This window comes from Pseudomonadota bacterium, assembly GCA_037200975.1.
Lineage (GTDB): Bacteria > Pseudomonadota > Gammaproteobacteria > Steroidobacterales > Steroidobacteraceae > CADEED01.
Genome location: JBBCGI010000001.1, coordinates 687720 through 745390, shown reverse-complemented (window position 1 = coordinate 745390; position 57671 = coordinate 687720). Strand labels below are relative to the sequence as shown.

46 protein-coding genes (2 of these 46 cut by a window edge) are annotated in these 57671 nt (G+C 63.0%); 34 read left to right on the top strand and 12 right to left on the bottom strand.

What is annotated here, in order from left to right; all coding sequences use genetic code 11:
• Positions 1-17, bottom strand: the 5' portion of a protein-coding gene (locus WDO72_03245; protein ID MEJ0084675.1) for a DUF2191 domain-containing protein. It extends 229 nt beyond the left edge of the window; the window shows 17 of its 246 coding nt (coding positions 1-17); it begins with the start codon at positions 15-17; the stop codon falls past the left edge of the window.
• A gap of 128 nt (positions 18-145) precedes the next feature.
• Here WDO72_03245 and pgi point away from each other — a divergent pair, with 128 nt between their 5' ends.
• The 29 genes from pgi (at position 146) to WDO72_03100 (ending at position 34712) form a co-directional block, all read left to right on the top strand.
• Positions 146-1783 (top strand): glucose-6-phosphate isomerase, encoded by a 1638-nt coding sequence (gene pgi, locus WDO72_03240; protein MEJ0084674.1) that lies wholly within the window; start codon positions 146-148, stop codon positions 1781-1783.
• On the top strand, positions 1780-3300 hold the full coding sequence (locus WDO72_03235) for a capsule assembly Wzi family protein (protein MEJ0084673.1): 1521 nt from the start codon (positions 1780-1782) through the stop codon (positions 3298-3300). The genes pgi and WDO72_03235 overlap by 4 nt, the downstream gene beginning before the upstream one ends.
• A complete protein-coding gene (locus WDO72_03230; GenBank protein ID MEJ0084672.1) occupies positions 3297-4760 on the top strand; it encodes a capsule assembly Wzi family protein in 1464 nt (487 codons plus the stop codon). Before WDO72_03235 ends, WDO72_03230 begins: the two co-directional genes overlap by 4 nt.
• A complete protein-coding gene (locus tag WDO72_03225; protein ID MEJ0084671.1) occupies positions 4760-7567 on the top strand; it encodes an SLBB domain-containing protein in 2808 nt (935 codons plus the stop codon). Before WDO72_03230 ends, WDO72_03225 begins: the two co-directional genes overlap by 1 nt.
• 5 nt (positions 7568-7572) lie before the next feature.
• Positions 7573-8427: a Wzz/FepE/Etk N-terminal domain-containing protein gene (locus WDO72_03220; GenBank protein ID MEJ0084670.1), complete on the top strand. Its 855-nt coding sequence runs from the start codon at positions 7573-7575 to the stop codon at positions 8425-8427.
• Between the two features lie 12 nt (positions 8428-8439).
• Positions 8440-10233 (top strand): ABC transporter ATP-binding protein, encoded by a 1794-nt coding sequence (locus tag WDO72_03215; protein ID MEJ0084669.1) that lies wholly within the window; start codon positions 8440-8442, stop codon positions 10231-10233.
• A 73-nt stretch (positions 10234-10306) separates the two neighbouring features.
• A complete protein-coding gene (locus WDO72_03210; protein ID MEJ0084668.1) occupies positions 10307-11242 on the top strand; it encodes a phosphoglycerate dehydrogenase in 936 nt (311 codons plus the stop codon).
• Positions 11181-12137, top strand: coding sequence for an NAD(P)-dependent oxidoreductase (locus WDO72_03205; GenBank protein MEJ0084667.1), 957 nt, complete (start codon positions 11181-11183; stop codon positions 12135-12137). Before WDO72_03210 ends, WDO72_03205 begins: the two co-directional genes overlap by 62 nt.
• Positions 12138-12201: 64 nt before the next feature.
• The gene (locus WDO72_03200) at positions 12202-12948 is read left to right on the top strand and encodes a cytidylyltransferase (GenBank protein ID MEJ0084666.1); all 747 of its coding nucleotides are present in this window, start codon (positions 12202-12204) and stop codon (positions 12946-12948) included.
• An 8-nt stretch (positions 12949-12956) separates the two neighbouring features.
• Positions 12957-13898, top strand: coding sequence for an FkbM family methyltransferase (locus tag WDO72_03195; GenBank protein ID MEJ0084665.1), 942 nt, complete (start codon positions 12957-12959; stop codon positions 13896-13898).
• Positions 13891-14826 (top strand): NAD-dependent epimerase/dehydratase family protein, encoded by a 936-nt coding sequence (locus WDO72_03190; protein ID MEJ0084664.1) that lies wholly within the window; start codon positions 13891-13893, stop codon positions 14824-14826. Before WDO72_03195 ends, WDO72_03190 begins: the two co-directional genes overlap by 8 nt.
• Positions 14827-14989: 163 nt before the next feature.
• Positions 14990-16084, top strand: a complete 1095-nt coding sequence (locus WDO72_03185; protein MEJ0084663.1) for an aminotransferase class I/II-fold pyridoxal phosphate-dependent enzyme — start codon at positions 14990-14992, stop codon at positions 16082-16084.
• 3 nt (positions 16085-16087) lie between these two features.
• Positions 16088-17185 carry a Gfo/Idh/MocA family oxidoreductase gene (locus WDO72_03180; GenBank protein MEJ0084662.1) on the top strand — a complete coding sequence of 366 codons (1098 nt, stop codon included), beginning with the start codon at positions 16088-16090 and terminating at the stop codon, positions 17183-17185.
• Positions 17186-17188: 3 nt separating this feature from the next.
• Positions 17189-17935, top strand: a complete 747-nt coding sequence (locus WDO72_03175) for a class I SAM-dependent methyltransferase (GenBank protein MEJ0084661.1) — start codon at positions 17189-17191, stop codon at positions 17933-17935.
• On the top strand, positions 17936-19291 hold the full coding sequence (locus WDO72_03170; GenBank protein MEJ0084660.1) for a hypothetical protein: 1356 nt from the start codon (positions 17936-17938) through the stop codon (positions 19289-19291).
• Between the two features lie 67 nt (positions 19292-19358).
• Positions 19359-20126, top strand: coding sequence for a glucose-1-phosphate cytidylyltransferase (gene rfbF / locus WDO72_03165; protein MEJ0084659.1), 768 nt, complete (start codon positions 19359-19361; stop codon positions 20124-20126).
• A complete protein-coding gene (rfbG, locus tag WDO72_03160; GenBank protein ID MEJ0084658.1) occupies positions 20123-21226 on the top strand; it encodes a CDP-glucose 4,6-dehydratase in 1104 nt (367 codons plus the stop codon). The genes rfbF and rfbG overlap by 4 nt, the downstream gene beginning before the upstream one ends.
• Positions 21223-21696 carry a dTDP-4-dehydrorhamnose 3,5-epimerase family protein gene (locus tag WDO72_03155; GenBank protein ID MEJ0084657.1) on the top strand — a complete coding sequence of 158 codons (474 nt, stop codon included), beginning with the start codon at positions 21223-21225 and terminating at the stop codon, positions 21694-21696. The genes rfbG and WDO72_03155 overlap by 4 nt, the downstream gene beginning before the upstream one ends.
• A gap of 8 nt (positions 21697-21704) precedes the next feature.
• Positions 21705-22631, top strand: a complete 927-nt coding sequence (locus tag WDO72_03150) for an SDR family oxidoreductase (GenBank protein MEJ0084656.1) — start codon at positions 21705-21707, stop codon at positions 22629-22631.
• A complete protein-coding gene (locus WDO72_03145; protein MEJ0084655.1) occupies positions 22628-23521 on the top strand; it encodes a glycosyltransferase in 894 nt (297 codons plus the stop codon). The genes WDO72_03150 and WDO72_03145 overlap by 4 nt, the downstream gene beginning before the upstream one ends.
• On the top strand, positions 23518-24816 hold the full coding sequence (locus WDO72_03140) for a hypothetical protein (GenBank protein ID MEJ0084654.1): 1299 nt from the start codon (positions 23518-23520) through the stop codon (positions 24814-24816). Before WDO72_03145 ends, WDO72_03140 begins: the two co-directional genes overlap by 4 nt.
• On the top strand, positions 24813-25766 hold the full coding sequence (locus WDO72_03135; GenBank protein ID MEJ0084653.1) for an NAD-dependent epimerase/dehydratase family protein: 954 nt from the start codon (positions 24813-24815) through the stop codon (positions 25764-25766). The genes WDO72_03140 and WDO72_03135 overlap by 4 nt, the downstream gene beginning before the upstream one ends.
• Positions 25669-26925: a glycosyltransferase gene (locus WDO72_03130; protein ID MEJ0084652.1), complete on the top strand. Its 1257-nt coding sequence runs from the start codon at positions 25669-25671 to the stop codon at positions 26923-26925. Before WDO72_03135 ends, WDO72_03130 begins: the two co-directional genes overlap by 98 nt.
• Positions 26926-27010: 85 nt before the next feature.
• Positions 27011-27826, top strand: coding sequence for a class I SAM-dependent methyltransferase (locus WDO72_03125; GenBank protein ID MEJ0084651.1), 816 nt, complete (start codon positions 27011-27013; stop codon positions 27824-27826).
• Between the two features lie 28 nt (positions 27827-27854).
• A complete protein-coding gene (locus tag WDO72_03120; protein MEJ0084650.1) occupies positions 27855-28985 on the top strand; it encodes a glycosyltransferase family 4 protein in 1131 nt (376 codons plus the stop codon).
• Positions 28985-29935, top strand: coding sequence for an NAD-dependent epimerase/dehydratase family protein (locus WDO72_03115; GenBank protein MEJ0084649.1), 951 nt, complete (start codon positions 28985-28987; stop codon positions 29933-29935). Before WDO72_03120 ends, WDO72_03115 begins: the two co-directional genes overlap by 1 nt.
• Before the next feature lie 78 nt (positions 29936-30013).
• The gene (locus WDO72_03110; GenBank protein ID MEJ0084648.1) at positions 30014-30982 is read left to right on the top strand and encodes a glycosyltransferase family 4 protein; all 969 of its coding nucleotides are present in this window, start codon (positions 30014-30016) and stop codon (positions 30980-30982) included.
• 353 nt (positions 30983-31335) lie between these two features.
• Positions 31336-33234, top strand: coding sequence for a nucleoside-diphosphate sugar epimerase/dehydratase (locus WDO72_03105; GenBank protein MEJ0084647.1), 1899 nt, complete (start codon positions 31336-31338; stop codon positions 33232-33234).
• Positions 33235-33377: 143 nt separating this feature from the next.
• Positions 33378-34712 carry a UDP-glucose/GDP-mannose dehydrogenase family protein gene (locus tag WDO72_03100; protein MEJ0084646.1) on the top strand — a complete coding sequence of 445 codons (1335 nt, stop codon included), beginning with the start codon at positions 33378-33380 and terminating at the stop codon, positions 34710-34712.
• Between the two features lie 16 nt (positions 34713-34728).
• Here the strand turns inward: WDO72_03100 and WDO72_03095 are convergent, their stop codons facing one another.
• The 3 genes from WDO72_03095 to WDO72_03085 all read right to left on the bottom strand — a co-directional run bounded on the left by WDO72_03095 (position 34729) and on the right by WDO72_03085 (position 36220).
• Positions 34729-35157 carry a type II toxin-antitoxin system VapC family toxin gene (locus tag WDO72_03095; protein MEJ0084645.1) on the bottom strand — a complete coding sequence of 143 codons (429 nt, stop codon included), beginning with the start codon at positions 35155-35157 and terminating at the stop codon, positions 34729-34731.
• Positions 35158-35475: 318 nt separating this feature from the next.
• Positions 35476-36000, bottom strand: a complete 525-nt coding sequence (locus WDO72_03090) for a PIN domain-containing protein (protein ID MEJ0084644.1) — start codon at positions 35998-36000, stop codon at positions 35476-35478.
• Entirely contained in the window at positions 35978-36220 is a 243-nt protein-coding gene (locus WDO72_03085; GenBank protein MEJ0084643.1) for a hypothetical protein, read from the bottom strand. The genes WDO72_03090 and WDO72_03085 overlap by 23 nt, the downstream gene beginning before the upstream one ends.
• 69 nt (positions 36221-36289) lie before the next feature.
• Here WDO72_03085 and WDO72_03080 point away from each other — a divergent pair, with 69 nt between their 5' ends.
• The 3 genes from WDO72_03080 to WDO72_03070 all read left to right on the top strand — a co-directional run bounded on the left by WDO72_03080 (position 36290) and on the right by WDO72_03070 (position 40559).
• A complete protein-coding gene (locus WDO72_03080) occupies positions 36290-37405 on the top strand; it encodes a mannose-1-phosphate guanylyltransferase/mannose-6-phosphate isomerase (GenBank protein ID MEJ0084642.1) in 1116 nt (371 codons plus the stop codon).
• Positions 37402-38784, top strand: coding sequence for a phosphomannomutase (locus WDO72_03075; protein ID MEJ0084641.1), 1383 nt, complete (start codon positions 37402-37404; stop codon positions 38782-38784). Before WDO72_03080 ends, WDO72_03075 begins: the two co-directional genes overlap by 4 nt.
• Positions 38785-38867: 83 nt before the next feature.
• Positions 38868-40559, top strand: a complete 1692-nt coding sequence (locus tag WDO72_03070) for a M28 family peptidase (GenBank protein MEJ0084640.1) — start codon at positions 38868-38870, stop codon at positions 40557-40559.
• A gap of 132 nt (positions 40560-40691) precedes the next feature.
• Here WDO72_03070 and WDO72_03065 read toward each other — a convergent pair whose 3' ends face one another.
• The 8 genes from WDO72_03065 to WDO72_03030 all read right to left on the bottom strand — a co-directional run bounded on the left by WDO72_03065 (position 40692) and on the right by WDO72_03030 (position 56783).
• The gene (locus WDO72_03065) at positions 40692-41999 is read right to left on the bottom strand and encodes a serine/threonine-protein kinase (protein MEJ0084639.1); all 1308 of its coding nucleotides are present in this window, start codon (positions 41997-41999) and stop codon (positions 40692-40694) included.
• Between the two features lie 12 nt (positions 42000-42011).
• Positions 42012-43490, bottom strand: a complete 1479-nt coding sequence (locus tag WDO72_03060) for a response regulator (GenBank protein MEJ0084638.1) — start codon at positions 43488-43490, stop codon at positions 42012-42014.
• Between the two features lie 18 nt (positions 43491-43508).
• Entirely contained in the window at positions 43509-46331 is a 2823-nt protein-coding gene (locus WDO72_03055; GenBank protein MEJ0084637.1) for a response regulator, read from the bottom strand.
• Between the two features lie 42 nt (positions 46332-46373).
• The gene (locus WDO72_03050) at positions 46374-48920 is read right to left on the bottom strand and encodes a HAMP domain-containing methyl-accepting chemotaxis protein (protein MEJ0084636.1); all 2547 of its coding nucleotides are present in this window, start codon (positions 48918-48920) and stop codon (positions 46374-46376) included.
• A 4-nt stretch (positions 48921-48924) separates the two neighbouring features.
• Positions 48925-49440 (bottom strand): chemotaxis protein CheW, encoded by a 516-nt coding sequence (locus WDO72_03045; protein ID MEJ0084635.1) that lies wholly within the window; start codon positions 49438-49440, stop codon positions 48925-48927.
• A 7-nt stretch (positions 49441-49447) separates the two neighbouring features.
• Entirely contained in the window at positions 49448-49813 is a 366-nt protein-coding gene (locus WDO72_03040; protein ID MEJ0084634.1) for a response regulator, read from the bottom strand.
• 238 nt (positions 49814-50051) lie between these two features.
• Entirely contained in the window at positions 50052-53198 is a 3147-nt protein-coding gene (locus tag WDO72_03035) for a PAS domain S-box protein (protein MEJ0084633.1), read from the bottom strand.
• A gap of 45 nt (positions 53199-53243) precedes the next feature.
• Positions 53244-56783, bottom strand: a complete 3540-nt coding sequence (locus WDO72_03030) for a CHASE domain-containing protein (protein ID MEJ0084632.1) — start codon at positions 56781-56783, stop codon at positions 53244-53246.
• Between the two features lie 191 nt (positions 56784-56974).
• Between WDO72_03030 and WDO72_03025 the strand changes: the two genes are divergently transcribed.
• The gene (locus WDO72_03025) at positions 56975-57481 is read left to right on the top strand and encodes a response regulator (GenBank protein ID MEJ0084631.1); all 507 of its coding nucleotides are present in this window, start codon (positions 56975-56977) and stop codon (positions 57479-57481) included.
• Positions 57468-57671: the beginning of a response regulator gene (locus WDO72_03020; GenBank protein MEJ0084630.1), read on the top strand. It continues 1194 nt past the right edge of the window; 204 of the gene's 1398 nt are visible here — the first part of the coding sequence; it begins with the start codon at positions 57468-57470; its stop codon lies off the right edge, out of view. The genes WDO72_03025 and WDO72_03020 overlap by 14 nt, the downstream gene beginning before the upstream one ends.

Below are 57671 nucleotides of genomic sequence, written 5' to 3'. Positions count from 1 at the left end.
TCCAAGGTCACTTTCATCGGGATTGATTCTATATCCAGCGGCTTTCTGGTTGCTATCCGGGCGCCAGCAATACCGCAGCGAACAGTCGCAACTTCAATACGTTGTCGATACCATCGCGGGCCTGATTCGCAGCTGAACGCGCCCGATGGCCCATGACAATCTGACCGCCGCGTGGCGCGCCCTGCAGGCCCGCGCCACCGAGACCCGTGCCGTGACCCTGCGCGCGCTGCGCGACGCGGATCCCGTGCGCGGCACCCGCTTCTCCCGCGAAGCCGCCGGGCTGTATCTCGATTTCTCCCGCCAGCGCGTGGATGACGACGGGCTGCACCTGCTTGCGAGCCTGGCCGATGCCGCCGGATTGCGGGAGCGCATCGAGGCCATGTGGCGCGGCGATGCGATCAACACCACCGAAGGGCGCGCGGTATTGCACACCGCGTTGCGGATTCCCGGCGTCTCCGCCGATGGCCCGGGCGGCGCGGACATCGCGCGCGAAGTGCTGGCCGAACGCGAACGCATGCTGGCCTTCGCCGAGCGTGTCCGCAGCGGCGCGGTGCTTGGATCAACCGGCGCGGCTTTCAGCACGGTGATCAATATCGGCATTGGGGGCTCGGATCTCGGGCCCGCGATGGCGGTCGAAGCGCTGCATCCATTCACGCAGAACGCGCCGCGCGTGCGTTTCGTGTCGAACGTCGACGGCAGCGATCTTGCCAACGCACTCGAAGGCGCGGATCCGGCGCGCACGCTGTTCATCGTTGCGTCCAAAACCTTCAGCACGCAGGAAACGCTCGCCAATGCGCGCACTGCCCGCGCGTGGCTCGCCGGGAAGCTCGGTGAGGCGGCCGTGCCGTCGCACTTCGCCGCGGTCTCGACCAATGCACAGGCCATGGACGCATTCGGCATCAATCCAAACTACCGTTTCATGATGTGGGACTGGGTTGGCGGACGTTATTCGATGTGGTCTTCGATCGGCGTGTCGATCGCCATCGCCATCGGCCGCGCGGGTTTCCTCGACCTGCTGGCTGGCGCGCATGAGATGGACGAACATTTCCGCAGCGCGCCGTGGGAACGGAACCTGCCGGTGCTCATGGGTTTGTTAGGCGTGTGGAATATCAACTTCCTCGAGCTGCCGACGCTCGCGGTGTTGCCCTATGACGGGCGCCTCAAGCGGTTCCCGGCCTACTTGCAGCAGCTCGACATGGAGAGCAACGGCAAATCGGTCGCGTTGAACGGAACGGCGGTCGCGCATTCGACCGCACCCATCGTGTGGGGCGAGGCTGGCAACAACGCGCAACATTCGTTTTTCCAGATGTTGCATCAGGGCACGCTGCGCGCCGCGCTCGATCTGCTGCTGCCCGCGCAGTCTTCGGCGGAAAATCCGGCGCAGGCCGAGCTTGCGATCGGGAATTGCCTCGCCCAAGCCGAAGCGTTCGCGTTTGGTTATTCGATCGAACAGGCCACTGCGGAGCTCGCCGCGAAAAAACTTCCGTTGGAGCGCGTCGAACTTCTTGCCAGACACAAGGTCCATGCCGGCAACCGCCCCGTGAGCATTGTCGCGTTCGAGCGACTGGATCCGAAGACGCTGGGTAGGTTGGTCGCAATGTACGAACACAAGATTCTCACGCAAAGCGTCGTGTGGGGGATAAATGCCTTCGACCAATGGGGCGTGGAGCTCGGCAAGAAAATGTGTGAAGAAGTGTTGCCGCTGGTGCGCAACCCTGAGAGCGCCGCGGCGCGTCCCATGCTCAAGCCCCTGTTGATCCGCCTGCAGAGCTGGAAGAAATGACCGCCGAAGAGATCAGCCGCGCCAAGCGCGCGCCGCGCTTGTTGCGCGCTGGCATGTTTGTGCTGGGCACGTTGATCTGGGCTGCCCCCGCTTTCGCCGACGCGGGCTGGTTCGCATCGGGTGACACCACGTTGCGCATCGACCTGCTGCTGCTCAACGACGCGGAAATCATCCGCCTGCCCGTCAATCAGTGGCCGTTGCCACGCGCCGCGGTGGCATACGCGCTAGCCAATGCGAAGCCGCATTTCGCGACGAATGCGGCCGTCGCGGCCGCTTTGGCGCGCGTGCGCGCCCGTATGGTGCCGGACGGCGACGCGCTCAAGTTTGAGGTGAGCACAAGCGTCGGGAAGGCCGGCTTGCTCCGTGATTTCGACAGTATCTCGCGCGAAGACGGCGAGATCGGTGTGCGGGCCGACTATAGCGGCGAACACTTCGCAGTGTCACTCAACGCGACGGGCGCCGCAGATCCGGACGACGGCCAGGCGCTGCGTGCCGACGGTTCGCATGCCACGGTGCAGCTCGGCAACTGGCTGGTCAGCGCGCACACCCTCGAACGTTTCTGGGGTCCGTCTCACGAAAGCAGTTTGATCCTGTCAAACAATGCACGGCCGATGCCCACCTTCATGGTGGAGCGGGCGGCGGCGATGCCATTCGAAACGCCCTTGTTGAGCTGGCTCGGCCCGTGGCGCTTCAGTTTCGGTGTCAGCCGGATGGAGAGCGACCGCGGGGACATCGATTCCCCTTTGTTCATGGCGTGGCGCGTGACGATCATGCCTTTCAAGGACATCGAGTTCGGTTTCTCCCGCACCGCCCAGTTCTGCGGCAAGCAGCTGGAGTGCAACCTGAGCACCTTCGGGAACATGCTCGTGGGCAACGATAATGTGGGCATCGATGCCACCCCCGAAAACGAGCCAGGGAACCAGATGGCCGGTTTCGACATCCGCTGGAGTTCGCCGATTGGCGACTGGCCGTATGCAGTCTATTCGCAGATGATCGGTGAGGACGAATCGCACTATCTACCTGCCAAGTACCTCGCGCAGTTCGGCGCCGAGGTGTGGAAGCCGCTGGCCGGAGGCGGCCTAGTGCAGGGATTCGTCGAATATTCGACTACCACCTGTTCGGCGAATACAAGTCGCGGGCCTTATTACAACTGCGCATACAACCAGGGCCGCTTCAACGTCGAAGGTTACCGGTACCGGGGCCGAGTCATTGGTTACACGTCCGACCGTGATGCGGAGAACTACGCGGTGGGTGCGACCTTCACGGCGATGGATGGCACCTTGTGGTCCGCCACCGCGCGAACCGCGCGCTTGAATCGCGATGGAGAATTCGACGTCCACGACACCGTCAGCCATGTGCGCGCCGACTATGCGGCGCTCGAGTTCGGCTGGAAGGGCAGTCTGTTTGGAGAACACGTGGCGATCGATCTCGGAGTCGAGTCGCTCGAACCTGCCGGTGGCGAACGTGATGTAGAGCCATTCGGATTCGTCGGCTGGCGCCACGAATTCGATCGATGAGTCAGCGCCCGCGCCGCGCTTTGACCGCAGGCATCTGTCTGGTGTTGGCCCATGGGGTGGCGAACGCCGATCCCTGGCTCGCGCCCGGCGACCCCGGCGTGCGTCACGACATCCAACTACTTGCCGACGCTGGAATTCTGCGCGGGCCGGTCACGACTTGGCCATTGTCATGGCCCGATATCGCGCGGGATGCTCTCGGAGCTGACGCGCGCAATCTCGATGCGGCGACGGCGGATGCCTTGGTCCGCGTGCAACGGCTGTCACGATCTGCTTCGGCGCGCGGATACGCGGGCCTGGGCGCGCGCGCGTCCGCTTCCTACGAACCGACCACGCTGCGCTCGTTCGACGATTCACCGCGGGAAGAAGGTGAAGTCGGATTGCGCGCGAGCTGGCTCACCGATCACTTTGCGCTGAACCTGCAAGGCGCGGTGGTCGCGAAACCCGACGACAATCGCGAGCTGCGCGCCGACGGCACCTATGTTGGCGTCAACGTCGGTAACTTCATGATTTCCGCCGGCTGGATGGAGCGGTGGTGGGGCCCGGGATTCGACGGCAGCCTGATCCTCTCTACCAATGCGCGGCCGATTCCGAGCGTCACTCTCGAGCGAAACTACACCGACCCGTTCAAGACCAAGCTGCTGTCGTGGATCGGGCCGTGGCGGGCCAGCATCGCGGTCGGCGAAGCCGAAGCTCATGACATTGCGATTCCCAAAGTCCGCTTCATGGCGGCACGCGTCAACTTCAAGCCGCGCCCGTGGCTCGAGTTCGGACTAACACGTACCGCGCAGTGGTGCGGCGGTGATCGCGAGTGTGGCTGGGCGACATTCAAGGACATGCTGCTGGGCCAGGACAATCAGGTAGATGCCAACGGCACCGACGCGCAGCCCGGCAACCAGATGGCGGGGTACGACCTGCGCATGCGTTCGCCCTGGCGCAAATTGCCTCTTGCGGTTTACACGCAGTGGATAGGTGAAGACGAGGCCGGTGGGTTGCCGAGCAAGTTCCTGGGTCTCGGCGGCATCGAAGGCTGGGCATCGACCGGTTTTGGCGGACTACGCCTGCGGGCCGAGTTCGCCGACACGGCTTGTACGTTCACCCGCCAGGAGCCGGATTTCGACTGTGGTTACCGCAACTCGATCTATCCGCAGGGCTACACCTACCGAGGCCGGATTATCGGCCATTCGATGGACAACGACAGTCGGATGTATTCGTTCGGGGCCTCGCTGGCGCGCCCGAATGGCGATTTTTACAGCCTGACGCTGCGGAAAGTGGAGCTGAACCGCGACGGCGGGCCCCACACAATCAGCACAGTGCCGCTGAACCTGCGCAATGTAGAATTGCGCCACTCGCGGAAGTTCGGCGCCGGCACCCTCACGGCCGGCCTCGGATACGACGATAGCGAGGCCCCAGCATTCGATTCGAAAGTGCGCGGCTTCCTGACCTGGAGACAAGGATTCTGATGCGTAGCGGTTGGTTGTGTTTGATCGCATGGACGGTGTTCGTCGTGGCGATGCCGGCCGCGGCCCAGGTGCCCACCGCCGAGCAGCTCGAGCTCCTGCGCAGCATGAGCCCCGAAGATCGCCAGGCATTGATAGAACAGCTCGGCCTCGGTGGCAAGGCGACGGGCGACGATTCCGCCAGTTCGACCAATGGCCGCAGCCGCAATTCGCGCGATGGCGCCGACGCCAGGAGGCTTACGGGAGTCAATCTGCTGGGCGACACCCAAGGGCTCGATAAAACGCTGAAACCCGAAGATACGGTGCTGCTCGACATCGACTTCAAGAAAGACAAACCGCCACGCGTCGAATCCGCGGGAGAAGGCCTCCCGCCCTTGACCATTCCGGGCGAGCTCGCGCCCGTCCTCGACGCGGAAGAAAGGGCGCAGTTGCAGGACCTGATATTGCTGATCCGGGCGCGCAATCCCTATCAACTCGACGGATCGGGCGCACTGGGTCTGCCGGGTTTCGCGCCGGTCATGTTGTCGGGCCTCGACGAGCAACAGGCTACACAACGCTTGATGGCCATCCCGACGCTGTCGAAACTCACGGTGAAAGTGGTGCGGCTGCCCGTGCGCAAGACGGGGATCGCGGGGCTCAAGCCCTTCGGATATGACCTGTTCAAGGACTCCGCCTCCACATTCGCTCCGTTCAACGACATACCAGTGCCATCCGACTACCTGGTTGGTCCGGGAGATCAGTTGAACGTGCAGTTGTTCGGTGCCCAGAACCGCAACCTGCGGCTCACGGTAGGGCGGGACGGCCGGATTGGTTTTCCGGAGATCGGGCCGATCGCCGTTGGCGGCCGAACTTTTGGCGCCGTGTCGGCCGATATCGAACAGCGCGTTTCGCGACAGATGATCGGAGTGCGCGCGAGCGTAAGCATGGGCGATACGCGCTCGATGCAGGTGTTCGTCATGGGAGAGGCGGCGCGTCCGGGCAGTTATACGGTCAGCGGCCTGGCGACCATCACCTCGGCGCTGTACGCGTCGGGCGGCGTCAAGCCGATCGGTTCGCTGCGTGACATTCAGCTCAAGCGGCAGGGTGCCGTGGTCCGCCGTCTCGACTTGTACGACCTGCTGCTGCGTGGCGACACGAACAACGACGCAAAGCTGTTGCCGGGCGACGTCATTTTCATCCCGCCGGTGGTGGCGACGGTCGCGGTCGATGGCGAAGTCAATCGTCCGGCGATTTACGAGATCAAGGGCGAAACCAGCGTGGCCGACATCGTGCAGCTGGCGGGCGGACCTACCAGCGAAGCCGATACCAGCCGTGTTGCGCTGGTACGCATCGATGACCAGCGCGCTCGCATGGTGCTCGACGTGCCCCTTGACGTGGCGAGCGGTCGCGGCGAGCTCGTGCGTCGGGGCGATTCGTTGCGCGTGTTGCGCCTGCGGCCGACCCTCGACCAGGGTGTGACTCTCGAGGGCCACGTGTTCCAGCCGGGCCCCTTGGCTTGGCACGAAGGATTGCGGCTCACGGAAGTCATTGGCACCGTCGATGCGCTCAAGCCCAATGCCGACCTGAATTACATCCTCATTCGCCGCGAGCTTCCGCCGGACCGCCGCATCGTCATGCTGTCGGCGGATCTGGCCGCGGCGTTGCGCACGCCGTCCTCCCCCAAGAACATCGTGCTCATGCCTCGAGACCGCGTCATTGTGTTCGACCTGGAATCGGGTCGCCGCGAAATGATCACGCCACTGCTCGACGAGGCGCGACGCCAGGCACGCATCGATCAGCCGAGCGAAATCGTTCGCGTCGACGGCCGCATCAAGGCGCGCGGCGACTATCCACTCGAACCACAGATGCGCGTCAGTGACCTGATACGTGCGGGTGGGGGCTTGCAGGATGCGGCGTATGGCAGCAAGGCGGAACTCACGCGTTACCGCCTAGAAGGTGAAGTGCGCAAGACGCAGCTGGTCGAGGTCGATCTCGGCGCGATCCTCGCGGGCGACGCCAGCGCAGACCTGTTGCTGCAGCCCTTCGATTTCCTCAACGTCAAGGAAATTCCCGAGTGGAGCGAACAGGAGAAGGTGACGCTGCTTGGCGAAGTGCGCTTTCCGGGCATCTATCCCATACAGCGCGGCGAAACACTGCGCTCGGTAGTCAGTCGCGCTGGCGGCCTCACTTCCCTTGCATTCACCGAGGGCACAGTCTTTACGCGCGTTGAATTGCTGGAACGCGAGCAGCAACAGGTCGACAAGCTGGCTGAACGTCTGCAAAGTGACTTGGCCGCAACTGCTCTGCAGGCGGCAGCCGCGAATCAGGGCCAGGCTGGCCAGGCGTTAGCAGTTGGTCAGTCGCTGCTCAATCAACTGAAAACCACGAAATCCGTGGGCCGGCTAGTCATCGATCTCGACGCGGTCCTGGCTGCGCCGACGGGTTCAACGATCGACGTGGTCATGCGGGAAGGCGATCGACTGATCGTTCCGAAGCAGAAGCAGGAAGTGACCGTGATCGGCGAGGTGCAGACTAACACGTCGCACTTCTATCGCGACAATCTGAGCCGCGACGACTACATCGGTCTGTCCGGCGGGCTGACCCGCAAGGCTGACCGTGGACGAATCTATGTGGTTCGCGCCAACGGCAGTGTCGTCTCGAGCGAGAGTTCAGGCTGGTTCCGCCGCAGTTCGCAGGTTGCGATGAAGCCCGGCGACACCGTGGTGGTGCCCCTCGATACTGAACGGATGCCGGCGCTGCCGCTATGGCAGGCGGTTACGCAGATTCTCTACAACCTTGCGATCTCGGCAGCGGCCGTGAATTCGTTCTGAGTGGCGTGAAGTTGAACCCGACTGAACAAGAGAAACCCGCTGTCTCGGATGTAGGCGGCGAAATTGACCTGCTCATCCTGATCCGCATGATTTGGGCGCATCGCATTCTCATCGGGTGCGTGTCGCTGACGTTCGGCGTTCTGGCGGCGATTTATGCGTTCACCGCGAGGCCGGAGTTTCGCGCGGAGACATCGTTGACCGACGCGCCCGACGGCAGCATGGGTGCTGCCGCTTCGCTGATGAACCAGTTCGGCGGGCTTGCAAGCCTGGCTGGAATAAATGTCAGCGGCGGCGACCACAAGATGCGCGACGCGCGCGCAGTCCTGAAGTCGCGCGCACTGGCCGAAGAATTCATCGCGCGAAGGAAGTTGGTGGATGTCATCCTCGAGAACGCGGATCAGCGGACGCTTTGGCGCGCGGTGGAGCGCTTTCGTAAGTCAGTGGTAACCATCCGCGAAGACAACCGTGCGGGCTTGGTGCTGGTGACTATCGACTGGCGTGATGCCGAGGTAGCAGCGGATTGGGCCAATGCCTACGTGGCCCTCGCGAACGAGATAATCCGCAGGCGTGCTCTGGAGGAGGCTACACGCAACATTGCCTATCTAAACGAGCAGTTGACTAAGACCAACTCCATCGAAGTGCAGCGGGTGATGTTCAACCTCATCGAGAATGAAACCAAGAACAGTATGTTGGCGAGCGGCCGTGAGGAATACGCCTTCGCCGTTGTCGACCGCGCGCGCGTCCCCGAAATCCGCGTGAGTCCGAAGCGAGCGCTCCTCGTGCTCGGCGGTCTCATCTTCGGCGGGATCATCGGCTCCATTTTTGTGTTCGTCCGGCGCGCCGCCCGGCCGAAAGTCTGATCCTCGTCCGCTATGGGCTCCGAAATCGCTAAGAAACTCTGGCGATTGATGACCGCGTCGGAACGTCGCGAGGCCATCGGTCTGCTGTTCCTTATGTTCTTCGGCGCCATCCTGGAAACCTGTTCGGTCGGCCTGGTTATCCCTGCGCTGGCGTTCATGGTGCGCTCGGACTTGCAAGCGCAGTTTCCCGCCTTGGCTCATTTGCTGGGCAAACTCGGCCCACTGACTCCAGAGCAATTGGTTGTCGGTGGCCTTGCAGCGCTGGTGCTGATCTATGTATTCAAGGGCGTGTTTTTGGCGTTCCTCGCGTACAAGAATCTGCATTTCGTGTTCGGCATGCAGGCCGACATGTCGCTGCGCGTGTTCACCGGCTACCTGCGCCAGCCGTATACCTTCCACATGCAGCGCAACTCCGCGGAGCTAATTCGCAATGCGCTTGGGGAGGTGTACTTCCTTATGCACTACGGCCTTTACGAAGCGCTGCGTTTTTTCTCTGAGCTGCTGGTTATCATCGGCATCCTGTCACTCTTGCTGTACATCGAGCCGTTCGGCGCGGCTTTGTCGATATCCACGCTGCTGGTCATCGGCGGAGGTTTTTACTTCGTCACACGAAAACGGATGTTGCGCTGGGGCGAGATGCGGCAGAAATTCGAGCGCATGCGCCTCCAGTACCTGCAGGAAGGTCTGGGGGGAGTGAAGGAGTTATTGCTGTTGGGGCGCGAAGACGAGTTCATTCGCCGCTATCGCGAACAGGCCCTCGGATACGCGCGCATTTCCACGCGTCAAAACACTTTGCAAGAATTGCCGAGGCTCATGCTCGAGATCATCGCCGTCGCGGCGCTCGCTGTGCTTGTCATCATGCTGCTGTCGGAGGGCCGACCTCTCGCTTCATTGGTGCCGACGATAGGCTTGTTTGGTGCGGCGGCATTCCGGGTGATGCCTTCCGCGAACCGCATCATGAATTCCATCCAGATCATGCGGCACGCAAAGCCGGCTATCAATTCATTGGCGCTCGAGATGGAGACTCTGGCCAGTGCCGAAAAATCGTCCGGCGTGCAGCCGCTTACCTTCGAGCGCACGCTTTCCGTCCAGGATGCAAGTTTCACCTATCCAGGCACCGACTCGCCGGCGCTGCGCGACATCTCGCTCACTTTGCACAGCGGTCAGTCGATCGGATTGGTCGGCGGGAGTGGTTCGGGCAAAAGCACTCTAGTCGACGTCATCCTTGGCCTGCTGCGTCCGCAGGGCGGCTCGGTGCGCATCGACGGCGTGGACATTGGCGAGAACCTGCGTTCGTGGCAGTCACGAATTGGCTACGTGCCCCAGCAGATTTTCCTTACCGATGACACGCTGCGCCGGAATGTTGCCTTCGGGATACCCGACGCGGAAATCGACGAAGGGATGTTGCAACGCGCGCTCCGGGCCGCGCAGCTCGACGGCTTCGTCGCCACACTACCCACGGGTCTGGATACCATGGTCGGGGAACGCGGCGTGCGCCTGTCCGGCGGTCAGCTGCAGCGCATCGGCATCGCGCGCGCGCTGTACCACGACCCGACGGTACTGGTCCTCGACGAAGCCACCAGCGCACTCGACACGGCGACTGAACGCGAGGTCATGAGCGCAGTGCGGGCCCTCCATGGTGCGAAGACCGTGATTATCGTTGCGCACCGCCTCACTACAGTCGCTGAATGTGATTTTCTGTATCGCCTGGAAGGTGGTCGCGTAATGCAAAAGGGCATTCCGGATGAGCTGATACCGCGTGATAATGCGACGCTGCGCGATGCCGACAACCCGCTGACGGGATGACATTCAGACAGGAGATGCCGTCAAAGTGCCCAGAGTACTAATCACGACCGTACCCTTCGGTGATCGCAATCGGTTGCCCATCGAGCAGCTCGAGTCCGCAGGCATCGAATACCTCATCAATCCTCTTGGTCGGCGCCTCAAGGAAGAGGAGCTGGCGGAGATGGTCGGCGACTTCGACGCACTGATCGCCGGCACTGAGCCTATCACCAAGACCGTAATGGCGCGCGCGAACAGGCTTAAGCTGATCTCGCGTGTCGGCATCGGCCTCGATAGCGTCGACTTGCTTGAAGCCGAACGGCGCGGCATCCGGGTCTCTTACACGCCGGATGCTCCAGCGCCCGCCGTGGCGGAGCTCACTATTGCGCTCATGCTTTCGCTGCTGCGCGGTGTGCACATCGCAAACCTGCAACTGCATTCTGGCAAGTGGCAGCGCATCTTCGGCCGCCGCATTGCCGAGGTGACGGTCGGCATCATCGGCGTGGGCAGGATTGGCGCGCGCGTCTTGCGACGCATTCCCGGTTTCGGCATGCCGCGCGTGCTCGCCAACGACATCAATCCGCAACTCAAGTTCGATCCGAACTTGAAGATAGAGTGGGTAGGCAAGGAAGAGATATACCGGCAGGCGGACTTGATCAGCCTGCACGTACCACTCACCCCTCATACCAAGAACATGATCGGCCGCGAGCAGCTCATGATGATGAAACCAGACGCAATGCTCATCAATTGCGCGCGCGGCGGTATCGTCAATGAAGCGGATCTGGCTTCGGTCATGGCGTCGGGCCATCTGGGTGGAGCGGCCATCGACGTGTTCGAGCACGAGCCGTATTCCGGTGAACTGTGTGGCATCGAACGCTGCTTGCTGACCGCTCACATGGGCTCAATGTCGGTGGACTGCCGAACTCGTATGGAGATCGAGGCCACAGAAGAAGCGGTCCGCTTCCTCAGGAATGGCTCTCAACAATCACCAGTGCCGCGGGAAGAATACGAAGTTCAGCGGGCGGGACTTTGAGGTGAAGACGGCCTGCGTCATTGGCGGCGGTGGCTTCCTCGGTTCGCATGTCGCGGACCAGCTGCAAACGGCTGGGTATACCGTGCGCGTGTTCGACCGCAATCCGTCGCGCTGGCTGCGTGACGGCCAGCAGATGTTTGTCGGCGACATTCTGGATCGGGCCTCGCTCGACTCCGCGCTGATAGGCTGTGAGGTGGTCTATCACTTTGCGGCGCTCGCCGATCTCAACGAAGCTCTCGACAAGCCGGTGCAGACCGCGCAGGTCAACGTGCTGGGTGCGGTCAATGTGCTCGAGGCCGCCCGTCAGGCCGGCGTGCGCCGTTTTCTGTACGCAAGCACGGTGTACGTCTACAGCCGAGAAGGCGGTTTTTATCGCGTCAGCAAGCAGGCCGCGGAAAACTATGTCGAGGAATACCAGCGCGCGTTTGGTCTCGACTTCACCATCCTGCGTTACGGTTCGCTGTACGGTCCGCGTGCCGACGCCACCAATGGGCTTTACATCATCGTTCGAAGAGCTTTGGAGCAAGGAAAAATCAGTTACGCAGGCGATTCCGAATCGGTGCGGGAGTACATCCACGTGGAGGACGCGGCGCGCGCAAGTGTAGTCGCTCTGAGCGACGAATTCCGCAACGAGAGCGTGGTGCTCACCGGTCATCAACCCATGCGCATGCTCGATCTGCTTAAAATGCTGGCAGAGATCATGGGCGTAGCCGACGGCGTCGACTTCCGCGACGAGAAATACGCCGGCCATTACGTGCGCACGCCGTATGCCTATCTACCAAAGCCGGGGCGACGCTATTCGCCGGCTCTTCACGTCGACTTCGGTCAGGGACTTCTTCAGTTGATCGACGACGTGCGCAACGAATCACTCAGAACGGGCGGGGCGGGACGGTGAGCGAGTGTCGCACGGTGTCTGGGGCGCGCTGTCCGTCAGCATTCTTGGCCTGGAGGAAAAAACCTTGATTGCCGCCTTGATGATCGGTCGTGCCGGCAGCACCGGTTTTCCGAACAAAAATTTCTATCCCATCCTTGGTCGACCTCTGGCCGCCTATCCGCTCATGGCAGCGCGCGCTTCGAAATACGTCGACAGACTGTACGTGTCCACCGACTCGCCCGAAATTATGGCCATCGGCCAGCAGTATGGTGCCGAGTTGATCGAGCGGCCGAAGGATCTGGCCACAAAAGCTGCGCTGGGCGAACACGTTTTCGTGCATGGCTACCAAGAGATCAAGCAACGGCTCGCCCGCGAGGGCAAGAATCTCGATCTCATCGTGCTGCTGTTCGCGAATGCGGCGACGCTGACCGCGGACCAGATTGACGCCGGCATCGTTGCGCTGCGCGCCGATGCGACACTGGATTCGGCGGTAACCGTATCGGAATACAACATGTGGAGCCCGTTGCGCGCACGCAAGGTTGGTCCGGACGGCTGCCTGCATCCTTTTGTGCCCTTCGACACCTTTGGCGATCCGAAGACGCTCAACTGCGATCGCGATTCGCAGGGCAGCGTGTATTTCGCCGACATGGGCATCTCGGTGGTGCGGTCGCGCTGCCTCGACAATCTCGATGACGGCATGTTGCCGCAGAAGTGGATGGGACAGCGCATCCACCCGATCGTCTCCTGGGGTGGTTGCGACATCGACTACGAATGGCAGGTGCCGATGGTCGAACACTGGTTGCGCAAACACGGCGTGACCGAGGCAATCTGAGCACACGAATGTTCGACATCACCAATCGGCGCAAGGCGCGCCTCATGGCCCGCCTTTTCGAGCGTGTCGGCGCCACCATCGGTTTCGCGGACGTGGGTTCTGGCGGTCCTCTGAAACTGCCGTGGTCATTGCTGCCGGCCGCCCAGCTGCGCAAGTTCGACTTCGAGCCGGTCGGTGAGCAGGGCGGCGCATTGCTTTGCATCTCCAACCGCATCGGTCACGCGCTTTTTTACGTAGCGCGCGACGAGCGCGGCTCGTCGTTCCACGTACCCCTCGGCGACTTCGTGCAGCGATTCGCCATGCACTCACTACTGACGGCGCGGACCATCGAAGTGCAATGCACGACGCTCGATGAGTTTTTCGCAGGACGTTTCGGTGAAGTGGATGCCATGGACGTCAATATCGAAGGACACGATCTACAGGCCTTGCAGGGCGCCGAGCGATTGTTGCGCGAGGGCCTCATCAAGCTGATCAAGGTGGAATTCGAAACCGCCCACGTCTGGCAAGGTCAGGGATGGCTGAGCGACATCGATCCGCTGATGCGGGCTAACGGCTACGTGCTGGCCGACATCGAATTCGACTACTTGCGGCCGGCAAATGCGCGCGGCCTCTACCATCGCGGTGAGCCGCTGTGGGGCAAGGCCATTTATGTGCCGGGCGCGAATCGTTGGAATGAAGCGGCGGCGCGGTTGCGCGCGACGCACACCGCGCTCGAGGAAATGCTGGCGCGCGGAATCGCGCTCTATCTCGCGGCCGACATGCCGGGGCACGCGCTCGATGTGCTCGATCTCGGCGTCTGCATGGACTCGTTCACGCGTATAGACGCCACTGCCCTGCGCGCCGAGGTGGCTCAAGCTTATCGCTGGGCGAAGGTAGAATACGGCGTCGATCAGTTCGTCGCCCTTGTGCGCCGCGCTATCGGCTCTGCAGGAGTTTCCGCCAATGCGTAGCGTGCTCGTGACCGGCGGTGCGGGTTTTATTGGTTCCGCCATTGCGCGCGCCTTACTCGAACGCGGCGTCACCGTTGCGATCGCCGACAATCTCAGTACCGGCCGGCGCGAAAACTTGCCGGCGGCCGCGCGGTTTCTCGAGATGGACCTCTCGGATCCGGCACGTGTAGGCGAGCTTGAGAGTTTCGAGTTCGACTCGGTATTTCACTTGGCCGCGCAGTCCTCTGGCGAGGCTTCCTTTACCGATCCCTGGTACGACTTCAACAGCCATTCCACGGCGACGTTTCAGTTGTTGGAGTTGTGCCGGCGAAAAGGTGTACGCCGCTTTCTGTACGGCAGCTCGATGTCGGTTTACGGAGACGCTCAATATCTGCCCGTCGACGAGGCCCATCCGGCACATCCGAAAACCTACTACGCCGCGGGTAAACTCGCCGCCGAGGCCTATCTGAAGCTGTATGGCACGTTGGGCATCGCCACCACGGCATTCCGCATGTTCAGCGTGTATGGACCGGGGCAGAACATGGAAAACCGGATGCAGGGAATGGCCAGCATCTATCTCTCGTTCATTCTAGAGAACCGCCCCATTGTCGTGAAAGGCGCCAAGGATCGTTTCCGTGATCTCGTCTACGTGGATGATGTCGTGAACGCGTGGCTCACCGCATGGGATAACCCTGCCTCGCATGGCCAGGTCTACAACCTCGGCACCGGTGTGCGGACAACTGTCGGCGATCTTCTCACGGCGCTTACTACCGCGGCCGGTCAGCCAAACTACCCAATCGAGTTCGCGAGTTCAACACCCGGAGATCAGCACGGCATGGTTGCTGATGTGCAAAAGCTGTCTCGAGAGCTTGGTTGGCAGCCGAGTGTCGATCTCGCCACCGGGATTTCCCGGATGACTCGCTACTACCAGCAGCAAAGAGCCGGCTGAATCGGTGCGTGGCGGCAGAATTAGCCAGAAAAACTCAGCTTCACGAGCACATTTCCACTAACATTGCGACCCCCCGCTTGCCCGACGTCTCACTTCGCGCCTGGAATGTTTCCGGGCCACAGTTGGGTCCGTCGCGCCGAAAGTTTGAATTGGAGACCTAGTGATGAATCGACCGATCAAGGCCAGCGAACGTCTGTCGCGAGTCAAGCGCCTATTCGACCCTTACCACGACCGACGCAATTACGTGCGCCTCGACCGCAATGAAGATCCGGTGGGCTGGAGCACCGAACACTTCGAGGCTTTTCGCGCGTCGCTCACGCGTTACGACTTCGCCGCCTACGCGGATTCGAACGATTTTATTGCCAAAGTCGCGAAATGGTGCGGAGTCACGCCAGAGTCGATTCTCGTGACCGCCGGCTCGGACGGTGCCATGAAGACTCTGTTCGAGACCTATGTCGACGAAGGCGATCTGATCGTCATGCAGGACCCGAGTTGGCGCATGTACGAGGTCTACAACATGATCTACAAAACCCGTGTGGCCATGGTGCCGTACGGTCCCAATCTCGAGTTCGACACCGCCAAGGTTCTCGAGCACATGCGCCGTGAGTTTGTGCGCATGGTGGTGCTGGCAAATCCGAACCAACCAACCGGCACGGTCATACCGGATGCCGAGATCGAGGCCATCATTGCCGAAGGCGCAGAGCGCGGCACTATTGTGATCATGGATGAGGCCTATCATCTGTTTACGGCGAACACCGCAGTAGGCTGGGTGAACAAGTATCCAAACCTGTTCGTGGTGCGCACGTTCTCCAAGGCCTTCGGACTCGCGGGGTTGCGGCTTGGTTATTGCGTTTCCAACCCCGAACGCATTCGCGAGAGTTCGCTGTTGCGGCCGATCACCGACAGCAACAGCATCGCGCTCAAATGCGGCGAATACGCGCTCGACCATCTCGACTGGGTGAAACAACGCCTTGCCGATTACAACGCGGGCCGCGATTTCCTGTACCGGTCCATGCACGACGCAGGTCTCGAGACATTTCCGTCGCACACCAATTTCGTGCACGTGCGTTGCAAGTCCGCCGACGACTGTCGCACGGCGATTGCTGCCGCGCGCGAGCGTGGCTATTTGCTCAAAGGTCCCTGGATGCAGGTTCCGCTTACTAACTGCCTGCGCATCAGCACGGGTCCGCTCGATCTCATGCAGCGTTTCTGGAACGATTGCGCCGAGATCATCAAGTCCGCCGCCAAGAGACGCTGAGCCATGGAAAAGATCTTGAATGTCGCTGTCCTTGGATGCGGTCGCGTGGCTGGGCACCACGTCAAGGCCGTCCAACATCATCCGCATCTCAAGTTGGTCGCGATCTGCGATATCAAGGTAGACCGAATGGTGAGCATGCCGGGCGCGGGCTCTGCACCTCGTTACATCAACTACCACGAGATGTTTCGGCAGCATCCGGAAATCGACATCGTCGCCGTGGTCACGCCCAGCGGCATGCATTTCGAGCATGCGCTCGATGCGGTCGAGCGCTACAAGAAGAGTGTGGTCGTGGAAAAACCCGTGGTCATGCGCCTCGCGCAAGGTGATCAGTTGACCGCGGCTGCAAAGGCTTCCGGTACATATGTCTTCCCGGTGCATCAGTACCGTTTCAATCGCTGCGTGCAGCGCATACGCCGCGCGGTGCAGGACGGCGAACTTGGAAACATCGTTCTGGCCACGGTGCGACAGCGCTGGTGTCGTCCGCAGCCGTATTACGATCGTGACGCTTGGCGCGGCACGTTCGCGCTCGACGGTGGTTGCACCACCAACCAGGGAATCCACCATTTGGACATGGTGCGTTTCCTCGCCGGTGAAGTGCGCCGGGTAAACGCCGTGATGAAGACCTTCAACGTGAACGTCGAAGTCGAAGATTGCCTCGTGGCGACGCTCGAATTCGAGAACGGCGCACTCGGCGTGCTCGAGATCACCACCGCGGCGCGGCCGCGAGACTATGAGTCGTCGGTGTCGATCATCGGCACGAAGGGAACGGCCATGCTGGGCGGATGGGCCACCGACAAACTGCTGACGTTCTCGCCGTGTCCCGAAGACGAGGCGACTTTCAGCGACACGTTTCCGGACGCATATGGTTTCGGCCACAACGACATCTACGCTGGCGCCTACGATACCATCACCGGTCGCGGCCGCCCGGCCGTGGAGTTCAGCGATGCGCTGAAGACCATGGAGTTTTTGCACGCCGTCTATCTATCGGCTGAAGTCGGCACATGGGTGGAGGTCGCGAAACGGGCCGAATCCGCGCGGCTCGGGCGTCCCGATGAGAAACTGGCCGCTCTTTATCGCACGCCGCTCGCGAAGGTGGGTTGAGCGATGAGCAGTTCAGGCAACATCGAGTACACCTCGCCGAATATCGAAGCGTTCTATCGCTCGCACCGCATTCGTTGGGACCAGTTCTACCAATCCGAGCGCGTGGTCTTCGAACAGATCGGGCTCGGCGCCGGCAGTGCCGTGCTCGATATCGGTTGTGGCTGCGGCGGGCTTGGGCTCGCTTTGCGCGAGAAATTCGGCGTCACGAACTACACCGGCGTGGAGATCAACAAGCAGGCCGCGGACACCGCGCGAAGCGTATACCCGCTGGGCCGGTTCATCGCGGCGGACATACTCGCACCACCGTCGGGATTGCTCGGGGAGGGATCCTTCGACATGGTGGCGTCGCTGGGTTGCATCGACTGGAATCTGGAGTTCGAGTCCATGCTGCGCGCCGCGTGGCGCTACGTGAAACCGGGTGGTTACTTCCTGTCCAGCTATCGTCTAACCACCGGGCCGGGCATCAACGACATGACCCGCTCTTTCCAGCACATCAATTTCGACGGCAAGAAAGAGGGTGAGACTGCGCCCTATGTAGTACTCAATGCGGGCGAACTGGTGGCGATGTTGAAGGCGCTCGATCCGTCGCTGCTGCGTGGCTTCGGCTACGCAGGTCCGCCGAGCGCATCGGCGGTTACCCCATTCGAAGAAGTCGTTTTCTGCGTCATCGCGGCGCAGAAGCGTGCTGGCGAAACCGCGCCCACGGCGCTCGCCCTCGATCTGCCTGCTTCCGTGCTGGCCGTCCTCTAGATGGTGCTCGCCGCCGACGCCGTGGATGCAGCGCAAGAGCGGCTGCTGCACGGTGCGCGGAACTTCGTGTTCGAGCGCATGCGTCGCAAGCGTGACGTGGCGCTGGAGCCAGAGTGCTTCATGACCGCATGGGCGCGTACCCCCGGCCATGCACGGCTTCGGCGCCTCGATCGTGGTGGCTGGCGTGCCGAGCCGGCGCGTCTTGTCGCTCGAGCTCGTGATGCCTTTCACTGGTTGCGCACCCCGGGCTTTGCACTGAGCCAGTCCGCGACGCCGGGTGACTACGACAGCCTGATCATCACGTGGGCCTTGCCCGGCGATTTCGATTCGACCGGCAACCATCGGGACCGCTACCTCGGTCTATCCACTGCGGAGACACCACGCACGCTGTGGTTGCTGCTGATGATCGACGGTGCTCCTACGACCAATCCCGCGCCCAACATCCGCATGATCTACAAACGGAACCGCGCCGGGGCGACCTCATGGCCGCCGAGTGTGAATCTCAACCTGATCTCGAACGCGCGCGCCACACGACCGCGTGCGCGAGGATTCTCCGCGATCGTGGCGCAGGCGCATGCTGTCGCGGAGGCCGTTTCGATCGAGTTTCGGCGCTTTCCGGTGCGGAGAGTGATTGTCCCCTATGAAGGGCAGCCGTTTCAGCATGCGCTGATGCTTGCCGTGAAACGAGAGCGTCCGCAAACAGAGACCGTGGGCTACATGCACGCCGTGTTGCCATCGTTGCCCACCGACTACGTATATCGCGACGGAGCGCCGGATTGTTTGCTTGTAAACGGGGAGGGACAAGCGGAAATCCTGCGCGAATACCTTGGATGGCCAACCGACAAGGTGCGTGCAGTCCCGTCACTGCGATACATGCGTGAACCGGAACCGCCCTTCGGCGGACACATCCTTTTGCCGTATGACTGCGACCCGCCTGCTGTCGTTACCGCGTTCGAGGCCTATGTGCGGGCTTCACCGAAGGCAAGCATGCCGGCGTGGCTGGCGCGCCTGCATCCAGTAATGGCCAGGAACCCCAAACATCTGGGGCTGGCGCGGCAACTCGCCGAGATCATGGCGCGCCATGAGGATCGGACATCGACGCGCGCCGAATTCTCCAGACAGGCCCTGGTTTTCGGGGGGACCGCGGCGGTGCTCGAAGCGCTGGAGCGAAGTTTTGACGTGATTCACCTGTGCGCGACCCCGTTGTTTGAAAAACACAGTGCTCGCGTCTGGCGGCATTTGGACGTCGAGGACTTGGGGGGAGGCGCATTCAGGTACCGCCTCCGCACGCCGGGCGCGTACATCAAATTTGGACAGCCCGGCCACGGCGCAGCCCTGCTCGGAATCGATTCGTGAAAGTTTCTATATCATTCACGAGCGGGCGATGTCGGCCCGGAAGTCACATTCAAGAAGGCGATTCGCGATGAAGGTAGTCATTTTGTGTGGCGGTTTGGGCACGCGTCTCAGCGAAGAAACCCAGATCAGACCTAAACCAATGGTCGAAGTTGGCGGGCGTCCCATCCTCTGGCACATCATGCGCGCCTATGGCCGGCACGAGCTCCGCGAATTCGTGCTTGCGCTCGGTTACAAAGGCGAGGTTATCAAGGACTATTTCCTCAACTATCACCCGCGGCAAAGTGACATCACCGTGCATCTCAAGAGTGGTGCGGTGGAGTATTCCAATCCCACCGTCGAGGATTGGAGCGTGAGCCTTGCGGATACCGGCGCATCCACGCAGACCGGCGGTCGGCTGCTGCGCCTCAAGGACAAGCTGGCCCCGCACGGTCCGTTCATGTTGACCTACGGCGACGGAGTTTCCGACGTCGATCTGACAGCGCTGCTCAAGTTCCACCGGTCGCATGGCAGGCTCGCCACTGTCACGGCGGTGCGGCCGCCCGCGCGCTTCGGCGACCTGCGCGTTGAGTCTGGTCGGGTCACGAATTTTGCCGAGAAACCTCAGACCGGCGAAGGCTGGATCAACGGCGGTTTCTTCGTGTTCGAGCCAAAGGTGTTCGACTACATCGCGAACGACGAAACGATCCTTGAGCGCGCGCCCCTCGAGAATCTGGCGCGGGATTCGCAGCTCATGGCTTTCCATCATTCGGGATACTGGCAATCGATGGACACTCTGCGTGACAAGACTGCGCTTGAAGCGCTCTGGGCCACGGGAAACCCGCCGTGGCTGACGTGAGCCCTGGAAAAATCGGCGAGAGCTACCGCGGCCGCCGTGTACTGGTCACCGGACACACGGGCTTCAAGGGCTCGTGGCTGGCCCTGTGGCTGCGGCAGCTGGGGGCGGAAGTCGCGGGATTTTCGGTGGATGTGCCCACGCAGCCGGCGAATTTCGAGATCCTCGGTCTCGAGAAACACCTGCGCCATTACAGCGGCGACATTCGCGATCGCCCCGCGCTCGCAGGTGCGATCGATGACTTCCGCCCCGAAATAATCTTTCATCTCGCCGCCCAGGCGCTGGTGCAGCGTTCCTACATCGACCCGGCGAGCACCTTCGAAGTCAATGCAATGGGCATGGTCAACTTGCTGGAGCAAGTGCGCCAACGGCCGTGGATCGAAACCGCGGTGCTGATCACCAGTGACAAGGCGTACCGGAACGACGAATGGTGTTGGGGATATCGCGAGACCGACGCGCTCGGGGGTCACGATCCATACAGTGGCTCAAAGAGTTGCGCCGAACTCGTGGCGCATTCCTATTTCCATTCTTATCTGCGGCAGTCGCCCACCCGCGTTGCGACGACGCGCGCAGGCAACGTCATCGGCGGCGGCGACTGGGCGCTCGACCGCATCGTGCCGGATTGCATTCGCGCCTGGACTCGCGGCGAGTCGGTGCAGGTGCGCAGCCCCCGCGCAACGCGGCCGTGGCAACACGTGCTCGAGCCGCTCAGCGGCTATCTACTCCTGGGCGCGCGCCTGCTTGCCTCACAGGCCAGACTCAACGGCGAGGCTTTCAATTTCGGCCCGGATTCCAACGTGAACCAGACGGTGGGTGAACTCATCGATGCGATGGCGACCCGCTGGCCCGGCGTTTGCTGGCATGTGCCCGAGGGCATGGCGCAGAACGGGCACGAAGCCAATCTGCTCAAGCTCTCCTGCGACAAAGCGCTGTTCCACCTCAACTGGCGGGCGGCGTTGCAGTTTCACGAGACCGTCGCTTTCACGGTCGATTGGTATCGCAACTGGCACGAAGACAAGGTTTCGATGGTCGAGTTCGCGGACGCGCAGATCCAGGCGTACACGGCGCTTGCGCGCGAACGCGGGATCGCCTGGGCGGCATGAGCGCCGTCTCGATCCAGGGCGTCCTCGTCACCCCGCTTCGGCAGATCGTCGATGAGCGTGGCGCGGTCCTCCACATGTTGCGCGCGGATTCCGAGGGCTACGCGGGCTTCGGCGAATGTTATTTCTCGCAAATCAATGTCGGGATCATCAAGGGCTGGAAACGGCATTTGCGTCAGACCCAGCAGCTCGCGGTGCCGTCGGGCCGGGTGCGTTTCGTGGTCTGCGACCTCCGCGACGAATCCCCGACCCGCGGTACGTGCGTCGACGTCACGCTGGGCCGGCCGGATTCCTATTACCGGCTGACGATTCCGCCGCAGGTTTGGTACGGTTTCGCGTGCGTGGGTGATCAGATCTCCCTGGTCGTAAACTGCGCCGACATGCCGCACGAGGCCGGAGAAAGCGAGACGCGACCGCTCGAGGATTTCGAGCTGCCGCAGGCGCTGGATATTTTGCGCGGAACCGCGGCGTGAGACTGCTCGTGACCGGCGGCCTGGGCTACGTCGGCGCGCGCTTCGCTGAGCTTGTAGCAATGCAACCTGACTACCAACTCACGCTCACTACCCGGAAGGCGCCTCCCGATATCTCCGGCTTCGAGGTAGTCCGGCTCGACCCCGCCGATGGAGCCGCGTTGACGCAGGCGTGTCACAGCGTGGATACAGTCATCCAACTTGCGGGAATGAATGCCGCCCAGAGCAACGCGGCCCCGGCCGCTGCCGAGACCGGCCGGATCTCCACGACGCGCGCCTTGCTGGCGGCCGCCGTGCGTTGCGGCGTGCGCCGGGTAATCCACGTTTCCACCGTGCATGTGTATGGAAGGTCTCTCGCGGGCATTGTTGTCGAAGAAGCGCCGCTTGATCCCATGAACGCATATGCGCACAGCCACATTGCCGCCGAATCACTGGTCCGCTCGGCCGACGCAGCCGGTGAAATCGAAGGTATCGTCGCGCGACTTTCGAATTCTTTTGGCGCGCCGGCCTATCCGTCGCCAGAGTGCTGGGCTCTCGCCACGAATGCGCTGTGCCGCCAGGCGGCAGTCACCGGAAATCTGGTGCTCCAGACACGAGGAACGCAGAAGCGCGATTTCGTGCCCATGGTCGAAGCCTGTCGCGCGCTGCTGCACCTGGCCACGGCGCCGCGCGAGCTTGTAAACCAGTCCGTGTACAACGTGGGAAGTGGGCGGGCGATCAGTCTCCTGGACCAGGCGCGACATATTGCCGACGCCGTGATGGCGCAGTCCGGTCGGGCACCACAAATCGTGATTGGCGATCGGCCCGACGCTGCTCCCGGCGAGTTGGTGGAGCTCAGCATCGGCCGGCTGCATTCTTCGGGCTTCGAGCCCGATGCCGCGGCCGGACCACTCGAGTTGCAGCGCTTGGCACGCCATTGCCTTCAAGAGGGGGCATGAGCACGCGAGTCTCGGTGGTGTTACCCACTTACAACCGTGCCGCCGATGTGGAGCGCGCGCTGCGCTCCGTGCTCGCGCAGACCTTTACTGACTGGGAAGTGCTAGTGGTGGACAACCACTCCACCGACAGCACTAGCGACGTGGTCGCATCATTTCGCGATGCGCGCATCAGGCTCCTCGAAGTACGCAATGAGGGAGTGGTTGCGCGGTCACGTAACCTTGGCATCCACGCCGCAACCGGTGAGTTCGTGGCGCTGCTCGATTCGGATGACTGGTGGGCGCCGCACAAGCTCGCCGCGTCGGTATCGGCACTCGAACGCGGTGCCGACGTCGTCTACCACGATCTCTACCTCGTGCATCACGCCGCGCAGCAGTTCTTCTGGCGCCGCGCGCGCACCCGGCAGCTGTCAAAACCTGTGCACGACGACCTGGTGCGCCGGGGTAATGCACTGACCAATTCAAGCGTGGTCCTCAGGCGTTCGTTGTTTCTCGATATTGGTGGCATCAGCGAAGACCGCGCGCTGATTGCCTTCGAGGATTACGACGCCTGGCTGCGCATTGCCCGCATCACCGATCGTTTCACCCGCCTTGATCGGGCACTGGGGTACTACTGGAAGGGCGGGGCGAATCTGTCGACGCCGGAGCGCACGTTGCGCAACCTCGAACACTTTGTCGCCACGCATTTCACCGGCGAAGAATGGCGCGACGGAAAATTGCCTGGTTGGGTGGACTACGCGTACGGCCGGGCCTACTACCATCTGCGCTCGCCCGATCGTTCGCGCACGTATTCGCGGCGGGCCCTCTATGGGCAAATCGGCTGGCGGAAAAGGGTCAAGGCGATTTTGACTCTTGCGGCGCTGAGCCTCGGGGGCGGACGGCCCACCCCGTGAGCGGTATCTCAAGCGTGGGGGAGCGCGCTCTGCCGGTCACCATTCCGCGCGTCTCGCTCGGATTGGCCGCCATTCTCGCGGCGGGTCTGCTGGTATACGTCTCCGGCTCATTCATGTTCGCCGAGGTGTTCGGCATCAAGCGGCCGCTGCAGGTGCTCCTGGTCGCGCTGCTGCTCGCCGGTGCGCTGGCCTACGGACTGCGCATGCGTTGGCGCGACGTCAACGCGCTGATGATATTTGTCGTCGTCATGATCGCGACCGAAATCATCGTGCGCGGCAAGTTGTTGTATGTGTTCGACGGCATATCCTCGCTGCTGGCGCTCATCGTCATCTACGCGGTGCCCACCGCGACGTTTTGGAGGGGCGCCAAGTTTGTGGCGTGGATGGCGGTCACCTTCGCCGTGATGGCGTGCATCCAGTTCGTGATCCTGATCTTCAATCCCGAGCTTGGCGACTTCCGCCTTCTGATCAATGACGACAACGTCATCCTCAACAGCGTCAAGCATCCGATTATGTTTCTGGGGTTGTTTGGCGAATTGCAGTACACCTTGTTCGGGAAGCCTGTAGGTCGCATGCAGAGTTTCGCGCTCGAGCCTTCGCTAAATGTGGTGTACTTCCTGTTGCCCGCGGCGATGGCAATGTTGTTCAACCGCAAATCCTATTTCATCATCGGCGGGCTGATCCTGCTGTTTTGCGTTTTGTCGCTTTCGGGATCCGTGTTCCTGGCCTGCGCGTTCATGTTGATCTGGACTTTACTGCTGCCGATCCTTTCGATTCGATTCGCATTTTCGTACGGTTTGTTGCTCGTGCTCGCCGGCTATCTGTATGCGATGCAGCGCGTTGGTCTTGAAGTCATGGTCGCGGGCTTAACAATGCTCAAGGACTACGGCGACTTCATGGGCAAGTCCACCTCCCTGACCGTGCGCGGCCTAGCCGCTAGCGAAAACCTTTCGGCGGCCTTGGCGAGCCCACTCGGGAGCAGCAATATTTCTGATATGGCGGGTCCTTGGGTGGTAAACGGCGCGTTGGTGGCCGGTTGGTTGGGAGCGGCTCTCATCATCGTGTTCCTTCGCGGATTTGCAGGCGAACTGCAACGTGTGAATGTTGGGTATGGGTTGCTCACTCGAACGCGGCTCGGCACACTCATGCTGCTTGGTGTTATGTCGACCATCGTCGCCTTCAACGACTACCAGATGAGCAATTACGCTGGCATCGTGCTGCTGGCCTTCGTGCATCGCACGGTCGTGAGCCGGCTCGCTGCCGAGCAACGCAAATACAGTCGGACGCAATCGTGACTCAACAATCAGACGACTCCGGCGCGCGCATCGCGGTACTCGGCGCAGGTTTCATCGGCATGAGTCTGGTACGCCGGCTGCTTCGTGACGGGTACTCGGTATCTGTTCTGGATCACAAGCCGCCGCCCCACGACATTGCGGGGCGCGTGTCGTGGGTGCGCGGCGATTTCGCGGATCAGTCAGCGGTCGCGGCGGCGCTCGAGAAAAGTGCTTGCGCGATCCACCTGGTTTCGTCGACCGTTCCGGGCGACGAGCACGTCGACGCCACGCGCGAACTCTCCGACAACATTTTCGCAACGCTCGAATTCCTCAAGACCTGCGAGCGCGTGCGGGTGCCGCGTGTCGTGTTCTCCTCATCGTCTTCCGTGTATGGACTGCAGGAACACATGCCCATCCCGGAATCCGCGATCACAGATCCGATCAGCTCGCACGGCATCCAGAAGCTTGCAATCGAGAAATATCTGCTACTTCACCGTTTCAATTCGGGACTCGACGTGCGCATTGCGCGGCTCTCGAATCCTTACGGCCCTGGACAGCGTATCGAGGGCCGCCAGGGCTTCGTCGCGATCACGATTGGGCATCTTCTGAAAAATGAACGAATCCTAATGCGCGATGATGGCCGTCCAGTCCGAGATTTCATTTACATCGACGACGTGGTCGACGCGTTCAAACGTCTCGCTATCTTGCCGCGCGCTCCGACCGTCGTAAACGTCGGGCTGGGCACGGGTCACTCGCTGCGACAGGTTGTCGATCTCATCGCTGGACTCATTGGGCATCCCGTGGACGCGGAGGTGGGTGCACCACGTCGCTCAGACATTCCCGTAAGTGTGTTGGATGTAGGACTCGCCGCACGTGAGATCGGCTTTGCACCGACAGTGCCGATGCACGCAGGACTTGCCCGCACGCTGCGGCACCACGGCATCGCCGTCATGGAAAATACGGGTGTCTGAAAATAACCGCGGCCGCCAACGAGTGTTGCATGTCATCACGAGTCTGGGGCAGGGCGGCGCCGAAACCGTGTTGTTTCGCCTCGTGCAGGCGACGCTCGACGGATTCGACCATCACGTGATATCGATGCACGACGAGGGCGTATTCGCCGCAAGGCTGCGGGACTTGGGCGTCGCCGTCACGGTGCTGGGCATGCGCCGTGGCGCGCTGAGCGCCGGCGGTCTGCGACGCCTGCGGCGAGTTCTGGTCAAATTCCGGCCCGACCTCGTACAGACACGTCTCGATCACGCCAATCTCGTCGGCGGCGTCATGGCGCGCTGGAACCACGACACGCCATGCATATGGGCGGTGCATTCGACGGATCTTGGCTCCTTTCGCGCTAGCTGGAAGACGCGTGCGGTGCGCGTTTGCTGCGCCCTATTGTCACGACGGTTGCCGCGCGCAATCGTGTCGGACTCGGCTAGCGGGGCCGCGCTGCATGCGCGGTCCGGCTTCGACGCGGCCAAATTCGTCGTCGTCCCGAACGGAGTCGATTCAATCGCCTTCCGGCCGGATGACCTGGCACGCGCGCGGGTCCGCGCGACTTGGGGTCTGGCTCCGGATGAGTTGCTGCTCGGTTGCGTAGCGCGCTGGGATCCTGCCAAGGATCACGAAAATCTCATCCACGCGCTCAAACTACTCGCGCCGCAACGCGAGAATTGGACTTGCGTATTGGTCGGTAATGGCATGACCGCCGAAAATACCGAGCTGCGAGCGATACTCGAAAGATACGGCGTATCGGGCCGTGTGCGTGCGGTCGGGCCCACCGCCGATGTACCGGGAGCGATGGCTGCTATCGATCTGCACGTGCTGGCCAGCCAGTCAGAATCCCAACCAGTGGCTGTCATCGAGGCGATGGCATGTGCCACGCCATGCGTAGTGACCGACGTCGGTGACGCGGGCGCCGTCGTGGGCGAAACAGGCTGGATCGTTCCGCCGCGCGATCCACAGGCTTTGTGTACTGCGCTGAAGGCGGCAATCGATTCGACCTCACACACGGGTTTCGCCGAACGGCGGCAAAGTTGCCGCGACCGGGCTGTTGCGGAATTCAGCTTAAGCGGAATGGCATCGCGGTATGCATTGATCTGGTCGCGCTTCGCGCGGCCTCGAGCCGAATCGTGAGCGGCTGGGGGTTTCGTCAATCGATGGAGATTCTTCCGTGAGCGTTTCGATTCCCTGGTGGGCGCGCATCATGGCGAAGCTCGTATTGTCACGGCTGCCGGCGGGCTATTCGACGTGGCAGAAGTTGAACCTATTTCGGCACGGGGCGATGCAGAAGGCCGGTTACGCCCTCGACGTGTTCAAGCAACACTTCGCGCGCAGTGGGCTCATCGCCGGGCAGCCTTTCGTCGCCCTGGAGATCGGGCCCGGCGACTCGCTGTCTTCTGCAGTCGTCGCTGCCGCTCATGGCGCGACGCACACCTATCTGGTCGACGCCGGCGCTTTCGCGACCAGCGACATGGCGGTCTATCGGGAGATTTCGGCCAAGCTCTGCGCGGCGGGGTTGAATGCCCCCGACTTGAGCGCGGTGCAGAACGTCCCCGACCTATTGCGCACATGCCGCGCCAGCTATCTGACACGGGGTCTCGTTTCGATGCGCGAGCTGCCCTCTGCAGAAGTCGACTTCATCTGGTCACAAGCGGTGCTCGAACACGTGCGCCGCGCTGAGTTCGTCGAATTCATCCGCGAGACACGGCGGGTCCTGAAGCCATCGGGTCTCGCTTCGCACGTGATCGATCTTCAGGATCACCTGGGCGGCGCCCTCAACAACCTGCGCATTGGCTCGCGCCTCTGGGAGACCCAGTGGATGGCTAATTCAGGGTTCTATACGAACCGGTTGAGCGAACCCGAAATCATTTCAGCCTTCGAGAGTGCGCAGTTCGCGGTGGAACGCGTGTCTGAGCTGCGCTGGCAGGATCTGCCGACGTTGGTGAAGGCGTTTGCGCCGGAGTTTCGCGAAGCGCACCTCGCGGCGCGTTACGTCAAGGTCTTCGACATCCTTGCCAAGCCGTATGAGCGGTGAATTCGTTACCGCAAGCAGGCCCTGGCGATTGCTCATCGTCGTCAACGTCCCGTGGTTTTTCGTCATGCATCGCATGTCGGTTGCGCTGATGGCTCGTGCGCGTGGCGCCGACGTGCACGTCGCCTGCGGAGAAGGTTCGGGCCGCGAAGATGTCGAGGCGGCGGGTTTCACGTTTCACGCGCTTCCGTTGACGCGCTCCGCAATTGCACCGTTCGCCGATCTGCGCACCGTCCGTGCGCTCGTCCGGCTGTACGGGGAATTGCGGCCCGACGTAGTTCACCATGTCACGCTGAAACCGGTTATGTACGGCACGATTGCTGCGCGAATCGCGGGAGTGCCGGGAGTGATCAACGCATTTGCCGGGCTCGGTTACACCTTCAGCGGCACTTCGCCGGGAGCGAGGTTCCGTCGCTGGATCATGCAGCATCTGATCGCGGTCAGCATGCGGCATCGGCGACAGAAAATCGTCTTCGAGAACAACGACGATCGCGAACTACTGGTGCAGGCAGGGGCGGTCCGGGAAAGTGAGTCGCTCGTGATCGCTGGTGTCGGCGTCGACATGCAGGAATACTCCGCGTCACCCGAACCCGCGGGCGAAGTGTGCGTGCTTCTGGCGTCACGAATGTTGAGCGAGAAGGGCGTCGAATACTTCGTTGAGGCAGCGCGGACGCTGAAAACGCGCGGTATCCAAGCGCGATTCCTGCTGGTTGGGATGCCAGACCCATTCAATCCTGGCAGCATCTCCGAGGAACAACTCGAGCAATGGAATCGTGAGGGTGTCGTCGAATGGCAGGGCTTTCGGCGTGATATGCCACAGGTCGTTCGAGCTGCGCACGTCGTGTGCCTGCCTACCTACTATCGTGAGGGGGTGCCGCGTATCTTGATGGAAGGGGCAGCTACCGGGCGACCCATCGTGACCACCGACATGCCCGGATGCCGCGACATCGTCCACGACGGTGTCAATGGACTCATTGTTCCCCCGCACGACGTCCGGGCTCTCACTGCCGCACTCGAAAAGCTCATTCTCGATCCGCAGCTGCGCGCACGCTTCGGCGCGGCTGGTCGTGAACGCGCCGAACGGATGTTCGCGCTGCCGAAAGTACTGGATCGTTTCTGGCGCCTATACGTCGAGATCGGCGCGCTCGGAGCGTCGCGCTGATGCCGCGCATACTTATCACCGGAGCAAGCGGCCTCGTCGGGCGGCAGCTCTGCGCCGACTTGGCGAATCGCGGGTACACCGTGCGCGCGGCGATTCGAAGGTCGTCTCCAGTACCCGTCGGCGCTGCCGAGTCGGTGGCGGTGGATGACATCGGGCCGCACACGTCCTGGAGGGAGGCGCTGCGTGACGTCGATCATGTCATTCATGCGGCCGCCCGGGTGCACGTCATGAACGACGACCCCGCGAAAAACGATCTGTATTTCGCGACCAACGTGGAGGGGACACGCGCACTTGCGAATGCCGCTATGCAGGCGCGAGTGAGGCGTTTCGTCTTCCTGAGCAGCGTCAAAGTGAACGGTGAAGAGACGGGCGATCGCGCCTACACTGCGCACGATGCACCGCGGCCCCAAGACGCCTATGCGTTATCAAAGTGGCAGGCGGAACAACTCCTGCTGGCAACTTGCGCCCGTGGCAACATGACTTGCGCCATCGTGCGGTCGCCGCTCGTTTATGGCCCCGGCGTACGGGCGAACTTTCTGCGGCTGATGAGTTGGGTGGATAAGGGGTATCCGCTGCCGCTCCGCGCGATCGAAAATCGGCGCAGCCTGGTCAGCATCTGGAACCTCTCTCAACTTCTCGAGCTCTTGATTACGACGCCGGTAGTTGCCAGTCGAATTTGGATGGTTTCTGACGGCGAGGATCTGTCTACCTCAGAGTTGATACGACGCCTCGCATCAGCCATGGGAAAGCCTGCCCGGCTTTTCAGAGTGCCACAGAGTATCCTTAGATTCGGCGCGCGCTTGATCGGCCGTTCTGAGGAAATATCACGATTGTGTGGATCGTTACGCGTGGACTCGACCGAGACGCGCTCAGCACTCGGTTGGGAGCCTCTTATTAGTATGGACGCGGGATTGCGCAGGACCGTCGAATGGTACGAGGCAAATAGATAGTCGATGCAACCGGGACATGAGGTCGTCGCAGTCGCTGCGCTGGGTGTACTAACAGCATCCGCCTTGCTGAGCTGGGTGATGCGTCGTCTGGCGGTGACGTACGGCTTTATAGACCGCCCGAACGAACGCAGTTCGCACCGGAATCCGACTCCCCGCGGCGGCGGCAGCGCCATCGTCGCCGTAGTGACGCTGTCGCTGACCGTGCTGGTGCTGCTCGGGAGAATCCCGTTCGCCACGTTTGCCGTGCTGGCCGCAGGTGGGTTCGCGGTCGCTTTGGTGGGTTTCATCGACGACCGCCGGCCAGTATCCACTCGGGTGCGCTTGAGCGTGCACATCGCGGCGGCGATATGGGCTCTTTACTGGCTAGACGGCTTGGCGCCCTTGCGTTTTGGCGACCGTCTGATCGACTTCGGTTGGGCGGGCTATGTCCTGGGCGGACTCGGCATCGTCTGGATGCTCAACCTGTTCAACTTCATGGACGGGATCGACGGCATCGCCACCTCAGAAGCCGGCTTCATAGCGTTGAGCGCGGCCTTCCTGCTTAGCTCTGGCGACTTCACCACCGGTATTCCCGCGATTGGAATCGTTCTGGGAGCGGCCTGCTGTGGCTTTCTGGTCTGGAACTGGCCACCGGCGAAGATATTCATGGGTGATGTCGGGAGCGGCTATCTTGGCTACTTCCTTGCGTGTACCGCGCTAGCGGCGGGTCGGGAGAACCCGACTGCGTTGTTTGTCTTCCTTGTACTGGGGGCAGTTTTCGTGGCCGACGCGACGGTTACCTTCCTGCGCCGGGTAGCCCGGCGCGAAAGGTACGATGTCGCCCACCGCACCCATGCCTATCAACACCTTTCTCGATGTTGGGGAAGTCACAAAGCGGTAACAGCCGCGGTTCTGGCTATCAACTTGTCCGTATTGCTACCTACAGCTGCTTGGGCTATTCGACACCCGAAGTGGGCCGGCTGTGCCGCGGCGGCGGCTTCATTGTTGCTGGTAGTGGCTGCCCTTGCTGCGGGGGCGGGACGCAGGGAGGGCGGGACCGCCAAATAATTTGTCGTCGCCGGTAAGGGTCGGCCTGACGTCGTGTACTGGCGACAGGGGTACGCGCTCGACACAATCACACGTTTCAGCAACAGACCTGTGCAGAAAATATCGGGAAAATGGTGAGAGAATTCACGCCGTCGCGACAGAAAGGCAAGGGGAACAGCGAAAACCATCCATCAGTTGCTTAAGTCCTTCTGAAAATGGAATTGTTCCGATAACGGTTTACAACGGATTGGCGAGTAGATACGGCCAGGATGCGCAGGAAAAAATACGGACATCGATCCCGGGCGGTACGCAGGAAGACCGCGCGACTCGTTCGACGGGCTCGTTTCATGGGCCGGCGATTCAAGCAATTCGTCATGTTGGTCGCAGACGTGGTTGCCATACCAGTCGCGCTGTGGACGGCATTTGCGTTGCGCTATGGCGGGGTGAATTCGCATGTCCCGGTCGCGCTTTACTTCGCGACGGTGCTTAGCAGCGTTCCCATCTTCATCCGCATCGGCCTTTACCGCGCGGTTATCCGCTTCCTTGGCATGCAGGCGGTCCTCGCCATCGTTCTTGGCGTTGGCTTCTCCACTGCAGTCATCGCATTCATTAATTACTACTTCCTCGGCAGTCTTGTGCCGGCCGAAGTTTTCGTCATCTATTTCGTACTGGCCTCGAGCTATGTGGGCCTGTCGCGTTTCGGTGCCAGGGAGCTAATGCGCTGGGGAAATAGCGGCGCCGATCGTGTCGTCGTCTATGGCGCTGGAACCTCTGGTGCACAACTCTGTTCGGCGCTCATGACGCGTGGGCACTATCGCCCGATCGCCCTAATCGACGACAACCCCGCACTGCACGGCGTTCAGGTATTCGGAATCCCGGTGTTACCGCCGGATCAGCTTCTCGAGCAGCGGCGCCGATACGGCGTCAGCGTGGTTTTGCTCGCCTTGCCGAGTGTGTCGCGCAGGCGGCGCGCACAAGTGATCGAATCGCTTACGGTCCAGGGGTTCAAAGTACTTACCGTTCCCGACGTCGGGGAGATTATTTCCGGTAAGGCTCGATTGGAGGAGATTCGCGACATCGATGTACATGACCTGCTCGGCCGCGATCCGGTCCCACCAGACGCGGCGTTGTTAGGCGCGTGCGTGCGCGGCAAGTCCGTGCTGGTCACCGGTGCCGGGGGATCGATCGGATCCGAGCTTTGCCGCCAGATACTGGACCTGCTGCCGCGCAGGCTGGTGCTCTTCGAAGTATCCGAGCTCGCGCTCTACGAGATCGAACGTGAGTTGCGCTCGCTCAATGCGCAGCTGGGCAACCGCATCGAACTCGTCGCCTTGTTGGGCAACGCTCACCACAAGAATCGCGTCCGCGAGATCATGACGACTTTCGGTGTGCAGACCGTGTACCACGCGGCTGCCTACAAACACGTGCCGATCGTCGAACACAACATGATCGAGGGCATTCACAACAACATCTTCGCGACTTTCAACACCGCAGAAGCTGCGATGGAATGCCGCGTCGAAACGTTCGTGCTCATCTCCACCGACAAGGCAGTCAATCCGACCAACGTCATGGGATGCACGAAACGCGTCGCCGAGATGGTGCTGCAAGGCCTGCAGCAGCGCGGCGGCAACACCCGTTTTTGCATGGTGCGCTTCGGCAATGTCCTCGAATCCTCTGGTTCCGTCGTACCGCTGTTCCGCGAACAGATTCGCGACGGTGGGCCAGTCACCGTTACGCATCCGGATGTCATCCGCTATTTCATGACGATTCCTGAGGCAGCGCAGCTCGTCATCCAGGCTGGCTCGATGGGCTCGGGCGGCGACGTGTTCGTGCTCGACATGGGCAGCCCGGTGCGTATTGCCGATCTGGCGAAACGGATGGTTCAGCTCGCGGGTTACACGATCCGTGACGAGAAACACCCTGACGGCGACATCGAAATCCGTTTCACGGGGCTGCGGCCCGCCGAGAAGTTGTTTGAAGAGCTGCTGATCGGCAAGAACGTCACCGGCACAGACCACCCGCGGATCTTGCGCGCGATGGAGCAGAGCCTGACTTGGGAACAAATTCGCCACGTTCTCGACGACCTCGCCCAGTGTTCGATCCGCTTTGATTGCGAACGTGCTCGCGAGGTATTGCTTCGGGCCGTTCCCGAATACCGGCCAACCGACCGGGTGCAAGACCACGTGTGGCTGCAGGGTGGCCAGCGCGTCAGTGGTGCGGTACTGGCCGACGAAGAGAAGGTTCGAGAGCTCAGGCCTCGCCCGCCAGCCTGATCGCGCGCCGGGCAGGCGGCCGCGCTCTAGCCGCCAACCAGTCCTCACTTCCTCAAGTCCTATACCGCCTCGCGCCACTCCCGTAGGACGATTTCGTTAGAATTCGGCCCCTTGCGCCCTGTCAGGCGCTCTCAAGGGACCCCATGCGAGTAACCATATTTGGCTCCGGATACGTCGGCCTCGTGACCGGCGCCTGCCTGGCAGACGCCGGCAATGACGTCCTCTGCGTCGACGTAGACGCCAAGAAAATCGAAGGCCTCAAGCAAGGCATCATCCCGATCCACGAGCCCGGCCTAGAGGCGCTCATCAAAAGCAACATCGAAGCAGACCGCCTCAAGTTCACCACCTCCGCCAAGGAGGGCGTCGACCACGGCCTCTTCCAGCTCATCGCCGTGGGCACGCCGCCCGACGAAGACGGCTCCGCCGACCTCAAATACGTGCTCGCCGTGGCCCGCTCCATCGGCGAACACATGTCCGAATACAAGGTGGTCATCACCAAGTCGACCGTACCGGTAGGCACCAGCGACAAGGTGCGCAACGCCTGCGAGGAGACGCTCAAGAAGCGCGGTGCCGAGCTCGAGTTCGACGTGGTCTCGAACCCCGAATTCCTCAAGGAAGGCGCGGCCATCGAAGACTTCATGCGCCCGGATCGCGTAGTGGTCGGCACCGACAACCCGCGCGTCACGGAGCTGCTGCGCGCCTTATACGACCCGTTCACGCGCAGCCGCGAAAAACTCATCATCATGGATCTGCGTTCCGCCGAGCTCACGAAGTACGCGGCCAACGCCATGCTCGCGACCAAGATCAGCTTCATGAACGAGCTGGCGAACCTCGCCGAGCGCTTCGGTGCGGACATCGAGAAAGTGCGGGTCGGCATCGGTTCGGATCCGCGCATCGGCTACCACTTCATCTATCCGGGTCTCGGCTACGGCGGCTCGTGTTTCCCGAAGGATGTGCAGGCGCTGGCGCGTTCCGCGCGCGGCGCGGACTACACGCCAGCGTTGCTCGATGCGGTCGAAGCGGTCAACAAGGCGCAGAAGCAGGTGTTGTTCGGCAAGATCTCGAAACACTTCGGCGGCAACCTCAAGGGCAAGACGTTCGCGATCTGGGGCCTGGCGTTCAAGCCGGGTACGGACGACATGCGCGAGGCGCCGAGCCGGGTGTTGTTAGAGGCCTTGTGGAACGCGGGGGCCAGCGTGCGCGTATACGATCCGGCGGCCACGAAAGAGGCGAAGCGCATCTTCGGCGACCGCGCCGATCTCAAATACTGCGCGAAGGCGCGCGAGACGCTCGAGGGCGCCGACGCGCTGGCGATCGTCACGGAGTGGAAGGAATTCCGCAGTCCGGATTTTGACAACCTGAAGAAGCAGCTCAAGTCGCCGGTCATATTCGACGGCCGGAACCTCTACGACCCGGGTCTCATGCAGAAGCAGGGCATTACTTACTACGCGATTGGCAGAGGGGAAGCGGCCCGCTGAATCGGGTCCGAATTATTCAGTTGGCAGACACGCCCCAGTCAGCCAGTTCGACGATTCGCCCTACGGATCGTGCAGCTCTGGCATAGCGCACGTCGGCAGTAACGAGAATGGCGCTGTCCGTCTCGAGTGCCACTGCGTGGTAAAGGGTGTCGAAGACGTGCCGATTGAGATCGACGGCGAGCTGGCAGGCACGTGAATACGTCGTCACGTCGTCGCGAACGGGCAATTCGAGGGCGTGCAGCATCTCGATATCCCGTGCGGCGGATTTCGGGCTGAGACGGGACAAGACAGCGGCGACTTCCGCGAGCCAATGCACGGGCTGCAAAATCTCTTCTCCCTCGGTAAGCACGCGACGCATGAGGTCTGATGCGAGATCGGTATCTGCCTCAACGTGCGGATCGTTGACGAGCCACTTGAGAACGACACTCGCGTCCAACACCAACACTACGGCCGTCCCTTGGCTCGCGTGTTGCTTATCTTGGCTGACGTAACCGACGGGCGTTTGGATCGGTCTGCTGTCAGGCGGCGATACAAGCTGGCGCGACGTGTTTGACGGGCACGTTCTTCAACTGCGCGTGCCATCAACTTGGCAATCACGGCGCTCTTGTTCTCGCCAGCGAATGCGGCGTCGAAAGCCTCGCGTATTTCCGAAGGCACACTGAAATTCACGGTAGCCATGACATACCTACATTGTTGAAAATTTCAACAATAGACATTTTTCTCCGCCCAGAATTGACAGTCAAGGAACGATGAAAAAAAGCCGTCACGCAGCTGCCGGACTGCGTTCCTTGCGCGGCCGCCCGCGCCCGCGATGCCGCGAGGCGAGGCGCGGGGCAACCGAATACGCGCCCGCTTCATCGGCGACACCAAGCTCAAACGGATTGCGGATAGTTACCCCCCCGTAGTTGGCCTTGTCTTGAAGGTCTTCGGTGAGCAGCAACGCGCAGCCCTGAGTCTGGGCCGCCGCAATGAGGAGACAATCCCACCAGTTGAGTTGATAGCGTCCTTCGATCTCATGCGCTCGCATCAGGACTTCGCCGTCGAGTTCCTGCGGATTCCATTGGAGCAGCTCACGAACGTCTTCCCAGGCGACATCGCCGCGTACGCGGAACTTCGCGTGCATGGTCAGCAGCGAGTAATACTCATTGAGTACTTGAATGCTGGTTCTGCCGCGAAGATCCCGCCACAACAGCTCGAGCCATTCGCGCGCGCGCGCCTGCTTGGGTGAACCCACGGGCTCGCGTGCATACACGAAAACATGGGTGTCAACGAATACCAGGGCGGTCATACAGCTCCTCCCGCTTCGGTAACGGTTCGTCCGAATCGCGGATCTTGTACGGCGGTTTGGAGAGGTAACGCTCCATTGCACGTTGATAGTCGAGCCGCTGCTTCATTTCTCGCTGGAGCAATTCACCGAGAAAGCGCGAAACGCTCATGCTTTTTTCGGCGGCTTTTACGCGCACCCAAGCTGCAGTCTCGCTATCGAGAGTGACGGTGATGTTCTTCATGCTGCTAATATAACACGGGGTTCGTGTATTTATGACCCATTCTACTAATACAGGTACGATGCCGCCCCCATGACCCTCGTCCCCGTCATCCTCTCCGGCGGCGCCGGCACGCGGCTTTGGCCGCTGTCCCGCGAACTCCTCCCGAAACAGCTCCTCGCGCTCACCGGAGAACGCACGATGATCCAGGAGACCGCGGCGCGTTTGGCCGGGTTTCCGGGCGCTACGGGTCCGGTGGCGGTCTGCAACGAGGCGCATCGCTTCCTCGTCGCCGAACAGCTGCGCCAGCTGAACCTTGCGCCGAGCGCGATACTGCTGGAGCCGATCGGGCGCAACACCGCGCCGGCGATCGCGCTGGCCGCGCACGCGGTGATCGCCGCCGCAGGGGACGACGCCGTCATGCTGGTGCTGCCCGCCGATCACACGCTCAGCGATCTGCCGGCTTTCCAGGCCGCGATCGCCCAAGCGCTACCGGCCGCGACCGCCGGCAAACTAGTCGCCTTTGGCATCGTCGCGCGCACACCCGAGACGGGCTACGGATACATCAAGCGTGGCGCGCCCGTGGGTGCGGTTACACCCATCGCGCAGTTCGTCGAAAAACCCGACCTGAAGCGCGCCCAGGAATTCGTCGCCTCCGGCAACTACTTCTGGAACTCCGGCATGTTCATGTTCGGCGCGCGGCGGTTCCTCGACGAACTGGCGCAGCACGCGCCGGACATCGCCGACGTCTGCGCTCGCGCCAGCGCGAGCGCGGTGCGCGACCAGGATTTCACACGCGTTTCCGAAGCGATCTTCAGCTCCTGTCGCAGCGATTCGGTGGACTACGCGGTCATGGAAAAAACCCGCGACGCGGTGATGGTGCCGCTCGATGCGGGTTGGAACGACGTGGGCTCGTGGGCGGCGCTGCACGACGTGTTGCCCGCCGATGAACGCGGCAACGTGCTGCGCGGCGATGTGATCCTCGAGGACAGCGACGCCTGCTACGTGCATGCGGATAGCCGGCTCGTTGCGGCGCTGGGTTTGCACGACATGGTCATCGTCGAAACCGCGGACGCCGTCATGGTCGCGCCGAAATCCAAGGTGCAGGACGTCAAGAAACTCGTGGCGCGGATCAAGGCTGCGGGCCGCTCCGAACACGTGTCGCATGCCTTGCCGGCCTTGCAGGATTCGAAGGGAACCAACAAGTGACGCTCAATCTATCGGCCTTCAAGGCCTATGACGTTCGCGGCCGCATTCCGGATGAAATCAATTCCGAGCTCGTTTACCAGGTCGGGCGCGCTTACGCGGCATTCATCAAGCCGCAGCGCGTCTGCGTCGGGCGTGACATCCGCCTCACGAGCGAGGAGTTCGCGCTGGCGCTGATCCGCGGCCTGACTGACGCGGGTGTCGATGTGCTCGACATCGGCCTGTGCGGCACCGAAGGCGTGTACTTCGCCACGTTCAACTGGAAGCTCGATGGCGGGATCATGATCACCGCCAGCCACAATCCGCCGGATTACAACGGGCTCAAGCTGGTGCGCGAACAGAGCAAACCGGTGGGCTCCGACACGGGACTCAAGGAGATCGCCGCGCTGATCGCCAGCGGCAAACTACCTGCGCCCGCAGCCGTGAAAGGCAAGGTCACGAAACTCGAGACTTCGAAGGAATACATCGAGCACCTGCTGGGGTACGTGAATCGCAAATCGCTGCGCAAGCTCAAGGTGATGGTGGACGCGGGTAATGGCGGCGCGGGCCTCTCCGTAGACAAACTGGAGCCGCACCTGCCGTTCGAATTCATCAAGGTGCGCCACGAGCCGAACGGCAAATTTCCGCACGGCGTGCCGAACCCCATGCTGGAAGAAAATCGCGGTCCGGCGCTCGAAGCGCTGCGCCGTTCGGGCGCCGATGTCGGCATCGCCTGGGACGGTGACTACGATCGCTGCTTTTTCTACGACTCCAAGGGCGCATTCATCGAGGGTTATTACATCGTCGGATTGTTGGCCGAGGCGTTCCTGGCCAAACAACCCGGCGCACGCATCGTCTACGACCCCCGACTCACGTGGAATACGGTCGAGACCGTGAAGCGGCTGGGCGGCGTGCCCGTCATGAGCAAATCCGGCCATGCGTTCATCAAGCAGAAGATGCGCGAGGTCGACGGCGCCTACGGTGGCGAGATGAGCGCGCATCACTATTTTCGCGACTTCTCGTATTGCGACAGCGGCATGATCCCCTGGCTGCTGGTGCTGGAACGTGTGTGCGAATCCGGCCTGTCGCTGGATGAACTGGTCGCGGCGCGCATCAAGGCTTTTCCGGCAAGCGGCGAGATCAACCGCAAACTGCCGGATGCGAAAAAAGTACTCGCGGCCGCCGAGGCGCGTTATGCCGCCGGCGCGGTGGTCGTCGACTACACCGATGGCCTGTCGGTGGACCACAAGAACTGGCGCTTCAACCTGCGCGCCTCCAACACGGAACCGCTGGTGCGTCTCAATGTCGAATCCCGCGCTGATGAAGGATTGATGCGCGAGAAGACGTCGGAGTTGCTGGCCTTCCTCGATACGTTAGGCGCCGAAAAACCGTCCGCGCATTAGTGGGGCAGCCTCGTGGGCAGTTCCTCGTCTCCTGGCAAAAGGGACGCGCCTGATCCAGTCTCGTCGAATTCTCTGGAGTCCGAATGAACAACGACAGAAAGACTTTCTCCGCCACTGTCGCCGTATGGGCCGTGTTTGGCGGCGCCCCGACTCTTGCGCTGGCCGCCGACAATGCTTCGTTTGCCATACCTGCAACGGTGGAACAGGTCGCGAAAACTCAGATCACCGGCGACAACCTCGAAGCGCATATCCGGTTTCTCGCGTCGGACGCACTCGAAGGACGCGGCCCCGCGACCCGCGGCGATGCGCTCGCGCGCCTCTACCTCGCGACGGAACTGCAGTCGCTGGGCTATCAGCCCGGCGGTGACAACGGCAGCTGGGAACAACCGGTCGACCTGGTCGAGGTCACCGCCAAACTACCCGCTGTCTGGTCGTTTGCCGGCAAGAATGGCAACGCCGATCTCAAGGTCTCGGAGGATTACATCGCGGGCTCGGGCGTGCAGACGCCGACTGCGGCCATCAAGGATGCCGGTGTCGTGTTCGTGGGCTACGGCATCGAAGCGCCCGAATACAAATGGGATGACTTCAAGGGCGTGGACGTGAAGGGCAAGGTGCTCGTCATGCTCAACAGCGATCCGGACTGGGACCCGAAGTTGTTTGCCGGCAAGACGCGCTTGTACTACGGCCGCTGGACGTACAAATATGAAAGCGCCGCGCGCCATGGTGCCGCTGGCGTCATCATCGTGCACACCACGCCGTCCGCGGGCTATCCGTGGCAAGTGGTGCAGTCATCCTGGGGCGGTGGGCAGTTCGAACTACCGGCGGAAGGCGAGCCGCGGCTGCAGTTGAAGGGCTGGGCCACGGAAGAGGCGTCGCGCCGGCTGGTGAAGGCGGCGGGGCAGGATCTCGACAAGCTCATCGCCGCTGCGCGCAACCGCAATTTCAGACCGGTGCCGCTGGCGCTCAAGACGTCCATCGAGTTCGAGAACAAGGTGTCGAAGGTGCGCTCCGCCAATGTCGCCGGCTTGCTGCCGGGCAGCGATCCGAAGCTCAAGAGCGAAGTGGTCATCTACTCCGCGCACCACGATCACTTTGGCATCGGCAAACCCGATGCCAAGGGCGACACCATCTACAACGGCGCGGAAGACAACGCCACCGGCTGTTCGCTGGTGCTCGCGATGGCGCGCGCCTTTGCCGCGCTGCCGGAGCGGCCGCGGCGCTCCATCCTCATGTTGTTCGTCGCGGGTGAAGAGCAGGGATTGTTAGGCAGCAAGTACTACTCGCTGCACCCGACCTTCGCCCCAGGCAAGATCGCCGCCAACCTCAACTACGACGGCGGCAATTTCAAGGGCCGTGCCAGGGACATCGCCTACATCGGCTACGGCAAGTCCTCGCTCGATCAGGTTGTCAACGCGCTGGCGGCGCAGCAGGGCAGGGTCGTGGTGCCCGATCAATTCCCCGAGAAAGGGTTCTTCTACCGCTCGGACCAGTTCAACTTTGCGAAGATCGGCGTACCTGCCATGTATTTCGGCCGCAGCACCGACTACATCGGCAAGCCCGCGGGCTGGGGCAAGACGCAGGAAGAAGAATGGGTGGAGCACATCTACCATCAGCCCAGCGATGAGATCACCGCCGAGTGGGTGTTTGACGGCATGGTGGAAGATGCATCGTTAGGCTTTTACGCCGGCTGGCTCGTTGCACAGGCCGATGCGATGCCGACGTGGAACCCCGGCGATGAATTCGAAGCCGCGCGCAAGCAGGCCCTCAGCCAGTAGAGGACATTCCGCCGGTAAAGGGGACATGCCTGGAAAAAGGGGACAGATCTATTTATTGATGGAATGCCCTCGTAAACGGTCGGCTATTCGGTCAATAAATAGATCTGTCCCCTTTTTCCAGGCATGTCCCCTTTACGCGATCGCGGGCTTCTCCGAGGGCTCGGCCATCATGTATTCCATGAGCCCGGCGAAAGCCTCTTCGGCGCTCGCGTAACGCAGTTCCGGGCTCTTGGCGACCAGGCGTTCCAGGAAGCGCTGATGGCGTGCGAACTGCTCCGGCAGTTTCGGAATGGGCGCGGTCTTGTGCATTTCGAATAGCCCCACGAGTGAAGCCGCGGCATACATGCGTTGGCCCGTGAGCAACTCGTAGAGCATCACGCCGACACTGTAAAGGTCCGAGCGTTCGTCGGCGGTGCCGCCGAGCGCCTGCTCGGGCGATAGATAGTAGGGCGTACCGATGACGACGCCGGCCAGCGTTTTCGCCACCGGGTCCGCATCGCGACGTGCGCTGCCGAAGTCGACCAGCGCGATGGTGCCATTGTCGCGGAACATCACGTTGGCCGGCTTGAGGTCGCGATGAATGATGCCGGCAGCGTGTACGGACACCAGCGCGGAGAGAATCGACCCGACGATGATCAGCGATTCCTCGACGCCGGGCCGGTCACGCGCCACACGGGCGCGCAAGTCACCCGCTGGAAAGTATTCCATGACTATGTAGGCATGGCTGTCGGTGAAACCGTGTTCGAACACCTTGGCGACGTACGGGCTGTCGATGCTCGACGTCGCGAAATACTCCTGCACGAAGCGCGACAACAGATCCGAATCTCCGCTGCCCTCGGACTTCAGCACTTTCAGCACGACCTGCTGCTTGTCCGAGATGCGCTCGCACAGGCAGACGTTGGCGGTGGCGCCGCTGCCGAGTGGTTTGACCGGCGTGAAGCCCTGGATGTTGGCGGACTCGAGCACCGCGCGCGCGTCGGCCAGGCGTTTCGCCGCGACGCGCGCGGCGGCGTTCGGGTCGTCGTCGGGGACGGCAGGTTTGGATACCGCCTTGAAGTCCTGGCGAATCGGTTTGATGTCTGCCGCGGGTGGCGTCACAGCGGCGGGCGGCTCGCGGCGCGGCGGCAGCGGCGGCACCTTGACGTCGATCTGTTCCGGCGGCTTGTGTCGGGTGGCTTCCGCCGGCACGCGCACGATCTTCGGGAAGTTAGGCTTCGAGCGCAGGTCCGACAACCACAGCAGCCCCTCTTTGCGCAGGTACTCATCGTCGATGAGCATGTGCGCATAGCGGTCCCAGCGGAAATCCACCGGTGGTTTGCCGTACGCGGCGAGATCATGAACCTCGAGTTTCGCCGCCGGCCAGTTCAGGATCGCGAGCCGGCGCGCCCGGTTCACCAGGCCGCTGCCGTGTCGCATGATGAGTACGCGTTCGGTAGCCACGTCCGATTGCCCTTACTTCTTCGTGACGGTGTGCCGCTCGATGATGGCGCGCAGCTTCATTTCATCTACCGGTTTGGTGAGATATCCATCGCAGCCCGCCATCGTGCCGCGGATCTTGTCGAAGGTCTTGTCCTTGCTGGTGAGCATCACGACTTTCATCAGCGAATTGTCCTTGTTCTTCTTGATCATCTTGCAGACGTCGTAGCCGTCCATGCCGGGCAGCATCACGTCGAGGAAGATCATGTCGAAATGTTGTTTGGAGATCTTGAACAGCGCCTCTTCGCCAGACGATGCGAACTCGGGCTGGATGCCGTACGGCTGCAGCTTGTTCTGCAGGAAGGTGCGCATGAGCGGGCTGTCGTCGACGGCGAGCACGCGGAAGTTGTGTTCCTCGTGACGCGGAGTCGGCACGGCCGTGGGCATCACGGGTGCGGGCGGCGGCGCGACCGCTGCCGGCGGCGGGACCATCGGCGCGGTGGCACTCGCCGGCGGCGCCACGGGCGCGGCCGGTGCTGTGAACGGCGCATCGGCCATCCGCGCAGCGGCCGGCAGCGACGCCGCGAGCGGCGAGCTGCTGCGCACCACGCGCAGTTCCGCGCGCGGCGGCGACGGTGCAACTGCGGCGGACAGGGCCGACGGCGACAGCGGCGTAACACCGCTCGCGATCAATGCCGCGGCCGCGTTGATTTTTTCCGCGGACGTTTTCTCCGGCGCGGGTTTGTCGACCATCGGCCTTTCGAAGGGAGGCTTGTCGCTCAGGATGCGATCGACGACCTTCTCGTTGACGGGCTTTTCGTTGATCGATTTGTCGAACACCGGTGCCACGTTGGGCTGCAGGGTCATGTGCGGCAACACGGTGGCCGCCGGCGCGGCGGCGGTCATCGCCGTGGGCATCGTGCCGGTGTGCGGCGAAGGCGCGGCAGACGTCGCGGTCATCGAATGACTGCTGGCCGCCATCGTGCTGGCGGCCGCGGATAACGGCGCCATGGAATTCATGCTCGCCGACAGCGACGGCGCGGGCGCCGCCGCACGCGGCATGGTCAGATTCTGTTTGGGATGGCTGCCCGGGCCGGTGTCGTTCACCTTTATCGCCGGCAGCGAACCGCTGGCGCTCGGCGACGAGACGTCATGACCCACGGCTTCGCGCGACGCGGCGGTCAACGCGATCGCCAGACGATCCATGGCGCCGACCACCTTGAGGCCCAGCGGACGCGACGCGGATGCCACGCCGAGATCGGTGTTCTTGCCGCCGACCACCAGGGTGCGGTCCGAGGTGCTGGCGAACGTCGCCTGCCAGCTCGCGACGGCGCTGTCGCTGTCGCCGTCCAGCAGGTACATGTCGGGGGCGACGCCGGTCTCCGGATTCCAGAGCTTGTAGCCGATCTGGCGTGCCGGTGCGACCGACAGCAGGAAGATCGAATTCAGCATCTGGCGCTCGGGCGCGGAGAAGCCGACGACTCGGACGTGGAAGATACGGGTTTTATTACTCATGACATGACCCTTGTGTGGTTAGCCGGCGGCGGCGCGTTTTTCGACGCGCCCGGTAACGGCAGTCGCCACGTGTTGCAACAATTCGTGATCGGTATACGGTTTGGTCAGATAAACGGAAACACCCGCGGAAAGCGCCTGGCGGCGATGTTTATCCATCGAGCGTGAAGTGATCATGATGACGGTGAGGCCGGCGAGCTCCGGCCGGCTGCGCACGTGCTGGCTCAATTCCAGGCCGTTCATGTTCGGCATTTCAAGATCGGTCAGCAGCACGTCCGGGCGCGTGACCTCCATCAGCTTGATCGCCTCGAGGCCATCGCGGGCCATCGTGACGTCGTAACCCTGGTCTTCGAGCAGCGTCGCGACGGCGCGCCGCACCGACATCGAGTCGTCGACCACGAGCACGCGCGAGCGGCGGATGTTCTGCGCACGCGCCTGGGCGGCCGCACGCAGGCTCATCTCGCGCGGGCTGCGCGCGAGTTCGGCGACATCCAGCAGCGGGATCACGCTGCCGTTGCCTAACAAGCCAATGCCGGTGACACCCGGAATGCGTTTCATGTAGCGGCCGGCCGGGCGGGTGACCAGTTCGCCAGCGTCGAGCACGGCGTCCACGAGAATGGCCAGCGCGCGCCCCTCGTTGTCGACCAGCACGAGATCGCGGCGCTCGGGAGCCGAGGCGGGCGCGAGGCCGGTCAACGCGGCGAGTTCGTGCGCGGGATATTTTGCGTCGTCGATCAGCGCGTAGAGGGCACCGTTGTCGCGCGTGAGCTGCACGGCCACCGCGGGCAGCGCGCGGCGCACGGCGTGGCTGGCCAATCCGAACACCTGGCCGCCGTCGCGCACGAACAGCGCGTGTGTCGCGACCAGCGAGGCCTGGAAGCGCAGTTCGATCGTGAGTCCGCGGCCGGATTCGGAGCGGATGTCGATGGAACCGGACAATGCGCGCAGGCGCGTCGCCACGACGTCGAGGCCGACGCCGCGGCCGGAGATTTCAGTGACGGCGTCGCGCGTGGAGAAGCCCGGCAGCAAGGTGAGGCGCGCGATCTCCGCGTCGCTCGGTGTGGCATCGGGCGGGAGCAATTCGCGTTCGATCGCCTTCGCGCGGATGTGTTCGAGATTCAAGCCGCGGCCGTCGTCGGCCACCTGCACGGTGACGACCTGGCCGCGACGCGCCACGGTCAGCGTGATCGTGCCGGCGCGCGGCTTGCCGGCGTATTCGCGTTCCTCGGGTGATTCGATCCCGTGGTCGACGGCGTTGCGCAGGATGTGCAGCAGCGGATCCAGCAACTGGTTCAACACGTCCGAATCGACCAGGATGTCCTGACCGACGACGATGAGTTGCGCCTGTTTGTGGGTGGCGGCGGCGGTCTGGCGCACGTTGCGCTGCAGCCGCGGCACGATGGTCTCGACCGGCGCCATGCGGGTCTGCGAGGCCAGATGTTGCAGCTCGCGCATGAGGCGTTGCTGCTGGTGCACTATGCCAGCGAGACCCGCCAGTTCGTCCTTGAGACCGGCGCCGAGATCGCGGGCGTCGGTGGATTCTTCCATCAGCGCGCGCGCGATGGACTGCACTTCGTTGTACTGGTCCATCTCCAGCGAATCGAAATCGGCGTTCGTTGTCTGCACGGCGTGCAACTTGTGGCGTGCCGCAAGTCCGCGAATGTCGACGGAATTCTCGAGCTCGAACAGGCGCTTCTGGATCGAACGGTCCTGCTCGACCAGCTGGCGCGAATGCCCCGCGGCCGATTTCAGTTCCTGGTCGAGCTCGCCGATCTTGATGGTGAGCTCACCCACCATGCGCACGAGGTTGTCGAGCAGCTCGGTGGGAACGCGGGTGGTGGCTTTCGGCTCCGCACGTGCGGCCAGCGGCGCGGGTGCCGCGACGGTGGGCACGGCTGGCGCCATGTTCTCCACGGACAGCGCCTGCTGGCGTACCGTGTCGGAAATATCGTTGCTGCGCGCCGCGTCGAGTAGTTCGACGACGCCCAGCGCGTTCTCGGGTGGGGAATCTTCGCCCGCGACCGCGGCCACCATCTGCTCGAGGCAGTCTGCCGCGGCCATCAGCGCCTGGGCGCGGCCGTGGGAGGGAGCGACGCCTTCGGCTTCGCAGATCTCCAGGATGTCTTCGAGGCGATGCGCAAGTTTGGCGACGCCGCGGATGCCGAGGATGTTGGCCGAACCTTTCAGCGTGTGGGCGGCGCGTTTGGCGTTCCGCAGCAGTTCGCCGCCGCTTTCGGGAGCCGCGATCCAGCCCTGCAGCGACAGGGTGACTTCGGCGGCCTGCGGCGGGGAGTCGTGCATGAAGGCGTCGAGCAGCGCGCCGTCGACGTCCGCGGAGATGTCGAGATTGAGATCGGAGGCTACCAGTGCTTCGGGCGCCGCCTGTTCGTTTTCATCGAGGGCCGCGCCAATCGAATGTGCCGCGGACAACTCCGCACCCAACTCCTTCAAAGCTTCTTCGTCGAGCGGCACGGGTACCCAACCGCCGCCGAAATGCGTCAGCAGCGATTCGACCGGGCCTGCATGCGTGGCGTCGCGCAGGTGCGCTTCGAGTAGTTTGGCCCAGTCGGTGAAGAACGGGCGTACCAGCAGGCGCGCGTCCTGATCTTCGGCGTTCAGCTGCCGCAGGTTGTCGAGCACGCAGGCGCAGATGCGCTGCACCCCGCCGAGGCCCATGTAGCCGGCGGCTTCGGAAAGCCGGGACACGGAAGTTACATACAAATCATTGGCAAGCGCGCAAGTCGCCGCGTCCCCCGACGAGCCGGCGTCGTAGCTCTGCGCGAGTTCGGGCGCGAGACCCTGCAACTCGTCGGCGAGCGCGGTGAGGAGATCCTGTCCTCGCATGTCGGCTGGTGATCCTTTTCCCGTTGTCCCGTGATGCGGCTATCAGGCTGCGCGCGCCGTGGTCGGCAGCTTGAACACGCGTACCGATTCGACCAGTCGATCGGCGGACTTCGACAGGTCGGCGGTGGCCTCGGACTGCAGCAGGATTTCCGCCGCGGTCTTTTCCGTGCTGGCGCCGATCTGATGCACGCGGTTGCGCAGCTCGGTGGTGATCTTCATCTGCACCTGCGCCGATGAGGTGATGCGCTTCACGAGCTCCACCAGCGAGGCGGTGGACTGCTGCGTTTCGCGCATCTGCGCGCCGGACTTCGCGGCCAGCTCGGAACCCGCAACCACCTGCGAAATCGTCTTGTTGACGGTATTGATCGTGTCGGCGGTTTCGATCTGGATGTTGTTCACGAGCTGCGCGATCTGCTGCGTCGCCTGGCGTGAGCTTTCCGCGAGGCGCTGCACTTCTTCGGCCACGACCGCGAAGCCGCGGCCCGCGTCGCCGGCGGCGGCCGCCTGCATGGAGGCGTTCAAGGCGAGAACGTGCGTGCGTTCGGCGATCGTATTGATCAGGTTCACGATGCCGGTGATTTCCTGCGAACGTTCGCCCAGGCGCTTGATGCGTTTTTCGGCCTCGGCGATGGATTCGCGGATGCCTTCCATGCCGCGCACGGTTTCGTTGACGGAGACGAGCGCGGTGGTGGTCGAGGTCGTCGCCTGTTCGGCGGCGCGGTTGGATGCGGCGGCGAGCTCGGCCACCTGGGTCATGACCTTGGACGCATTCGCGAGGTTCTCGCCCGCGCGCTCGACGTCCGAACGGCCGGCGACCGCCGAGGCGTTCACCGATTCGGCCTGGCGTTTCACGCGTTCGGTGGAGAGTTTCACCTGCGCCGCGATGCTGGTCACTTCGGACAACACGCGGCCGGTTTCGTACGACAGCAGGTTGATGGAGTCGGACACGGTGCCGATCACGTTCGCGGTGACGGGGGCTTTCGCGGTCAGGTCCTTGTTGGACAGCTGCGCGACGGCCTGCAGCAGCTGCACGACCGAGTTGTTGAGGTCTTCGTTCTCGCGCTCGGCGTCGGCGAGACGCGTGACGCGGTCGTCGAGCAGGTCGTCGAAGGCGCGTGACAGCTGGCCGAATTCGTCATCGCCACCCAATTGCGAACGCGCCGCGTAGTCGCCGGCGGCGATCTTGCTCACGGTGTCCTGCATCCTGGTGATGGGCTTCGTGACCGAACGCAGAAGCGAGAAGGCGATGAGGAGGCCCAGGCCCAGCAGCGCGACCGCGATGCCGGTGGACCACACGACCACTTTCTCGCGCACCGCGACCACCGGCCGGAAGGCTTCGGCCGCCTGGATCTCGGCCACGATGGCCCAGTTCAGGCCCAGCACCTTGAGCGGTGCATAGGCGCCGAGCACCGGCACCTTGGCGTAGTTAGGGTACACGCCGAAGCCGCTGGCTCCTTTTTCGAACACTTCGCTCGTGGCCTGAGTCTTGATAGGCACGAGACCGATGCTGGTGTGTTTGGCTTCGACCGCATTCGCCAGGCCCTGCGCGAAGCCTGCGTCTTTCACGCTGCGGGCGTAGGCGCCGATGTCCTCGACCGCCAGTCGCGCGATGGAACGCGGCGTGCCATCGGCGCCCGACACGAGATAGGTCTCACCGGAGTCGCCGAGGCCGCGCTCCTTCCACTTCGCTTCGTGCGTCATGACCGAATTGATCTTGTCGATGGGCACCTGCACGACGAGCACGCCGATCTTCTTGCCGCCATCGAAAATGGGCGTGCCGAGGAAGGCGGCCTGGTCGTTGTACGACGGCAGGTATTCACCGAACTCCGACAGCGCAACCATGCCGGGCTTGTCGAGCGCCCAGGAGGCGCGGAACGCGTCGCCGAGACGCGTCTTGGCGTACGGCCCGTTCACGAGCGACGTGCCGAAGTCGAGCTCCTTGAACACCGTGTAGACGATGTTTCCGCCGCGCGGCTCGACCAGAAAGATGTCGTACAGGCCGAACTGGCGCAGGGCAGTGCGCAGAAATGGATGCAGTGCGCCGTGCAGCTCGGAATACCGCGTGCCGTCGCTGGCCTTGTCGAGATTGTTCTTGCTGCCCAGCGGATGGCTGTTGTTGGCGATGTACTGGTATTGCAGATTCATCGCCAGGTCCGGCAACTGCGCCACCGTGGTCGCCATGTCGACCATTTTGCCGGTGTTGCGGCGCTGGAACTCCGCGGCGAAATCACCCGTGTAGTACTTGGCAAGGCGCGCGCGCTCGGCCGGCAGCTCGCCGATATTGAGCACGGAGTTTTCGTACGCACCGGGCAGGTCGCGCATGGCGTTGACGACGTCGGGCGCGGCGGCCAGCACCTGCAGCTGGTTCGAGAGCGAGCCGAAGTAGTCGGAGATCTGCGCGGCCTTCGAGGCGCGCTGCGCGATCAGGGCTTCGCGCGCCTGCGATTCGAGCGCCGCCTTGCCGGAGTTGAGCGATTCGCGACCCACAATGATGGACGTGACTGCCACCGGGATGATGGCCAGGAACAAAGTTCCGAGCAGCAGCTTCTGCCGGATGGACTGGGCGCCAAAGAGATTGCGAACGGCCATGGGGTTAGCTCACGAGTTGTTCAAGTAGTTGCGCGTAGTCGAATTCGAACCAGGCGTCGGCGCCCTGGGAATAGGTGGCGATCACTGCGGTGGCCGCGGCGGCGGACAGCGCCGGAGGGGCGATCTGCGATTCGGGCATGAAGGCCATGCGGCGTGGCAGGCCGTCGATGACGATGCCGGCGGCGTCGTTGCCGTGACCCATCACCAGCAACATGCGTTTCTCGCGCGGCAGGTGTTCGGTTTCAAACAGCGGCGCCAGATCGAACAGCGGGACGATGCGGCCGTGCAGGTTCACGAGACCCAGCAGGTTCTCGGGCATGCGTGGCAGTGGATAGACGTTGGGCATCTCGACGAGTTCGCTCGCGGTCGCGAACGGCGCCAGCAGCCGCATGTGCCCGATGCGGAATGCCTGGCGCACGATCTCGTCCGGATTTCCTTCACTCGCGGCGGGCGCGGCCAGTGCCGCGAGCTCCGCGGGCAGCGGCGGCAATCCGTACGAGAGGGGGAAGGTCGCGTTCATGGTTCGATCAGGCGCAGGCCTTGATGGCGCCGAGGATCTGGTCGGGGGTGTACGGCTTGGTCACGTAACCTTTCACGCCGAGCATCTGGGCCCAGACGCGGTCGGCCTTCTGGTTCTTGCTGGTGACCAGCACGACCGGGATGGTCTTGGTCGAGGCGTCACCGCCGATGGCGCGCGTGGCGGCGAAGCCGTCCATCTGGTCCATGTTGACGTCCATCAGGATGATGTCCGGCTGCTGCGACTTGGACATCTCCACCGCCTGCAGGCCGTTGGTCGCGGTGAGGGTGGTGTAGCCAGCCCCGCTCACGATCTTTTCCAGATTCATGAGATCCGGGCGCGCGTCGTCCACGATCAAGACTTTTTGAATGGCCACAAATGACTCCCAGGGCGCTACTGCGCCCACTGACACGAGGGGAATCTTGGCCGGTATGTGACAAAACCACGGTGACGCGGATCACACGGGGTACGCCTAGGAAAGGCTCCAGTTCGCGGTTCGGCCGGGTTTGGCTCGTACGGGGGCCCGGCCGCGCCCCGGGCCGGCGGGGCTGGCAGATAGGGCAGCGGCTCGAGGAGCGCCCCCTTTTGCTAGAGAACGGGGAGTGTCCCCATTTCTAACTACGGGGGCCGAGATGGTTGGAGAGCGCGGCGCGCAACTCCACGAGCTTCGGGGGCTTGCTCAGTACCTCGTCCACTCCGGGCGGGATATCTCCCTCGGCCACGAGCCGCCGGCCCCAGCCGGTCAGCATCAGCACCACCGTCGCCGGCACGGATGCCTTGATGGTTGCGGCAACTTTGCGGCCATCCACGTGCGGCATGCCGAGATCGGTGATCACGACTGGATAGGGCGTGCCGTTGGCGTGTGATTCGACGAATGCGTCGATGCCCGCCTGGCCGCCGGTCGCCGCGGTCACCTCGTGGCCGTCCGATTCGAGCGCGTCGCGTAGCGACTTGAGCAGCAGCGGATCGTCGTCGACGATGAGGATGCGTTGCGGCCCGACGCTGGCCACGGAAGCGCGCCTCGGCGAGGCGGCATCGATCGTCGCCGTCGAGAAACTCAGGCGTACCACCGTGCCCTTGCCGGGTTCGCTTTCGATCTCGAGATTCGCGCCGTGCCGCTGCGCGACGCCGTACACCATCGCGAGCCCGAGGCCCGTGCCGCGTTGCCCCTTGGTGGTGAAGAACGGCTCGAGACAGCGGCGCCGCGTGTCTTCATTCATGCCCACGCCGCGGTCGATCACCTCGAGGTGCACGGCGCGCGATTTCGCGCCCGCCGCGCTGGAGGTGCGGATGACGAGCGGCCCGCCCTCGGGCATCGCATCCACCGCATTGAACACCAGGTTCACCAGCGCATCGCGGATCTGGCTTTCGACCCCCGCGATCGGCGGCAGCGACGCTTCGAGTTCGGTGCGTACCTCGATGGCCGCGCCACGCTGCAGCGCCATGTCGGCCCAGCGCGCGCGCGTGAGATCGATGACCTGGGGCACGAGCTTGTTCAGATCGACGGGCTCCAGCGAAGACGGCAGTTCGCGCATGCGATAGAACTCGCCCATGCGCGAAACGGTCTGCGCCACATCGTCGACCGCGCGCTGGATGATCTCGAGATGTCCGCGCGCGCGCGTGCTCAATTGTTCGCGTTCGAGCAGCGCCTCGGTATACAACGCGACCGGCGAGATGGCGTTGTTGATGTCGTGCGCGATGCCGCTCGCCATCTGGCCGAGCGCACGCAGCCGTTCCTGTTGCATGACCTGCTGCTGCGTCTGGCGCAGGTCGTCATAGGCCCGCTGCAGCGCGCCGTACAGCTGCGCCTGGTGCGAGGCCAGCGCGGTGTGTTCGGTCGACTGACGCAGGAATTCGCATTCGCCGCTGCTGAAGGCTTCGGCCTCGCGGCGCGCGCACACCATCACGCCAAACACCTGGCTCTCGACCAGCATGGGCGCGATGACCAGCGAACGCATGCCGGCGCTCGCCAGGCGGCGCGGAAAATCGAAGTGTGTATTTGCGATGTCGGGTTCGTAGACCAGGTGTCCGCGCACGCAGCGGCCGAGGCCGTTCTCGTCGATGGGCACTGGCGCGTTTTCGAGCAGCTCGAGCTGGCTCGCCATCTCGTGGCTGCGGGCGCCGACGCAGCTCACGGTCAGCTTGTTTTCGCCCATGTCGTACAGGCAGATGCAGCAGAAATCGACCGGCAGTTCTTCTTCGATGGTACGGACCACCACCTGGAAGATGCTGCGCAGGTCCTGCCGCTCGCCGATCGCATGCGTGATGCGCGACAGCAGCGCGAGGCGTTGCAGTTGTTCGCGCAGCCGCGTATCGGCGCGCATGCGTTCGGTGACGTCGCGGTAGTTGGTGACGATGGCGCGCACGGCCGGATCCTGCAGCCGGTTCGTGGCCGTGCCTTCGAGCCACAACCAGCGTCCGTCCTTGTGCCGGCGGCGCCATAACACGGGCACCGGCTTGCCGGGGTTCGACATGAGCTGTTCGAAATATTTCTTGAGCAGCGGCAGGTCGTCGGGATGGGTGTTCTCCGGTCCCATGCGGCCGGTCAGCTCCTCGGCGGAGTAACCCTCGACGTGGGCCACCGACGGGCTCAGATAGAGGATCTTGTTGTCCGCATCGACCAGCGCGATCCCGTCCGCGCCATTTTCGATGAGCGTGCGGAAGCGATGCTCGCTCTGGCGCAGCGACTTGTTGGCCGCCGCCAGTTCCCCGGTGCGTTGTTCGACACGCAATTCCAGTTTGTCGTGCGCGTCGCGCAGCGCCTCGGCGGCGGCTGCAGCGTCGGTCACGTCGCGCGCGGTGCCGTACATCAATTCGCCCTGGGGCATCGAGCGCCAGGAAAGCACGCGCCACGAGCCGTCCTTGTGCCGGTAGCGATTCTCGAAATGCAGCACGCGTTCGCCGGTCTTCATCTGCCGTTCGACTTGCTGGATCGTCTTGGGCAGATCGTCGGGATGCACGAAATCCAGGTACGGACGGCTGGTGAATTCCTCCGGCGTCCAGCCGAGCACGTCGAACACCGCCGAGCTGACGCGTTTGAAATAACCATCGACACTCGAGATGACCAGGAAATCGAGCGACAGCGAGAAGAACTTGTTCAGCTCGCCTTCGGCCCGTTCGCGCGCGGCGAATTCGCGGCGGATCGTCACCAGCGCCACGCCGACGAACACCATCGCGAACAGGCTGCCGCCCACGATCACACTCTGCGCGATTCCCGCGCTGCGCTGGGCGCGCTCCTCACGTGCATCGAGCAACGCCTGCTCGGCGGTTTTCATCTGCTGCGCGATTTCGCGCAAGGAGTTTTGCAGGTCCGAGCCGCGCGGCGGGTGGGCGCCCATGGCCAGCACCGCCTCGAGGCCGCCTTTGCGCCGCAGCTCGATCGCCGCGGCGCTGCGCGCGAACCGTGCGTCGATGGCCTGCTCGAGGGCGGCGAGCCTCTGGATCTGCGCGGGGTTGTCGCGCACCAGGTCGCGCAAATGGTCGGCCAGCGCGCCCGTGCCGCTGACCACGGCGTCGTATTCGCGCACGAACTTTTCGTCGCCGCTGATGATGAAGGCACGATGGTTCGACTCGGCTTCGGTGGCCGCGCCGACGATCTGGTCGATCACCCGCATGGCTTCCTGCGAATGCGCGACGTTGGCGGAGTTTTCGCTGAGCCGCACCACGCTCGCGTAGCTGACGATGCCGATGACCACCAGCAACGCCAGCGCGACGCCGAAACCGGCGCGGATCGTGAGTTCGGTCTGCTTGGAGTTCTCCATCTGAAGTGGCGCAGCCTAATCGTTGCGCGCGGCAGGCGGGAGCCCTCAAATATTCGTTGTTAGTGGTTTCCCCGATATCGGCAGTTCAATCCAGAACGTCGAGCCGCGTCCGACTTCGGAATCGAAGCCGATGCGGCCCTCCATGTGCTCGACGAAGCGCCTGGCGATGTGAAGGCCGAGTCCGCTGCCGCCTTTTTCACGCGTGGTGGATGAATCCGCCTGCGAGAACTTCTCGAACATGCGGCCGCGAAACTCCTCGGGAATGCCTGGACCGTCGTCGTGCACGTTGACGCGGTAGACATTGCCGCGCGATTCGCACCACACCCGCACCGTGCCGCCGGGTGGTGAATACTTGGCGGCATTCGACAGCAGATTCGCCATCACCTGGACGAACCGGTCCGGATCGACGGCCACGTGCCAGTCGGGCGGGCAGGCCACAAGGTCGATGCGCACGTTGAATTTGCGCGCATATCCCTCGTTGGCTTCGACGGCCTGCAGGACCACGCCGCCCAGCGGCAACGTGGTTACCTCGAAGCGCATCTGGCCGGCGGCGAATTTCTCCAGGTCGAGGATGTCGTTGATCATCAGCATCAGCCGCTCGCAGTTGCTCTGCGCGATCGCGAGCAGATCGCGCACCTTGGTCGGCAGGGTACCCGCGAAGGCGCCGAGGATCAGGCCCAGCGAGCCGCGGATCGAGGTGAGCGGTGTGCGCAATTCATGGCTGACCACCGCGGTGAATTCGCTCTTCATGCGCTCCATCTCGCGCGCCAGCGTGATGTCCTCGATGACGCCGAGAAATCCGCTCACGGCGGAGCGTTCGTCGCGCAGCGGCGTGATGATCACGTTGACCGGAAAACGCGAACCGTTCTTGCGCACGAAGGTCCATTCGCTTTTTTCGTAACCGTCGCGCAGCGGAATGCGCGTGAAGATGTCCGGACCCGCGGCGATCGTTTCGCCGAGCTCCTGCGACAGGCTCGCAGCGCGCGCCTCGAGTTCCGCCGCGACCATGAAGATCGGGATCGCGCGTCGCCCGGTGACCTCCGCGGCGCTGTAACCGAGCGCCGCTTCGGCCGCCTTGTTGAAGATCATGATGCGGTACTGCGGGTCGATGGCGATCACCAGATGTGCGCTGCTCGAGATGATGCCGGCGTTGAGCGCCAGCGACTTGGCGAGGTGCGCGGATTTCAGCCGCGAGATCAGGATGTAACGCACCGACAGCGCGGCCAGCGCCGCCACCAGCAGGCCGGCGGCCAGCACCAGTCCCGGCAGCATCGATCGCTGTGAATCGAGGAAGTGAGGCGTCGGCGAGACGCGCACCGTCCACGGCTGCTCCTGCAGACGGATCACCCTTTCGGAGACCCACGATTCCGGTGCCGCGGCATCTCCGTGCGTGTTGCTGTAGTACTGCTGGCCATCGAAGTTGACGGTAATGAGGTAGTCGCGCGCCGGTTCGGCCCGCAGCGCAAAGCCGAGGAAATCCTCGACTTCGAATGCCGCGGCGATGAATCCGTCGAAGCGGCCCCGTTTGTCTACCGGTAGATAGGCGACGAATGCGGTGTAGCCCTGCACGAGGTCGAGCGGCCGGGTGAGCGTTGCCGCGCTGTGCCCGGCGGCGTCGCGCAGCGCCGCAGTGCGGCGCGGGTCGGATCGTACGTCGATGCCCAGCGCCGGCTCGTTGCCCAGCATGGGTTCGATCCAGCGGACCCGATAGTCGGAGTCGACCCATTCGAGCGCCCGCAATCCGGGCAGCTGCGCGACGTGGTTGGCCGCGTCCTGCCGCCAGAGTAGATAGGGGGTGCCGCCGGCGGCGTCCCAGCGCGATGCCATGCGCGCCAGCGAGGCGATACGTTCGTTGAGCTCGGTGCGTATCAGCCGCTCGACGTCGCCGGCCTCGTCTTTCACCTGCTCGCGGATGAAGGCGAGTTCCAGGTCGAGCAGTTTCGAATGCAACACGACGCTGCCGGTCGCCAGCACCGCGAACACCAGCAGCGGCACCGCGAAGCGGCGCTCGCCGACCATCCGCTCGATGTGTTCGGTGCGGCGCACGGTCAGCACGATGAGCAGCAACGCCAGCAGCGCGGTGAACAACAGGCCGCCGAGCAGGATGAAAAGGGAGCCGCTCGAGTGTTCGGTTTGCTCGAATTCGGCGGTGCTCTCCCACACCAGCCGCCATTCCCGCTGCAGAATCGGCAACGTGACGTATTTGCTGAAAGCCGGGTGCGCCGCGGCGCGTGGATCGCTGTCGTAGATCAGCGCATCCGCCGCTTCGCCAGCGCCATCGTAGACGCGCAAGCGGAATTCGGAACGCTGGCTGTGGGTGAGATCGTCGAGGAAATGGCTGGCAATCAGCGGTGCGAAAGTCCAGCCACGGAATGCCGCGCGGCGTCCCTCGATGCTGTTGACGGGTATGTCGCTGCCGTAGACCGGGTACATCATCAGGAATCCGGGCGAGCGTTTTTCATCCTGGAGCAGCACGACGCGGCCGGTGAGCGCGGCTTCGCCGGTATCTCGGGCGCGCTCGGCGGCCGCGCGGCGCTGGGATTCGAACGCGATGTTGAGGCCGACCGCGGCGCGGTTCCCGGCCAGCGGCTCGATCAGCCTGGTGATGTAGTTAGGTCCACGGGCGTCCGGCCGCTGAATGGCGAAGTCGGGCGCGCCATCCGCCCGTTCGGCAGCCAGGAACGCCGGCAGGCGCGCGGCGTCCACCGGTTCGACCCAGCCGAGACCGTTCAGGCCCGGGAAATTATCGCTGACCTGCACGGTCCCGGTATACGTGCGCCATTCCTCGCGCGACACCTCGTTCGAACCGCGAATGAAAGCGGCCGCGCCCAGCAATGCGTTGCCGTAGGACGCGAGCCGGTTCTGCAACGCCTTTTCGCTCTCGACGGTCAGCGTTTCGAATTTCGCCTGGCCGCGCTGGTACTCGTTCTCCGTGGTGGCCTTCCAGGCGTAGAACGTGAGGCCGAGCGGCAGCAGCAACAGCAACAACGCGGCCAATGGCAGGTGCCCGACCGACGCGGCGCGCCAGGTGAGTCGCGCGCGGCTGCCGGGCGCGAGCAGCACCAGCGGCATGAACACGATCACGCCGAGCGTGTCGCCCGACCACCAGGCAATGCCGTTGGCCAGCAGCTCCGCGCGTCCGATGATGCCGAGGCCCGACAAGGTGCCCACGCCGATCGACGCCGCGATCAGGCAGGTGACCGGGCCGGCCAGCGCGAACAGCCAGAGGACGTCGCGCGCGGTGTTGAGGCGCAGCGGCAACCCGACGAAACGCGCGACCAGCGTGCGTCCTACGATCGCCTGGAGCGTGGAGCCGGCCGCGATGCAGGCGGCCGCCAGTAGTTTGAGCGAGAGAATTTCCTCCTGCGCGAAGACACCGGAGTTGTAGGCGTTCAACAGCAACGAACCTAGCAACACGCCGGGCCACAGGCGCGCGCCGCCCGCGATCAACATGCCGATGGCGATGCCCGATGCCGGCCAGATCACCGTGGCGTAACCCGGCGGCACGGCGAGCAGCAGACCGAGTTTGCCGGTCACGATGTAGAGCAGGGCGAGCAACGTCACCCTGCCGATGTAGTTAGCCATGCATGGTCTGCTAGAAACCCTTAGAGGTCCTGACGAAACAGCGAGCATCGAATGTGACGTACTGCGGCTGAACTCGCGCCAGTACGTGCCCCCGATTTGCCGATACGTTAGCGTGCCTCAGCTGAATGCGGGACGCGCTTGATGCGCTCCGCACATTGAGCCGAATCTCGAGCAACGAATCGGAAAGGGTAATGACGGGTTTCGAAGAAGACATCAACTCCGGCGTGAACACAGGCCGCATGCGCGCGCTTGCCGCGGACGTCCCGCTGTCCGTGCTCATCGTCGACGACGACGAGCTCGAACGCGCCTTGATCGGCGATCGCCTGAAGGAGCGCGGCATCCACGTCGGCGAGGCGGCCGATGGTGCGCAGGCATTGGAACGCCTGGCGCTGGAAAATATTCCGGTCGTGATCGTCGACTGGCAGATGCCGGTCATGGACGGCATCGAATTCACCGAGAAGTTTCGCGCCCGCAAACAAGGCGAGACCTACGTGATCATGCTGACGTCGCGCAAGGAAGATTTCGACCATGAACGCGGCTATTGCGCCGGCGTCGACGACTACCTGAACAAAGGCGTGCGCGAGCCGGAGCTCATCGCGCGGATTCACGCCGGACTCCACACGTTCTCATTGCGGGTGCAGCTGCGCGAGGCTCGCGCCGCGCTCACGCTGGCGAGCAGGCGGCATGACCGCGCCTGACAAGGAAGAAGTCCTGGCCAGCGATGAGTCCGTGATCACGGCCATCCAGCCCGTGCTGGACACGCTGGTGACGCGCGTGCTGCTGGTGGACGACGATGAGATCGTCGTCGAGCGGCTGCGCGACATGATCGGTGCTGCAGGTTATGAGGTCGCCACGGCTGCCAACGGCGAGCAGGCGCTCGCCGCGCTG

Excerpts from the sequence above, each read along its gene's own strand:
- pgi (MEJ0084674.1), top strand. The coding sequence starts at position 146 with ATGGCCCATGACAATCTGACCGCCGCGTGGCGCGCCCTGCAGGCCCGC.
- WDO72_03235 (MEJ0084673.1), top strand. The coding sequence starts at position 1,780 with ATGACCGCCGAAGAGATCAGCCGCGCCAAGCGCGCGCCGCGCTTGTTG.
- WDO72_03230 (MEJ0084672.1), top strand. The coding sequence starts at position 3,297 with ATGAGTCAGCGCCCGCGCCGCGCTTTGACCGCAGGCATCTGTCTGGTG.
- WDO72_03225 (MEJ0084671.1), top strand. The coding sequence starts at position 4,760 with ATGCGTAGCGGTTGGTTGTGTTTGATCGCATGGACGGTGTTCGTCGTG.
- WDO72_03215 (MEJ0084669.1), top strand. The coding sequence starts at position 8,440 with ATGGGCTCCGAAATCGCTAAGAAACTCTGGCGATTGATGACCGCGTCG.
- WDO72_03205 (MEJ0084667.1), top strand. The coding sequence starts at position 11,181 with ATGGCTCTCAACAATCACCAGTGCCGCGGGAAGAATACGAAGTTCAGC.
- WDO72_03195 (MEJ0084665.1), top strand. The coding sequence starts at position 12,957 with ATGTTCGACATCACCAATCGGCGCAAGGCGCGCCTCATGGCCCGCCTT.
- WDO72_03190 (MEJ0084664.1), top strand. The coding sequence starts at position 13,891 with ATGCGTAGCGTGCTCGTGACCGGCGGTGCGGGTTTTATTGGTTCCGCC.
- WDO72_03185 (MEJ0084663.1), top strand. The coding sequence starts at position 14,990 with ATGAATCGACCGATCAAGGCCAGCGAACGTCTGTCGCGAGTCAAGCGC.
- WDO72_03180 (MEJ0084662.1), top strand. The coding sequence starts at position 16,088 with ATGGAAAAGATCTTGAATGTCGCTGTCCTTGGATGCGGTCGCGTGGCT.
- WDO72_03175 (MEJ0084661.1), top strand. The coding sequence starts at position 17,189 with ATGAGCAGTTCAGGCAACATCGAGTACACCTCGCCGAATATCGAAGCG.
- WDO72_03170 (MEJ0084660.1), top strand. The coding sequence starts at position 17,936 with ATGGTGCTCGCCGCCGACGCCGTGGATGCAGCGCAAGAGCGGCTGCTG.
- rfbF (MEJ0084659.1), top strand. The coding sequence starts at position 19,359 with ATGAAGGTAGTCATTTTGTGTGGCGGTTTGGGCACGCGTCTCAGCGAA.
- WDO72_03155 (MEJ0084657.1), top strand. The coding sequence starts at position 21,223 with ATGAGCGCCGTCTCGATCCAGGGCGTCCTCGTCACCCCGCTTCGGCAG.
- WDO72_03145 (MEJ0084655.1), top strand. The coding sequence starts at position 22,628 with ATGAGCACGCGAGTCTCGGTGGTGTTACCCACTTACAACCGTGCCGCC.
- WDO72_03115 (MEJ0084649.1), top strand. The coding sequence starts at position 28,985 with ATGCCGCGCATACTTATCACCGGAGCAAGCGGCCTCGTCGGGCGGCAG.
- WDO72_03110 (MEJ0084648.1), top strand. The coding sequence starts at position 30,014 with ATGCGTCGTCTGGCGGTGACGTACGGCTTTATAGACCGCCCGAACGAA.
- WDO72_03105 (MEJ0084647.1), top strand. The coding sequence starts at position 31,336 with ATGTTGGTCGCAGACGTGGTTGCCATACCAGTCGCGCTGTGGACGGCA.
- WDO72_03100 (MEJ0084646.1), top strand. The coding sequence starts at position 33,378 with ATGCGAGTAACCATATTTGGCTCCGGATACGTCGGCCTCGTGACCGGC.
- WDO72_03090 (MEJ0084644.1), bottom strand. The coding sequence starts at position 36,000 with ATGACCGCCCTGGTATTCGTTGACACCCATGTTTTCGTGTATGCACGC.
- WDO72_03085 (MEJ0084643.1), bottom strand. The coding sequence starts at position 36,220 with ATGAAGAACATCACCGTCACTCTCGATAGCGAGACTGCAGCTTGGGTG.
- WDO72_03080 (MEJ0084642.1), top strand. The coding sequence starts at position 36,290 with ATGACCCTCGTCCCCGTCATCCTCTCCGGCGGCGCCGGCACGCGGCTT.
- WDO72_03070 (MEJ0084640.1), top strand. The coding sequence starts at position 38,868 with ATGAACAACGACAGAAAGACTTTCTCCGCCACTGTCGCCGTATGGGCC.
- WDO72_03060 (MEJ0084638.1), bottom strand. The coding sequence starts at position 43,490 with ATGAGTAATAAAACCCGTATCTTCCACGTCCGAGTCGTCGGCTTCTCC.
- WDO72_03055 (MEJ0084637.1), bottom strand. The coding sequence starts at position 46,331 with ATGCGAGGACAGGATCTCCTCACCGCGCTCGCCGACGAGTTGCAGGGT.
- WDO72_03050 (MEJ0084636.1), bottom strand. The coding sequence starts at position 48,920 with ATGGCCGTTCGCAATCTCTTTGGCGCCCAGTCCATCCGGCAGAAGCTG.
- WDO72_03045 (MEJ0084635.1), bottom strand. The coding sequence starts at position 49,440 with ATGAACGCGACCTTCCCCCTCTCGTACGGATTGCCGCCGCTGCCCGCG.
- WDO72_03035 (MEJ0084633.1), bottom strand. The coding sequence starts at position 53,198 with ATGGAGAACTCCAAGCAGACCGAACTCACGATCCGCGCCGGTTTCGGC.
- WDO72_03030 (MEJ0084632.1), bottom strand. The coding sequence starts at position 56,783 with ATGGCTAACTACATCGGCAGGGTGACGTTGCTCGCCCTGCTCTACATC.
- WDO72_03025 (MEJ0084631.1), top strand. The coding sequence starts at position 56,975 with ATGACGGGTTTCGAAGAAGACATCAACTCCGGCGTGAACACAGGCCGC.